This is a genomic window from Shewanella sp. NKUCC05_KAH (assembly GCF_019345585.1).
GTDB lineage: Bacteria > Pseudomonadota > Gammaproteobacteria > Enterobacterales > Shewanellaceae > Shewanella > Shewanella oncorhynchi.
Genome location: NZ_JAHKQZ010000014.1, coordinates 57,672 through 115,342, shown reverse-complemented (window position 1 = coordinate 115,342; position 57,671 = coordinate 57,672). Strand labels below are relative to the sequence as shown.

The 57,671-nt window shown below is 46.7% G+C and carries 49 protein-coding genes, 1 tRNA gene, 1 pseudogene and 1 riboswitch (1 of these 52 only partly in view); of the genes and pseudogenes, 32 read left to right on the top strand and 19 right to left on the bottom strand.

The features are described 5' to 3' along the window. Positions 1-227, top strand: partial view of a hypothetical protein gene (locus KO533_RS13800; RefSeq protein WP_113941233.1) — the 3' portion only. 205 nt of this gene lie to the left of the window's left edge; only the last 227 of its 432 coding nucleotides appear in the window; its start codon lies off the left edge, out of view; it ends in the stop codon at positions 225-227. A gap of 7 nt (positions 228-234) precedes the next feature. Here the strand turns inward: KO533_RS13800 and KO533_RS13795 are convergent, their stop codons facing one another. Beyond that, positions 235-2,058, bottom strand: a complete 1,824-nt coding sequence (locus KO533_RS13795; protein ID WP_173242509.1) for a glycerophosphodiester phosphodiesterase — start codon at positions 2,056-2,058, stop codon at positions 235-237. Positions 2,059-2,752: 694 nt separating this feature from the next. Between KO533_RS13795 and KO533_RS13790 the strand changes: the two genes are divergently transcribed. The 3 genes from KO533_RS13790 to KO533_RS13780 all read left to right on the top strand — a co-directional run bounded on the left by KO533_RS13790 (position 2,753) and on the right by KO533_RS13780 (position 4,807). Then, positions 2,753-3,025: a hypothetical protein gene (locus KO533_RS13790; RefSeq protein ID WP_014610083.1), complete on the top strand. Its 273-nt coding sequence runs from the start codon at positions 2,753-2,755 to the stop codon at positions 3,023-3,025. A 476-nt stretch (positions 3,026-3,501) separates the two neighbouring features. After that, on the top strand, positions 3,502-4,062 hold the full coding sequence (locus KO533_RS13785; protein WP_219254675.1) for a MarR family winged helix-turn-helix transcriptional regulator: 561 nt from the start codon (positions 3,502-3,504) through the stop codon (positions 4,060-4,062). Next, on the top strand, positions 4,055-4,807 hold the full coding sequence (locus KO533_RS13780) for a siderophore-interacting protein (RefSeq protein ID WP_219254673.1): 753 nt from the start codon (positions 4,055-4,057) through the stop codon (positions 4,805-4,807). Before KO533_RS13785 ends, KO533_RS13780 begins: the two co-directional genes overlap by 8 nt. Positions 4,808-4,919: 112 nt before the next feature. Here the strand turns inward: KO533_RS13780 and hutI are convergent, their stop codons facing one another. Further along, on the bottom strand, positions 4,920-6,146 hold the full coding sequence (hutI, locus tag KO533_RS13775; RefSeq protein ID WP_219254671.1) for an imidazolonepropionase: 1,227 nt from the start codon (positions 6,144-6,146) through the stop codon (positions 4,920-4,922). Positions 6,147-6,319: 173 nt separating this feature from the next. On the opposite strand from hutI, the gene hutC reads away from it, so the two are divergent. From hutC to selA, 8 genes are all read left to right on the top strand, one after another. Then, complete coding sequence (hutC, locus tag KO533_RS13770; RefSeq protein WP_219254669.1) at positions 6,320-7,027, top strand: histidine utilization repressor; 708 nt, start codon at positions 6,320-6,322, stop codon at positions 7,025-7,027. Between the two features lie 155 nt (positions 7,028-7,182). Further along, complete coding sequence (hutU, locus tag KO533_RS13765; RefSeq protein WP_219254666.1) at positions 7,183-8,850, top strand: urocanate hydratase; 1,668 nt, start codon at positions 7,183-7,185, stop codon at positions 8,848-8,850. A 52-nt stretch (positions 8,851-8,902) separates the two neighbouring features. Continuing rightward, the gene (gene hutH / locus KO533_RS13760; RefSeq protein WP_173242519.1) at positions 8,903-10,444 is read left to right on the top strand and encodes a histidine ammonia-lyase; all 1,542 of its coding nucleotides are present in this window, start codon (positions 8,903-8,905) and stop codon (positions 10,442-10,444) included. 675 nt (positions 10,445-11,119) lie between these two features. Further along, a complete protein-coding gene (fdnG, locus tag KO533_RS13755; RefSeq protein ID WP_158683032.1) occupies positions 11,120-14,134 on the top strand; it encodes a formate dehydrogenase-N subunit alpha in 3,015 nt (1,004 codons plus the stop codon). A gap of 2 nt (positions 14,135-14,136) precedes the next feature. Beyond that, positions 14,137-15,048 (top strand): formate dehydrogenase subunit beta, encoded by a 912-nt coding sequence (fdxH, locus tag KO533_RS13750; RefSeq protein ID WP_275956790.1) that lies wholly within the window; start codon positions 14,137-14,139, stop codon positions 15,046-15,048. Next, the gene (locus tag KO533_RS13745; protein ID WP_105250947.1) at positions 15,045-15,686 is read left to right on the top strand and encodes a formate dehydrogenase subunit gamma; all 642 of its coding nucleotides are present in this window, start codon (positions 15,045-15,047) and stop codon (positions 15,684-15,686) included. Before fdxH ends, KO533_RS13745 begins: the two co-directional genes overlap by 4 nt. Beyond that, entirely contained in the window at positions 15,686-16,591 is a 906-nt protein-coding gene (fdhE, locus tag KO533_RS13740) for a formate dehydrogenase accessory protein FdhE (RefSeq protein ID WP_219254664.1), read from the top strand. The genes KO533_RS13745 and fdhE overlap by 1 nt, the downstream gene beginning before the upstream one ends. A 96-nt stretch (positions 16,592-16,687) precedes the next feature. After that, positions 16,688-18,109, top strand: coding sequence for an L-seryl-tRNA(Sec) selenium transferase (selA, locus tag KO533_RS13735; protein ID WP_219254711.1), 1,422 nt, complete (start codon positions 16,688-16,690; stop codon positions 18,107-18,109). 1,913 nt (positions 18,110-20,022) lie between these two features. Here the strand turns inward: selA and KO533_RS13725 are convergent. Then, a tRNA-Sec gene (locus KO533_RS13725) sits at positions 20,023-20,117 on the bottom strand. 141 nt (positions 20,118-20,258) lie between these two features. Here KO533_RS13725 and fdhD point away from each other — a divergent pair. The 5 genes from fdhD (at position 20,259) to KO533_RS13700 (ending at position 23,946) form a co-directional block, all read left to right on the top strand. Beyond that, the gene (gene fdhD / locus KO533_RS13720) at positions 20,259-21,095 is read left to right on the top strand and encodes a formate dehydrogenase accessory sulfurtransferase FdhD (protein WP_219254663.1); all 837 of its coding nucleotides are present in this window, start codon (positions 20,259-20,261) and stop codon (positions 21,093-21,095) included. Between the two features lie 110 nt (positions 21,096-21,205). Further along, a complete protein-coding gene (gene yedE / locus KO533_RS13715; RefSeq protein ID WP_168826891.1) occupies positions 21,206-22,420 on the top strand; it encodes a selenium metabolism membrane protein YedE/FdhT in 1,215 nt (404 codons plus the stop codon). Then, complete coding sequence (yedF, locus tag KO533_RS13710) at positions 22,420-22,653, top strand: sulfurtransferase-like selenium metabolism protein YedF (protein WP_107946196.1); 234 nt, start codon at positions 22,420-22,422, stop codon at positions 22,651-22,653. Before yedE ends, yedF begins: the two co-directional genes overlap by 1 nt. Before the next feature lie 10 nt (positions 22,654-22,663). Then, positions 22,664-23,701 carry a YeeE/YedE family protein gene (locus KO533_RS13705; RefSeq protein WP_219254661.1) on the top strand — a complete coding sequence of 346 codons (1,038 nt, stop codon included), beginning with the start codon at positions 22,664-22,666 and terminating at the stop codon, positions 23,699-23,701. Positions 23,702-23,721: 20 nt separating this feature from the next. Continuing rightward, positions 23,722-23,946 carry a sulfurtransferase TusA family protein gene (locus tag KO533_RS13700; RefSeq protein ID WP_107946198.1) on the top strand — a complete coding sequence of 75 codons (225 nt, stop codon included), beginning with the start codon at positions 23,722-23,724 and terminating at the stop codon, positions 23,944-23,946. Between the two features lie 45 nt (positions 23,947-23,991). On the opposite strand, the gene KO533_RS13695 is transcribed toward KO533_RS13700, so the two are convergent. Further along, complete coding sequence (locus tag KO533_RS13695; RefSeq protein ID WP_168826895.1) at positions 23,992-25,320, bottom strand: M48 family metallopeptidase; 1,329 nt, start codon at positions 25,318-25,320, stop codon at positions 23,992-23,994. A gap of 451 nt (positions 25,321-25,771) precedes the next feature. Here KO533_RS13695 and KO533_RS13690 point away from each other — a divergent pair, with 451 nt between their 5' ends. The 4 genes and pseudogenes from KO533_RS13690 to KO533_RS13675 all read left to right on the top strand — a co-directional run. Further along, positions 25,772-26,410: an MliC family protein gene (locus KO533_RS13690; RefSeq protein WP_131524607.1), complete on the top strand. Its 639-nt coding sequence runs from the start codon at positions 25,772-25,774 to the stop codon at positions 26,408-26,410. Between the two features lie 18 nt (positions 26,411-26,428). Continuing rightward, complete coding sequence (locus KO533_RS13685; protein ID WP_006083714.1) at positions 26,429-26,851, top strand: VOC family protein; 423 nt, start codon at positions 26,429-26,431, stop codon at positions 26,849-26,851. Between the two features lie 484 nt (positions 26,852-27,335). Beyond that, positions 27,336-28,634 (top strand): M23 family metallopeptidase, encoded by a 1,299-nt coding sequence (locus KO533_RS13680; protein WP_219254659.1) that lies wholly within the window; start codon positions 27,336-27,338, stop codon positions 28,632-28,634. 98 nt (positions 28,635-28,732) lie between these two features. Further along, positions 28,733-28,954: pseudogene (locus KO533_RS13675) on the top strand (VOC family protein); the annotation flags it as partial. On the opposite strand, the gene KO533_RS13670 reads toward KO533_RS13675, so the two are convergent. Beyond that, positions 28,937-29,932, bottom strand: a complete 996-nt coding sequence (locus KO533_RS13670) for a DUF481 domain-containing protein (protein ID WP_105250958.1) — start codon at positions 29,930-29,932, stop codon at positions 28,937-28,939. The pseudogene KO533_RS13675 and the gene KO533_RS13670 overlap by 18 nt on opposite strands. Positions 29,933-30,070: 138 nt before the next feature. Beyond that, positions 30,071-30,697, bottom strand: coding sequence for a DUF3157 family protein (locus tag KO533_RS13665; RefSeq protein WP_219254657.1), 627 nt, complete (start codon positions 30,695-30,697; stop codon positions 30,071-30,073). 215 nt (positions 30,698-30,912) lie between these two features. Here KO533_RS13665 and KO533_RS13660 point away from each other — a divergent pair, with 215 nt between their 5' ends. Beyond that, positions 30,913-31,305, top strand: coding sequence for a DUF1090 domain-containing protein (locus tag KO533_RS13660; protein ID WP_212600820.1), 393 nt, complete (start codon positions 30,913-30,915; stop codon positions 31,303-31,305). A gap of 26 nt (positions 31,306-31,331) precedes the next feature. On the opposite strand, the gene KO533_RS13655 is transcribed toward KO533_RS13660, so the two are convergent. Beyond that, positions 31,332-31,910 (bottom strand): hypothetical protein, encoded by a 579-nt coding sequence (locus KO533_RS13655; protein WP_105250961.1) that lies wholly within the window; start codon positions 31,908-31,910, stop codon positions 31,332-31,334. A gap of 209 nt (positions 31,911-32,119) precedes the next feature. Between KO533_RS13655 and KO533_RS13650 the strand changes: the two genes are divergently transcribed. Further along, complete coding sequence (locus tag KO533_RS13650; protein ID WP_219254655.1) at positions 32,120-33,385, top strand: mechanosensitive ion channel domain-containing protein; 1,266 nt, start codon at positions 32,120-32,122, stop codon at positions 33,383-33,385. Between the two features lie 37 nt (positions 33,386-33,422). Here the strand turns inward: KO533_RS13650 and KO533_RS13645 are convergent, their stop codons facing one another. After that, positions 33,423-34,046: a LysE family translocator gene (locus KO533_RS13645; protein WP_219254653.1), complete on the bottom strand. Its 624-nt coding sequence runs from the start codon at positions 34,044-34,046 to the stop codon at positions 33,423-33,425. Positions 34,047-34,072: 26 nt separating this feature from the next. Further along, positions 34,073-34,636 carry a lysophospholipid acyltransferase family protein gene (locus KO533_RS13640; protein WP_219254651.1) on the bottom strand — a complete coding sequence of 188 codons (564 nt, stop codon included), beginning with the start codon at positions 34,634-34,636 and terminating at the stop codon, positions 34,073-34,075. A gap of 133 nt (positions 34,637-34,769) precedes the next feature. Here KO533_RS13640 and KO533_RS13635 point away from each other — a divergent pair, with 133 nt between their 5' ends. After that, a complete protein-coding gene (locus KO533_RS13635; protein ID WP_219254648.1) occupies positions 34,770-35,222 on the top strand; it encodes a nuclear transport factor 2 family protein in 453 nt (150 codons plus the stop codon). Positions 35,223-35,259: 37 nt separating this feature from the next. On the opposite strand, the gene KO533_RS13630 is transcribed toward KO533_RS13635, so the two are convergent. Further along, the gene (locus tag KO533_RS13630) at positions 35,260-36,063 is read right to left on the bottom strand and encodes an NRDE family protein (RefSeq protein ID WP_219254646.1); all 804 of its coding nucleotides are present in this window, start codon (positions 36,061-36,063) and stop codon (positions 35,260-35,262) included. A 61-nt stretch (positions 36,064-36,124) separates the two neighbouring features. Then, positions 36,125-37,765, bottom strand: a complete 1,641-nt coding sequence (locus tag KO533_RS13625) for a ZIP family metal transporter (RefSeq protein ID WP_219254709.1) — start codon at positions 37,763-37,765, stop codon at positions 36,125-36,127. 532 nt (positions 37,766-38,297) lie between these two features. Here KO533_RS13625 and KO533_RS13620 point away from each other — a divergent pair. Both KO533_RS13620 and KO533_RS13615 read left to right on the top strand, forming a co-directional pair. Further along, positions 38,298-38,891: a YhgN family NAAT transporter gene (locus KO533_RS13620; RefSeq protein ID WP_011848195.1), complete on the top strand. Its 594-nt coding sequence runs from the start codon at positions 38,298-38,300 to the stop codon at positions 38,889-38,891. 326 nt (positions 38,892-39,217) lie between these two features. Next, the gene (locus KO533_RS13615) at positions 39,218-41,809 is read left to right on the top strand and encodes an immune inhibitor A domain-containing protein (protein WP_219254644.1); all 2,592 of its coding nucleotides are present in this window, start codon (positions 39,218-39,220) and stop codon (positions 41,807-41,809) included. Positions 41,810-41,925: 116 nt separating this feature from the next. On the opposite strand, the gene KO533_RS13610 is transcribed toward KO533_RS13615, so the two are convergent. Further along, entirely contained in the window at positions 41,926-42,489 is a 564-nt protein-coding gene (locus KO533_RS13610; RefSeq protein WP_212600815.1) for a chorismate lyase, read from the bottom strand. A gap of 170 nt (positions 42,490-42,659) precedes the next feature. On the opposite strand from KO533_RS13610, the gene KO533_RS13605 reads away from it, so the two are divergent. Together KO533_RS13605 and rlmF are read left to right on the top strand one after the other, a co-directional pair. Further along, positions 42,660-43,088: a flagellar basal body-associated protein FliL gene (locus tag KO533_RS13605; protein ID WP_105250969.1), complete on the top strand. Its 429-nt coding sequence runs from the start codon at positions 42,660-42,662 to the stop codon at positions 43,086-43,088. Between the two features lie 58 nt (positions 43,089-43,146). After that, positions 43,147-44,247, top strand: coding sequence for a 23S rRNA (adenine(1618)-N(6))-methyltransferase RlmF (rlmF, locus tag KO533_RS13600; protein ID WP_219254641.1), 1,101 nt, complete (start codon positions 43,147-43,149; stop codon positions 44,245-44,247). Between the two features lie 86 nt (positions 44,248-44,333). Here the strand turns inward: rlmF and KO533_RS13595 are convergent, their stop codons facing one another. The 4 genes from KO533_RS13595 to glp form a co-directional block, all read right to left on the bottom strand. Further along, entirely contained in the window at positions 44,334-44,579 is a 246-nt protein-coding gene (locus tag KO533_RS13595; protein ID WP_219254639.1) for a DUF333 domain-containing protein, read from the bottom strand. Between the two features lie 17 nt (positions 44,580-44,596). Continuing rightward, entirely contained in the window at positions 44,597-45,259 is a 663-nt protein-coding gene (locus KO533_RS13590; protein WP_219254637.1) for a Bax inhibitor-1 family protein, read from the bottom strand. Positions 45,260-45,387: 128 nt separating this feature from the next. After that, positions 45,388-46,158 carry a molybdopterin-synthase adenylyltransferase MoeB gene (moeB, locus tag KO533_RS13585; protein ID WP_219254635.1) on the bottom strand — a complete coding sequence of 257 codons (771 nt, stop codon included), beginning with the start codon at positions 46,156-46,158 and terminating at the stop codon, positions 45,388-45,390. A gap of 10 nt (positions 46,159-46,168) precedes the next feature. Beyond that, complete coding sequence (gene glp, locus KO533_RS13580; protein WP_219254633.1) at positions 46,169-47,422, bottom strand: gephyrin-like molybdotransferase Glp; 1,254 nt, start codon at positions 47,420-47,422, stop codon at positions 46,169-46,171. A gap of 349 nt (positions 47,423-47,771) precedes the next feature. On the opposite strand from glp, the gene ftnA reads away from it, so the two are divergent. Next, complete coding sequence (ftnA, locus tag KO533_RS13575; protein ID WP_105250975.1) at positions 47,772-48,308, top strand: non-heme ferritin; 537 nt, start codon at positions 47,772-47,774, stop codon at positions 48,306-48,308. A gap of 73 nt (positions 48,309-48,381) precedes the next feature. On the opposite strand, the gene KO533_RS13570 is transcribed toward ftnA, so the two are convergent. Together KO533_RS13570 and ribB are read right to left on the bottom strand one after the other, a co-directional pair. Beyond that, positions 48,382-51,606 (bottom strand): EAL domain-containing protein, encoded by a 3,225-nt coding sequence (locus tag KO533_RS13570; RefSeq protein WP_219254631.1) that lies wholly within the window; start codon positions 51,604-51,606, stop codon positions 48,382-48,384. A gap of 435 nt (positions 51,607-52,041) precedes the next feature. Continuing rightward, complete coding sequence (ribB, locus tag KO533_RS13565; RefSeq protein ID WP_219254629.1) at positions 52,042-52,695, bottom strand: 3,4-dihydroxy-2-butanone-4-phosphate synthase; 654 nt, start codon at positions 52,693-52,695, stop codon at positions 52,042-52,044. Positions 52,696-52,885: 190 nt separating this feature from the next. Beyond that, positions 52,886-53,117: riboswitch (FMN riboswitch) on the bottom strand. Positions 53,118-53,297: 180 nt separating this feature from the next. On the opposite strand from ribB, the gene KO533_RS13560 reads away from it, so the two are divergent. Both KO533_RS13560 and KO533_RS13555 read left to right on the top strand, forming a co-directional pair. Beyond that, positions 53,298-55,433, top strand: coding sequence for a S9 family peptidase (locus tag KO533_RS13560; RefSeq protein WP_219254627.1), 2,136 nt, complete (start codon positions 53,298-53,300; stop codon positions 55,431-55,433). Between the two features lie 11 nt (positions 55,434-55,444). Continuing rightward, positions 55,445-55,903, top strand: a complete 459-nt coding sequence (locus KO533_RS13555) for a GIY-YIG nuclease family protein (RefSeq protein WP_173496993.1) — start codon at positions 55,445-55,447, stop codon at positions 55,901-55,903. A gap of 24 nt (positions 55,904-55,927) precedes the next feature. On the opposite strand, the gene KO533_RS22775 is transcribed toward KO533_RS13555, so the two are convergent. Further along, complete coding sequence (locus tag KO533_RS22775; RefSeq protein WP_263187938.1) at positions 55,928-56,050, bottom strand: hypothetical protein; 123 nt, start codon at positions 56,048-56,050, stop codon at positions 55,928-55,930. A 267-nt stretch (positions 56,051-56,317) separates the two neighbouring features. On the opposite strand from KO533_RS22775, the gene KO533_RS13550 reads away from it, so the two are divergent. Then, positions 56,318-57,205 (top strand): hypothetical protein, encoded by an 888-nt coding sequence (locus tag KO533_RS13550; protein ID WP_219254625.1) that lies wholly within the window; start codon positions 56,318-56,320, stop codon positions 57,203-57,205. Positions 57,206-57,671 lie beyond the last annotated feature (466 nt).

Genomic DNA, 57,671 nt, shown 5'->3' with positions numbered 1-57,671 from the left:
ACCACAGGATCTTTCCTAAACTTCCCTTCGATTGGTTTACCGCTGTGCTTATCCAAATGCCCCTTGGCTTGGCGGTACTGGTATTAGATGGTTTTACTTTAAACCTGTTTTCATTCAAAGGTTTTGCACTAACGTTGACCACTTTAGCCGCTTCATTTGGGGTGCTAAGCCTCTTTTGGTTGCTTCAACGCAGAGCTAAGCGCTTCGAGGCGAGGTTGAGTAAATAAGCAGAATCTACAGAACATAGCGTAGGCGCAGTGCCGTTTGTTCAACAGGGGATAACGCGAGCCACTGTTCTCGGATTTCCACTGCTTCCTGCGGATAGTCGGTAATGAGTACATCGGCTCCCAGCGCCAACATGCGCAGCATTTGCCGTGGATTATTAACAGTCCATACATGCACTTGCTTACCTCCTTTGTGTGCACGGGCGATAAACTTTTCGTTAGTAATCGATTGATTGACCGCTAAGAATTGTGTATTCGCCTTAATGGGATCGCCAATGGATTGAGTGACGATAAGGCCAGTGTGAATGGAAGGGTCGAGTCGTTGAACTTCTTCAATGGCTCTTGCTTCGAGCGATGTAATCACCACTTGTTGTGTCATTTTCTCTTGTTGCAATAAGGCGACAACGGCCTGCGCTAAGCTGGGATCGGCTTGATTATATTTAAGCTCAATGTTCAAACCGATTTTGTTGCGTGCCTCATTAAGCATCTCTAGTAGTGTTGGTACGGATTCACCTGCAAAGGCGGCACTGTGCCAACTCCCTGCATCAAGCTGTTGTATTTCACTCGCACTGAGGTTAGCAACTCGCCTTGGATCGCCCGCTATGCGCATTAAATCAGCATCGTGCAATACCATTAAGGTGCCATCGGATGCCGTTTGCACATCGATTTCGGCATAATCCGCCTTTTCTGCAATCGCTAAACGCAAAGCCGCAAGGGTATTTTCTGGTGCCCTAGCAGCGCCAGCACGGTGGGCAGTAATCAGGATGTCATCCCTTTGTGGTTCACTATTGAGGGCATATACCCCTAACCCCAACATGATTAAAAAAGTGCCGATCAACACCCCGCTTATCGTATAAATCGACAGTTCAGACGTTCTTTTTACCGTTTGTCGCCCAAGGCGTTCTAACACTGCGGGTTTTTCTCCCAGTTGGCGGTATAACAGCAATATGATAAAGGCTTCCCCAAACATTCCGAGTAAGGACCATGCCGCGCTGAGCATAAAAATCAGTGCGGAGACGAGGGCCAATATGGCTAATTCTGTCGAAAGTGTCAGCGTAACCCTATCGAGTAAGCTATCGGCACCCCAGGAGATCAGCAGCATTAAGGGATACACCAAAGCACCTATCCTCAACCACCAACCCGCAGCGTGCCACATAATCGGGTGTTCATTGCCTGCGCTTAATTGCCAACTACGTTTGAGTGCCGTCAAAGCATCGGTCGTTTCACTCACAATAATCGTCAGTGAAAAGGCCGCTTTGGCCCACAGATATAAGGCAACAAGGACATAGATTATCGCTAAGAACGCCATACTCGTTAAGGCGAGATACCAGTCTATAGGCTTGAAATACAAGTAGTAATTGATGTCGTGTCCCTGTAGAAACACGCTGAAAATCAGATATCCTAACCCGATAAAAGGTACGCTGAGCAGCAATAAGCAAGCCGCATAAATGCTACCAAGGCGAATAAATACGGGTAAGCGCGCAGTTGCGAAAATCAGCGCCCGCACTGGGCCAATGGGAATATCGTATAAGCCAGATGCTGCGAGAATCGTGACTCCAGCACGTTGGGTAAAAAACACGGTAAAGCTGCTGAATAGAGTAATGACCATAAACAGCAAGCCATAGGGAGACATGGCAAAGGCGATTAAGTCGTAATTGGTGATGGTGACATTGCCCGTTTTGGCAATCAGATGGCGCAGTAACCAACCAAAAGACGGGACGATAATACCCGCCGACACTAAGGTGAATAACAGTTCAAATTCAATGAGTTTTCTACCGCAGCGACGAATGGCTTTAAGCGTGTCATGCCAGTAACTGTGTTCAGGATTGAGCATGCAGCTTCCTTAATCGTGCGAGTGTAGGACTGTAATTTAGCAGCGTTTCAGGTTGACGGTTAGTCATTCGTGCAATGTTTTGAGCTGGTGAGTCAGTTGTTATTATCCATAAAGCAATAAATACATTGATTATTTCAAGTTTCCGAGCTGCGCCTATGTCGGGTCGTTTGTCATTGAGCTTTCTTCAAAGTGTAATAATAGATAGCTCGTTAAGTTGGTTCACTCGATTTAGTATCGTCGCCAATTTTATTGGTATCGCAATCTTTCACTATTTTAAACATTGGGTTGGGTATATTCGGCAGTGAGTGTGCTGATGGTGATACCTTCTATCCTATTCTTATGTTTAATATTTAACATGTTCTAGTGAGTCGACATTATAAATAAATTACTTATCCCAGAAGCGCACAATATCGCAGATTAAGCCTGTCTATGTTTTGTTGTTTATTCAATATTTTGATTTTTTTGTGGATAAAAATCAAAATATTGAGATGTAAACTTGGTGATTAATCTAGGTAAGACCTGCGTATACATGTTTGCCTCGTTAAAATCCGTGAATCAGATTTACCTCGTCTGGTTTACATACTAAAATTTCACGCAATTTACCCGTGTCAAAGGGGTTGCGTTGGTAACAGTCGTTCTTATATGTCGTTCTACATGATAAGAATTTGCTTATAAATAAAAGAGTAGTAATAAATTGTCTTATAAAAAATTTAATGCATTCTTGAACGCAAACATGCGGACCTTTGAAATGGTTGGTGTTCTAATGCGCATATTTAGTTTCTCACTTGTCAGTTGGCTTGGCCCTGAAAGTCCTTTTATGTTTGTTTGGATTTTCAACACGATAGATGCTGTTTTGCTAACATGGTGTGCCGCTTTACGCAAAGATGCCGCTTACACGTTACTCAATGGTTTTTGGATTTTGATTGGTATTGTAGGGATCGCAAGAGCTGGCGGATTGATTCACTAAGTTTTCTGGTTCATGTCAGTGAATCACTCAACCCCAGACTGATTCATCACACCGCCAAAACATGCCCTTAAGCCCTGTTATCGGGTATTGGAGGGCATTTTTTTACCCTAAAATGAATCAAATTCCTTAAGAACTGATTCAAGCCATCTTGATGATGCCACATTATCAACATAACGAGTTTGTGATGGCGGCGCAGTTTCCTGAAACGTAAATTGCATAATGCTAATGGCTAAATTAGATCGTTAATATGCGCGGGAGTTGATGAGATTAAGCACTGGCATGTAAGGGACCGTTCGTGACAGGGATGTCACGGTCGAGCCCTCAAGGATGAGTTTATGGCGCGTCACTGGAAAGCCAGTGCTTAATCATTTTCTGATTATTTGCACATTGCCGCACACTCAGTACAGGGTTACTTAGTTGACACAATCAACTAATCTCGATATTGTTGATACAGTCAACTATATCGAGAGCCTTCTATGTCGTCATTGTCACTCAGTGAAACTTTGCACAGATTAGTGCATGCCTACAAAAAGCAATTGCGTAGTGATATTGCTGCGCAAGAGATTGATTTACCTGTCACTCATATCCGAGCCTTGAAGGGGGTTTGTCGTAATCCTGAATCAACGGCCCAGTCTATCGCCCTGCGTATGCAGCGGGATAAAGCACAAATTACCCGTGTTCTTAATGAGCTACAGCAGAGTGGGTTGATCACTAAAATCGATAACCCTAAGGATGGCCGCAGCCAGTTGCTGCGACCCACGGCTGAGGGGGAAAAGATCATGACTCAGATCAATGCCTCAGAACGTAAAACCGTGGCGCGCATGACGCAGGCGCTCAGTTCAGCCGAAGTTGATACTTTTATTAAACTTGCCAATCGGATCAGTAAAAGTGTGGATGATGCCGCTGCCGCCAAAAGTGAAACTGATTGCCTAACTCAAAAAAGACCATCTAGTAAGCCAAAAGATACGGCTGGAAAAGGAGCCATTGAGTTGCGCTTAACGGCAGAAAACGCAATAGGAGAAAATCATAATGAATAAACCTGCACCACGTGAGCTAGAAGTGATCCGCTCGACTTATATCACCCCGCATATGCTACGTATCACCTTAGGCGGTGCGGGATTGGCTGGATTTCCTGCCGATCAAGAGAGTGCCTATATCAAGTTGTTATTCCCACAAGCGGGTGAGCGTCCATTAATGCGAACTTACACTATCCGTCAGCAACGCAATGATGAAATCGATGTGGATTTTGTGCTGCACGATACCGACGGCCCCGCATCGAGTTGGGCGAAAACGGCGCAGGTGGGCGATATTATTCAAATCGGCGGACCCGGGCTTAAAAAACTGATCAACTTTGAGGCGGATTGGTTTTTACTCGCAGGTGATATGACCGCCTTGCCCGCTATCAGCGTGAATCTGGCACAATTGCCAAACAATGCCGTGGGTTACGCTGTGATTGAAGTGCTAAGCGAGGCCGACATTCAGCCTCTCGTACATCCTGAACATGTTGAGCTGCATTGGGTGATCAATCCTGAAGCCGATCCCGAAGGTCGCCCTTTGGTCGAGCGTATTGCCCAATTACCTTGGCTTACTGGCGAGCCCGCCGTGTGGATTGCCTGTGAATTTAATAGCATGCGCGCGTTGAGAAGGCATTTTAAGCAAGCGCATCCATTGCCTAAGAGCCATTTTTATACCTCGAGCTATTGGAAAATAGGTTGTAACGAAGGTGAGCATAAACTGGTAAAACAAGAAGATGAGCAGTTAGAAAATGGGGCCAGTGTTTAAATTCAGATAAGGTCGCCAAGTTTGATTGAGCGACCTTATCTAACCTTTCGCTTATGCCGTTTTTGCTGCTGATGCACCTATTATTGATGCACCTATTATTGATGCACTTAGGCTACTGGTGAACTAGCTTGCCATTCTTCACCACATCTTTGCAGGGATTGACGCCGTAGGAATAGGCTAATTGCGCAGGCGTGGCGATATCCCACAGACAAAAATCGGCTTGTTTGCCAACGACTAAACTGCCGACGTTATCTTCAATTCCGAGTGCTTTGGCGGCATTTAAGGTGAGTCCAGTTAGGGCTTCTTCTGGCGTTAAACGGAACAAGGTGCAGCCCATATTTAGCATCAACAGGGTTGAGCAAATGGGGGATGAACCGGGGTTGAAATCGCTGGCGAGCACCATAGGTACGCCGTATTTGCGCAGTAAATCGATAGGTGGTTTTTGGGTTTCCCGCAAAAAGTAAAAGGCGCCCGGCAGCAGTACGGCGCAGGTGCCGCTTTCACTTAAGGCTTTTACGCCTGCCTCATCTAAATATTCGATATGATCCACAGACTTAGCACCAAGACGTGCGGCCAGTGCGCTACCGCCCATATTGGTTAGCTGCTCGGCGTGGAGTTTAATCTCTAAGCCCGCTGCTTTGGCTGCGCTGAGTACCCGTTCTGTTTGCTCAAGGTTAAAGGCGATATTCTCGCAGAACACATCCACTGCATCGGCAAGATTTTCGGCGATCACTGCGGGTAGCATCTTATTGATAATTAAGTCGACATAGCCGTCGCTATTGTCTTTATATTCTGGCGGAATTGCATGGGCGCCAAGGAATGTGGTCTTCACATCTACATGGTGATGCTTGCCGAGCTCGCGGGCGACACGCAGGATTTTCAATTCAGTTTCAGTATCTAAGCCGTAACCCGATTTGATCTCAACCGTAGTCACCCCTTCTTTGGCCAGCGCGTTTAAACGCTGACGGCCGAGTTCAAATAATTCTGCTTCATCCGCTTCGCGGCAAGCTTTAACTGTTGAAATAATGCCGCCACCTGCACGAGCAATTTCTTCGTAACTCGCGCCCTGTAGGCGTAACTCAAATTCATTGGCGCGATTACCGGCAAAGATTAAGTGGGTGTGGGCGTCAATTAATCCTGGGGTGATCCAGCCGCCTTTGCCCCTGTAAACGGGAATTGACAACACATCGAAGGCGGGCAGTTCGCTGCGGGGGCCAAGCCAAGCAATTTTACCATCTTTTACTGCGATGGCCGCGTTGGTGATCGCACCATAAGGTGCTGATACGGAAGGGTCCATTGTGGCTAAGTTAACGTCTATCCAAACCTGATCCCAAGACATGTATTCCCCTCGCTGTGTTGGCAGATGTTAACCAAGTGATTAACGGTTTATTAAATTTATGTGAGCTGGCTTGTATTTACTTGTATATACAAGCTAGGATTGTAGCCGCAATTTTGAACGTTTGAAAGAGTGAATAGTACCTAGATTTTAGCGCGTTATATTGAGGAAATGTTTTGGCTACTCCTAAGTTTGCAGAAATTAAGCAATACATTATCTCCTCTATCGAGTCGGGTGAGTGGGAAGAGCATGCTCGCGTGCCTTCTGAGAATCAGCTTGCCGATTTGTTTACCTGCAGCCGAATGACGGCGCGACGTGCGCTAACCGAGCTGACGGATAGCGGTGTGCTTGTGCGTTCTCAAGGGCTAGGCACCTTCGTCGCAGGGTGTAAATCCCAGTCGTCTATGTTGGCGATCCGCAATATTGCCGATGAGATAAAAGACCGCGGCCACGGCTATAGCGTACAGCAATGGGTGTTAGAGCAAGTTGTGGCGAGTACGAGTATCGCAATTTCCCTTGGGCTTGAGCACGGTGCGACAGTATTCCATTCGATCTTAGTGCATTGCGAGCAGGGCTTACCGTTGCAAGTCGAAGAGCGTTATGTGAATCCCGAGTTGGCGCCCGATTATTTATTGCAGGATTTTACCCAGCAGACACCCCACGAATATTTGTCCCAAGTGGCACCGCTGACCGAGGCGCATCACACGATTGAAGCGATTATCGCCAGTGAAGAATTACAGCAAAGGCTCGAAATCCCCGCCACTGAGCCCTGTCTACAGATTTTACGCCGCACTTGGTCACGCCAAGGCGTCGTGAGTTTCGCAAAATTAGTTCACCCAGGTAGCCGCTTTAAACTCGGTGGCCACTTAACCTTTAGCAAGTAACGCCAGTGGCGTGATTAACAGATGTAAATCAGTAATTTAAATAGCTGTACCCTTATAAGTTAAAAGATAAAAACACAATAAAAACAATAGTGCTAACCCGTATTAGCGACTTAGCGAATACGACTTAGCACCACAGGTTGAAAGAGGAAAATTCAATGGATAAGCGCCACGACCCAAGCCGCCGTATTATTGCACCGCATGGCACACAATTAAGCTGTAAGAGTTGGCTCACAGAAGCGCCAATGCGTATGTTAATGAACAACTTACATCCCGATGTCGCCGAGCGCCCAGAAGACTTGGTCGTCTATGGTGGTATTGGCCGCGCCGCCCGCGATTGGGACTGTTACGACAAAATCATCGAAGTCTTACAACGCCTCGAAGACGACGAAACCTTATTAGTGCAATCGGGCAAACCTGTGGGTGTATTTCGCACCCATGCGGATGCACCGCGCGTGCTGATTGCTAACTCAAACCTAGTGCCACATTGGGCGAACTGGGAACATTTCAACGAGTTAGACAAGCTAGGTTTAGCCATGTACGGCCAGATGACGGCGGGTTCTTGGATCTATATCGGTACTCAAGGCATAGTCCAAGGCACCTACGAGACCTTTGTGTCGGTCGCGAAACAGCACTTTGAGGGTATCTCTAAAGGCAAGTGGATCCTCACCGGCGGGTTAGGCGGCATGGGCGGCGCACAAACGCTGGCGGGCACTATGGCTGGCTTCTCAGTGTTAGCCTGTGAAGTCGACGAGACTCGCATCGATTTCCGCCTGCGTACTCGCTATGTTGACAAAAAAGCCACTTCGCTCGATGAAGCATTAGCCATGATTGAAGAAGCGAACCAAGCTGGCAAGCCAGTATCAGTGGGCTTATTAGCGAATGCCGCCGATGTGTTTGCTGAATTAGTTAAACGCGGCGTTACCCCAGATGTGGTGACCGACCAAACCTCGGCACACGACCCATTAAACGGTTATCTGCCGCAGGGGTGGACTATGGCTGAGGCTGCGGCCATGCGTAAAACCGACGAAGCTGCTGTGATTAAGGCGGCAAAAGCCTCAATGGCGGTGCAAGTACAAGCCATGCTCGACCTGCAAACCGAGGGGGCAGCCACGCTCGATTACGGTAACAATATTCGCCAAATGGCGTTTGAAATGGGCGTTGAAAACGCCTTTGACTTCCCAGGTTTTGTACCTGCTTATATTCGCCCACTGTTCTGTGAAGGCATAGGTCCGTTCCGCTGGGTGGCGTTATCTGGCGATCCCGAAGATATCTACAAAACTGACGCTAAAGTCAAAGAACTGATCCCAGATAATCCACACCTGCACAATTGGTTAGACATGGCGCGCGAGCGTATCGCCTTCCAAGGTCTGCCAGCGCGTATTTGCTGGGTTGGCTTAAAAGATCGCGCTCGCTTGGCGTTAGCTTTCAACGAAATGGTCAAAAATGGCGAGTTGTCGGCGCCCGTGGTAATCGGTCGCGATCACTTAGATTCTGGCTCAGTGGCCAGCCCGAACCGCGAAACCGAATCTATGCTGGACGGCTCAGATGCGGTATCCGATTGGCCATTATTGAACGCGCTACTCAACACCGCTAGCGGTGCAACTTGGGTGTCGCTGCACCACGGCGGCGGCGTCGGTATGGGCTTTAGCCAACATTCGGGTGTGGTGATTGTGTGTGACGGCACAGATGCGGCGGCAAAACGGGTTGGCCGCGTGTTGTGGAATGACCCTGCGACAGGCGTGATGCGTCATGCCGATGCGGGCTACGAGATTGCGAAAAACTGTGCCAAGGAGCAGGGCCTCGATTTACCTATGCAAGACTAGCCGATGCTAACGACTCAATAACAATAATAACTAAAAGCTTGGAGCTAAAAATATGAAATCTGTGAATCACTTAGTGTTAACGCCGGGCAGCTTGAGCCTAGCGCAATTGCGCGAAATCAGCCGTCATAAGTTGACACTGGAACTCGCACCAGAGGCGATTACTGATATCAACACCAGTGCGCAAATCGTGCAGAAAGTGTTGGATGAAGGCCGCACCGTTTATGGCATCAACACGGGCTTTGGCTTGTTGGCCAATACCAAGATAGCGCCCGAAGATCTGCAATTGCTGCAACGCTCAATCGTGTTGTCACATGCCGCAGGTACAGGTCAATACATGCAAGATGCCACAGTGCGTTTGATGATGGTTTTAAAAATCAACTCATTAAGCCGCGGCTTCTCGGGCATTCGTTTAGAAGTGATTAACTTCTTAATCAGTTTAGTAAACGCCGAAGTTTATCCCTGCGTGCCAGAAAAAGGTTCAGTCGGCGCCTCGGGTGACTTAGCGCCACTGGCGCACATGTGTTTGCCTATGCTGGGTGAAGGCGAAATGAGCTATCGAGGCGAGTTAATTTCTGCCGCCGAAGGTTTAGAAATCGCTGGTCTCAAGCCAATCGATTTAGCGGCCAAAGAAGGGCTGGCCCTGTTGAACGGCACTCAAGCGTCGACTGCGCTGGCGCTGGAAGGGTTGTTCCACGCCGAAGACTTGTTCGCAGCAAGTTCAGTGATCGGTGCCATGAGCGTCGAAGCCGCTATGGGCAGCCGTAGCCCGTTTGATCCTCGCATCCATGCGGCGCGTGGTCAGAAAGGTCAAATCGATTCGGCCATGGTCTTCCGTCATCTACTGGGTGAAGAGTCTGAGATAAGCTTAAGTCATGCTAACTGTGAAAAGGTGCAAGATCCTTACTCACTGCGCTGTCAGCCACAGGTGCTGGGTGCTTGCTTGACCCAAATTCGTCACGCGGCCGATGTGTTAGGCACAGAGGCCAATGGCGTAACCGATAACCCACTGGTGTTCCAAGATACAGGCGATATCATTTCTGGCGGTAACTTCCACGCCGAACCCGTGGCTATGGCGGCGGATAATCTGGCGATTGCGATTGCTGAACTGGGCTCCATTGCCGAGCGTCGTATTGCGTTATTGATCGATTCTAGCCTATCTAAACTGCCGCCATTTTTGGTAAAAAACGGCGGGGTGAACTCAGGCTTTATGATCGCCCAAGTGACGGCGGCGGCATTGGCGTCTGAGAACAAAACCTACGCTCATCCGGCATCAGTTGACAGTTTGCCAACATCGGCTAACCAAGAAGACCATGTTTCTATGGCGACCTTTGCGGCCCGCCGCTTGCGCGATATGAGCGAAAATACCCGTGGTGTACTGGCAATTGAATTGTTAGCAGCGGCTCAGGGTTTAGATTTTCGCGCGCCTTTAGCCCCAAGTGCTGCAGTGGCTAAGGCTAAAGCCGAATTGCGTGAAGTCGTCGCTTATTACGATAAAGACAGATACTTCGCGCCAGATATCGAAGCAGCGACAGATTTGTTGTATACAGCGAGCTTTAACACTTATCTGCCTGCAGGAACGCTAGCCAGCTTTTAGGCGTTTGTTTTAGTTTAATGGCTGAACAGGTGTTTACTCCGCGGGAATAGGCTGCACTGAGGTGCTTTTGTTATCGCGCCCAGATTTTGCGCCTCAATGTGCTAAAAATAAGCGTTAAAAGGCAAAATTTAAGGTGCAGGCAGATTGCTTGTGCCTTTTTCTTTGGTTTTTATCTGCTTTTCCTCGATCTTTGTCTTTGCCATTTTGGTGTGTTTAACACCGCAGACTCTGCACTTTTTACCCTAATCTTTACATTGTCAGTTTTTGTGGCTATCTATCCCTCTAGAAACCGTTACCTTTGTGTTTTTATCCGCCATCATTATGCATATTTGAATGCATATAATCATTTTTAATAACCACAACCCTATGATGTGGGACAATATGGGGTTGCCATGTTGGACAAAATGTCTTTTGTGGTTTATTGGTTTTTAATTCCTTAAATTGTGCTTTTATTATCATTCATTGGTCTTTGGTGCTTTATTTGAAATGTTTTTTGGAGTTAAGTTCTGTGGTTGTTTATTTGGGATCTTGATCTCATGTCATTATTTGTTATCTATTTCTTCTTTGGGGATAATCTTAAATTAAGTGTGGTCTTTAGTAGGACTCACTCAATCGGTTGCCATTTTTACCACAGCAACCACTAGACTCATAACGACAAGAGTGTGAGAGGACGCAATGAACAGACGCCAGTTTTTTAGACTGTGTGCTGCCGGAGCTGCCACCTCAGCAATTTCAGCGTTGGGATTGATGTCCGAAAAGGCCTATGCGGCCGTTCGAGAATTCAAACTCATTAGCGCGAAAGAAACCCGCAATAACTGCTGCTATTGCTCAGTGGGTTGCGGATTGCTGATGTACAGCAAAGGAAGTAACGGCAAAAACGCCGAACAAAGTATTTTCCATATCGAAGGGGATGCAGACCATCCAGTCAACCGCGGGGCCTTGTGTCCTAAGGGTGCTGGTCTAGTGGATTATGTGAACAGCCCTAATCGTCTTAAGTATCCTGAGTACCGTGCGCCAGGCAGTAATGAATGGACTCGTATCAGCTGGACTGAAGCTTACCAACGCATCGCCCGTCTGATGAAGAATGACCGTGATGCTAACTTGATTGAAAAGAATTCTGCTGGGATGACGGTTAACCGTTGGCTTAGCACTGGGATGATGACCTCGTCGGCGATGCCGAATGAAGGCGGCTATATCACCCAGAAATTTGCACGGGCACTGGGCCTAGTTGCAATCGATACTATTGCGCGTAACTGACACTCTCCAACGGTAGCAAGTCTTGCTCCGACATTTGGACGTGGTGCCATGACCAACCACTGGATCGATATTAAAAACTCTAATTTGATCATTATTATGGGCGGTAATGCAGCAGAGGCTCACCCTGTCGGATTCGGCTGGGTTACAGAAGCTATGCAACATAACAACGCTAAACTTTTGGTGGTCGATCCTCGCTTCACCCGTAGCGCCGCTGTGGCCGATTACTATGCGCCGATCCGCTCGGGCACAGATATCGCCTTCCTGCTCGGGGTGATCCGCTATCTTATTGAAACTAAACAAGTGAACTACGACTATGTGAAGGCTTATACCAATGCCAGTTACATAGTGCGCGAAGACTTCTCTTTTAGTGAAGGTCTGTTCAGCGGTTTCGATGAAGAAACAGATAGCTACAATAAAGAGTCTTGGTACTACGAGTTAGACGAACAGGGTTACGCGAAAATCGATCCTAGCTTCGAACATCCACGCTGTGTGTGGAACTTAATGAAGCAACATGTAGAACGCTATGACTTTGAAACAGTAAGCAATATTACCGGTACGCCGATTGCGGACTATGAGATCGTTTGCCAACAAATTGGTAGCACTCATACCCACGATAGAGCCGCGACCTTTATGTATGCCTTAGGTTGGACTCACCACAGTAAAGGGGCGCAGAACATTCGCTCTATGGCCATGGTGCAGTTGCTGCTGGGTAACATTGGGGTGTTGGGCGGTGGTGTTAACGCTCTGCGCGGACACTCGAACGTGCAAGGCGCGACCGATATGGGTTTATTGTGTCAAAGCTTGCCCGGTTACCTCAAGTTACCGAACGAAAAAGACATTAATCTTAAAACCTATCTCCACAACTATACCCCTGTCGCTCTGCGTCCGGGTCAAACCAACTATTGGCAAAATTACCCTAAATTCTTTGTTTCGCAAATGAAGAGCTTTTGGGGCGATAACGCCACGGTTGAAAATGACTTTGGTTATGACTGGTTGCCGAAATGGGACAAGCAGTACGACTTTACTAAACACTTAGATATGGCTTTCCACGGCGAAGTGAATGGCTACATTATCCAAGGTGTTAACGCCATTAACTCTATGCCAAACCGTAATAAGGTACTCAAAGCCTTGAGTAATCTTAAGTACATGGTGGTGTTGGATGCCTTGGCAACGGAAACCGCAACCTTCTGGCAAAATGCCGATGGCTTCAATGAAGTCAATCCCGCTGAAATCATGACTGAAGTGTTCCGCTTACCGACGACGTGTTTTGCCGAGGAAGAAGGTTCCATCGTCAACTCTGGCCGTTGGATACAGTGGCATTGGAAGGGGGCTAACCCGCCGGGTGAAGCTAAGCCAGATGCTGAGATTCTCTCTGGCGTCTTAATGGCAATGCGTGAACTGTACAAACAAGAGGGCGGTAAGTTGCCTGAGCCTGTACATGCGATGAGCTGGAATTACCACAATCCTCACTCACCGCACGCTGAAGAAATCGCTCGCGAGCTTAACGGTAAGGATCTCGTGACTCAACGTCAGCTCAGTAGTTTTGCTGAACTGAAAGCCGATGGTAGTACCGCCAGTGCCTGTTGGATTTATGCGGGTTCTTGGACCGAAGAAGGCAACTTGATGGCTCGCCGTGACAACCATGATCCTTCGGGTAAAGGTATTACTCCGGGTTGGGCATTTGCTTGGCCAGCAAACCGTCGTGTGCTGTATAACCGCGCTTCTTGCGATATCAACGGCAAACCTTGGGATCCAAAACGCACTATCGTCGAGTGGGTTGACGGTAAGTGGCACGGTATCGATGTGGGCGACTTCAATATGAAGTTAACACCACAGGAATCCGCTGGCCCCTTCATCATGCAACCCGAAGGTGTGGGTCGTTTCTTCGCCCTTAAATTATTGGCCGAAGGTCCGTTCCCTGAGCACTACGAGCCGATGGAGTCGCCTATTGGGTTGAACCCGTTACACAAGGTCACCAGTAACCCTGCGGTACGTATGTTACCGGGTGTGAAGGAAACCTTAGGTTCCCATAAGGACTTCCCTTATGTGGCAACTACTTACTGTGTAACTGAACACTTTAACTTCTGGTCTACGCATGCTCGTTTAGCTGCGATTTCTATGCCTGAAACCTTCGTCGAAATCGATGAAATGTTAGCGGCAGAAAAAGGTATCGCCAATGGGGATTGGGTCACTGTCAGCTCTAAACGCGGCAGCATTGAAACCAAAGCCTTAGTGACTAAACGGCTACAGCCGTTAAAGGTAAATGGTCAGTTAGTCCATACCGTCGGGTTACCCCGTCACGGCAGCCATAATGCACTCACTCGTAAGAGTTACTCCTGTAACGTACTCACCACGGAAGTGGGGGATGCAAATACACAGGTGCCTGAGTTCAAAGCATTTTTGGTTAACATCACTAAAGCGGAGGGGATCTGATTATGGCATCACAAGACATTATCCGCCGCTCCGGTACTTCAGCGGTGACGCCTGCAGCAAAGGGGCGTAATTCGTCAGAAAAGGTCGCCAAGCTGTTCGACGCCACTAAGTGTAATGGCTGTAAAGCCTGCCAAGTGGCGTGTTCTGAGTGGAATGATTTACGGGAAGAGGTAGGTACTTTCCAAGGTAGCTACCAAAACCCTATGTCGCTATCGGGCCAATGTTGGACCCTGATGGAGTTCCATGAGGTGATGGAAAGCAACAAGCTGCGTTGGCAATTTACCCACTCGGCCTGTATGCACTGTGCCGACCCTGCCTGCTTAACGGCCTGTTCGACCTCGGGCGCGATTATCCAGCACGCCAATGGTGTGGTGGACTTCGATTCGGACAAGTGCATCGGCTGCGGTTATTGCGCCAGTGCTTGTCCCTTTGATGTGCCCAAAATCGATCCTAAGGATAACAAGGCCTACAAGTGCACTATGTGCTCTGACCGTTTGGCTGTGGGATTGGAACCTTCCTGCGTTAAGTCCTGTACCACAGGGGCGCTGCGTTTTGGCACCCGTGAGGACATGTTGTTCTACTCGCAAAAACGGGTCGAAGAACTGAAGGAAAAGGGCTTTGCTAAGGCAGGACTTTATAACCCTGAGGGTGTAGGTGGCACGGGTATGATGATGATATTGCACGATATCGATCAGCCCGAAAGCTACAACATGCCTGATAACCCGCAGATCCCACTGTCACTTACTCTGTGGCAGGACTGGGTCAAACCTTTAGGCACTATGGGCATTCTTGCCACTGCCGCCGTCGCTTGTCTGCATAAGATCACCGTCGGTCGCAACATAGTCGAAGAAGACCAACCGGGTTATCAACCGCCAGAGGAAGAGGCTAAGCAGGAAGAGGGGGCCGACAAATGAGCAAGCATGATAAGCAAGAAATGATAGTGCGTCACAAGCTGTTCGATCGCATCTGTCATTGGTTCATTGTGGCGGTTGGCCTAGTGACATTTCTCACTGGCTTTTCCTTCTTCTATCCGTCGTTTCAATGGCTTGGGGCGATAGCGGGCACACCGCAATTGGCGAAGTTTATTCATCCCATTGCGGGCTTGATGATGTGCTTACCTCTGATGTTGATGTTGGTGCGTTACTACAAACACAACAAATGGGAAAAGCACGACCTCGCTTGGATGCTCGCCATTAAGGATGTGATGTTCGAGAACGAGGAGAAAATCCCGCCTATCGGCCATTACAACCCTGGGCAAAAGGTATTGTTTCGCGCCTTCGTGCTGACATCTATCACTTTAACGGTGACGGGAATCATCATGTGGCAGCCTTACTTTGCGCCCTATTTTTCAGCCACTGTGGTGGGTTGGGCCATTCTGTTGCACGCCATTTGTGCGCTCATCATGTTGATTTTTGTGATGGTACATTTTTGGATGGCGACATGGGTGGAAGGGTCGGTTAAGGGCATGCTTTACGGCAAAGTCTCTAAGGCTTGGTGCCGCAAACATCACCCTGTGATGTTGGATGAACATTCGGACGTGGAGAAACATTAATGAGTCATACAGCCGAGATACCTCTGGCCCAAGGCAGCGAATCGCCGCTGGAACTTAAACCGTTAAAAGCGGCAGATCCCCAAGCTGTGTATCACAGAAGGGCGCAGCGTTTGCTGTCATTGGCCAAGGACTCGCCGCTGGCTGATTACTTTGAGCTATGTCGCCGTTTGGTCTCTATACAGGCCAGGTTAGCGCAGGAGGCTGACTTCGGTAAGCTTCTCGCTTGGGGGAAAGATGAGGCGACTCCGCTTTCCCTGTTGGGCTCAGAGGCAGATAGCTATTGGCAAGGACTGCTACAGCAACTGTTAAGTGATTTGTTGCCGCAGGTGGATGAATCCATAGCTCGGGTAGTGCGTTTGCTGATGCAGCAATCGCCCGAGCAACTGAGTTCTTGGGGGCGTTCACTACGCCAAGGGCATGTCAGTGAAGTGCCTGCCCGTTTTAGCTTATTCATCTGGGCGGCGATGGGCGTTTATTGGTCGCATTGGGCACCTATGGTCATCAAGCGGATGGATCCGTGCAAGGTGGCGCAGCAGAGTATGTGTCCCGTGTGTGGATGCCATCCAGTGGCGAGTGTGATTGTCGATCAGCCCCGAGCTGGTTTGCGCTACTTGCATTGCAGTCTGTGCGAGAGCGAATGGCATTACATTCGCGCCCATTGCACCAGTTGCGGTCAGGACAAAGAGATGACGATTTGGTCACTAGATGATGCCAAGGCTCAAGTGCGGATCGAAAGCTGCGATGAATGTCATGGCTATACCAAGATGATGTTCGTCGAAAACTCGCCGTCTATGGATGTGGCGGCAGACGATCTCGCAACCTTGATGTTAGACAGTGAGCTAAATGCTAAGGGCTTTGGTGCAACAACACTGAACCCACTGCTACTGGCCCACGAAACCACGTAAGCCACATAGCTTAAACAAATGCGGGAGGGAGTCGGGTTGCTGATCCCTTCCTGCTTTTTATAAACCAATGGCAATAATATAAACAAAATGACACAGATGATGACCCAAGCACCTGAAACACTACAAGTTCTGTACCGAGCTTTGCCTTCAATGGATAGCCTACTTGCAGAGCCTAGTTTTGTGGTATTGCAGCAGTCCTACGGCAAAGCGGCGGTAAAGGCCGCACTGGATACCCAGTTAAAGGCGGCGCGCAGCTTAATCGGCCGCGAGCACCGTTTGCCGACATGGTGTGGTGAGCTTGCGCAATTGCACAGATGTTTGGTTGATCAACTGTCTAACGATTACAGCCACAGCTTAAAACCCGTGTGGAATCTCACTGGCACCATATTGCATACCAACCTTGGCCGAGCGCAACAGTCAGAAGCGGCAATTCGAGCCGTGACTTCTGTTATGCGCTACCCCACACCGCTGGAGTTTGAGCTTGCGGCAGGTGAACGTGGTCACAGGGATAATGCAATCAGTGCTTTAATCCAGCGCTTAACAGATGCCGAGGCTTGTTGTGTCGTGAATAACAATGCCGCAGCTGTGTTGTTGATGCTGTCAGCGGTGGCTGCGGGGAAAGAAGTCATAGTCTCCCGTGGTGAGTTGGTGGAAATTGGCGGCGCGTTTCGTATCCCTGACATTATGCGCCAAGCGGGCTGCACCTTAGTCGAGGTCGGCAGCACCAATCGGACTCACCTTAAGGATTATGAGCAGGCCATTACTGAAAATACCGCTGCGATAATGAAGGTCCACACCAGTAATTATCATATTAGTGGTTTTACTGCCGCAGTGGAGGAGGCAAGGCTGGGTCAGTTATGCCGTGAGCGTGGCATATCACTCATTTCAGATCTTGGCAGCGGTTCACTGACTGATCTGCGCCGCTTTGGTCTAAAGCAAGAACCTACGCCCCAAGCCATGCTAGCCGATGGTGTCGATTTAGTCAGTTTTTCCGGCGATAAACTATTGGGTGGCCCTCAGTCTGGTTTGATCGTTGGCAAACAGTCGCTGATTAAGCAGTTACAGAGTCATCCACTAAAGCGCGCACTGCGTTGCGATAAGCTGATCTTGGCGGCGTTAGAAGCGACATTGATCCACTATCTTAACCCTGAAACCTTAGACATTGAGCTGCCTATTATGGCGAAATTTGCCCGTAGCCAAGAGGTGTTATGGCAGATTGGTCGTCGCTTACAGCAAGCTTTGGTTCCACATTTTGAACCTTGTTATCGCATTGAGTTAGTCGAGTGCCAAACACAGGTCGGCAGTGGCTCGCAGCCCGATACTTTTTTACCTTCAGTGGCGTTGTGTTTTACCGCACTCAATGGCGGTAGTTTAAGTTTGTTAGAACAACAATTTAAGCAGGCGGCACGGCCTATCATAGGTCGCATGAGTCAGGACCAACTCAGGTTAGATCTGCGCGGTCTTGATAGTGAAGCCGAACTCCTCGCCGAGTTGAGCACTTTAGGTGTGCAGTTGTGATCATTGTGACTGCGGGTCATGTCGATCATGGCAAGAGTACGCTTATTCGCGCTTTGACTGGGATGAATACCGATCGTCTGCCGGAGGAAAAACGCCGCGGTATGACGATCGATCTTGGCTATGCGTTTATGCCACTTCGAGATGGTTCGCGCCTTGCTTTTATTGATGTGCCCGGCCACGAAAAATTTATCAACAACATGCTGGTGGGCGTGAGTCATGCTCGACACGCCCTGTTAGTGATGGCCTGTGACGATGGCGTAATGCCACAAACCCGTGAGCATCTGCAAATTCTCGCGCTCTTACCTTTGCACAGTTTGACCTTAGTGCTAACTAAGCGGGATTTAGTTGATAGTGGCACGGCGGCACAGCTTGTCGCCGATGGACTCACTTTGCTCGCCGAGTATGGCATTGAGGCCAGTGGTGTTTTTGAAGTGTCGGCGAATGGCACCGCCGACTTAGCATCTCATGGCGTGGCGGCGCTGAAGGCGCATATTCTTGATTTAGGTGAGCAAGAGTCAAAGCGGGCGGAGGATGCCAGCAGCTTTAGGATGACGCTCGATCGCGCCTTTAGTGTTAAAGGTGCGGGTTGTGTCGTGACGGGCACAGTGATCAGCGGCAGCGTATGTGTGGGGGATAGTCTTTTTAGCTCAGGGCAAAAGGCCAAACTCAGAGTGCGAGGCATACATTGTCAGGGAAAAGAAGCCCAAAGGGCTGTCACGGGTACACGCGTAGCACTCAATTTAACGGGTGTCGATAACCATAGGGAGCCAGAGCGTGGCGATTGGCTGAGCAGTTTGCCTCAAGCAGAGCTCTGTAGTCGCCCTGTAGTGCACATTCGAGCCTTCGATTTTTTAGGCAGTGAGTCATTGATGCATTGGCAAAATGTCCACTGTCATCATGGTGCTGATCATACTTTAGGTCGAGTTTCCCTGTTAAATGAAGCTGATGAAGAAGGCTTCTGTCTGGCGGAGTTGGTACTCGAAAAGCCGCTACTCCTATGTCAGAACGATCGAATTGTCCTGCGACACATTGGGGGTAAACAGACTTTAGGTGCTGGGCGAGTGTTGGCGCTGAAAGTCCCTAATCGTAAGAAGCGCACGCCTGAACGAGTCGCGAGATTACTGCAATTAGCACGCTTGGATAATCCTGCCCATGTGGTGGCTTTACTCGGCCAAACTCAGGCGCTAGAGCTTGATGAAATCGCGTGGCGTTGGCAATTAACCGACGAAGGGCTTGCAATGCTGTTAGCCCAAGCGGGTTTAGTCCGTTTTGGGGCATTTGCTATAGCGACAAGTTTGCTTGAGCAAGAAAAACAACAGTTTATTACTTTACTTAGCGAGTTCCATCAACAGCAGCCCGACCAACTTGGGCTTGGGCGTAATCGCCTGCAGCGCATGAGCCATAGCGCTTTGCCGCCCGAATTAGCCAATAAAGTGCTCGACACGCTTTGCCAAGAAGGTCGCATGGTGCTGCGTGGTGCCTTGTTGCAGCTCGCTGAACACAAAATAGTACTAGACGCTGAGGCTCAGCATTGTTGGCAGGCGCTTGCGCCTTGGCTTGCCGAGCAAACCGCCCCCGTATGGGTCACCGAAATGGGCGAATACCTTGCGCTAGAACCTGCCAAATTAAGGTTGTTGTGTTTCCAGCTGGTGCAGCAGGGGTTTATTACTGCTGTGGTGAAGGACAGATATTTGCTCAGCGAGCAAATCTGTTACTACGCCAGCTTAGTGCGTACTCATATTGCAGAACACGGCAAGCTCGAAACGGCAGAATTTAAAGACATGGTTGGGCTTGGGCGTAAGGTGAGTATTCAACTGCTTGAGTTCTTTGACAGAAGTGGTTTTACCCGTAGGAAGTATCGAAGTAATAGCCGAGAAGTTCGGGATGCGGAGTTGTTTTTTTCCCATGAGAATTGGCGGAAGAACATAGGAGTCGAACCTACCCAGGACTGCTGGCAGCCCTACCCGGATTTGAAATCCGGACGCCTCACCGGAGACGACGTTCTTCCAATAGAAGACTTAGGGATAGTAGAAAATGCGTAAGGATGATTCAAGGCGATTCTTATTTAGTTTATGGGTTTGTGATACAAGTCTTAAATTGTCATCAAACTAATTGTTTTTATTTGGTTTTATAGTTTTAAAGGGGCGCTATGGAATATCATTCACATGAAGTGGTGACAGAAAGAAACGTAGTCTTGTTAGAACATGGGCACGCATCTGAGCTGACTGACTACTTAGCTAATGAAGTGCGAGTCGCACTGGTCTATAACGGCATAGCGCATACCGTGATGTTGGCGAGCCCTCAAGATTTAGAAGCCTTCGCTATTGGTTTTACGTTATCTGAACGTATCGTTTCCCATATCAATGATATCAAAGGGGTGGAGCTCGAGTTCACCAGTGAAGGCGTGTTGATCCAAGTGGAAATCAACCAACGATGCTTTATGGAACTCAAGCAACAAAGGCGCAATATGGCGGGGCGCACAGGTTGTGGATTGTGCGGCGTCGCCCAGCTCGAAGAGGCCGTCAAGCCTGTGATGCGGGTGGACTCAGATGCCAGATTCGATATCGAACACTTACAGGTCGCACTTGGGCAAATTCAAGATAATCAACAACATTTTAAGCTGACGGGCGCCACTCATGCGGCCATGGGGCTTAACCATCAAGGACAGATCATCGCCGCCTATGAGGATATAGGCAGGCATATCGCACTAGACAAGCTAATTGGCGCCTTTTCCGCTCACAATGTGGAACGTCCAGTGGCCGTATTGCTCACCAGTCGCGCGAGTTTTGAGATGGTGCAAAAGGCCGCTAGTGCCAATATCCAAATTCTGTTTGCTATGTCCGCCGTGACTTCACTGGCGTTGGAATTAGCAGAGAAAAGCAATATCACGCTTATCGGTTTTTGCCGTAATGGCAGGGCAACGCTTTACACCCACGGTTATCGCCTGTTGGGGCAGCAGTGTGTCAGCTTAGCTAAAGCCATTTAAGCGTGAGGCCACTTGTGATTGAAGTTGTCGAACGACTTAAATCACTCTGGCACACAGGTTATAAGCGCATTGCGCTTATTTTTTATAGTCTCGTTCATTAGGGTAATGACATGACATGGCAACAATTTAAACAAGAATATTTAGTCCGTTTTTGGGCGCCTATGCCAGCGGTTATCGCTGCAGGTATCCTTTCTACTTACTATTTTGGTTTGACCGGAACCTTCTGGGCCGTTACTGGGGAATTCACTCGTTGGGGTGGTCATTTACTGCAGTTTTTAGGTGCAGAACCAGAAACTTGGGGTTATTTCAAAGTGATAGGTCTGCAGGGCTCTCCTCTAGATCGTATCGACGGCATGATGATTATCGGTATGTTTGGCGGTTGTATTGCTGCTGCGCTTTGGGCCAATAACGTCAAACTGCGTATGCCACAGAGCCGTATCCGTATTGCTCAGGCACTGATCGGCGGCATTATTGCTGGCTTTGGTGCCCGTTTAGCTATGGGTTGTAACCTTGCCGCCTTCTTCACGGGTATTCCGCAGTTCTCTTTACATGCTTGGTTCTTTGCTTTGGCGACCGCAGCAGGCTCTTACTTTGGTGCAAGATTTACCTTACTGCCGATGTTCCGTATTCCGGTAAAACTGAAAAAAGTCGATAAAGCGACTTCAATCAAGCAGGACGAAAACCAAGCTAGACGTCGTTTCCGTATCGGTATGTTGGTGTTTGTAGGCATCGTCGGTTGGGGGTTATTGACTATGTTCAATGCGCCAAAACTCGGCATTGCTATGCTCTGTGGTGTTGGTTTTGGTTTATTAATCGAACGGGCCCAAATCTGCTTTACCTCAGCGTTCCGCGATATGTGGATCACTGGTCGTACTCACATGGCGAAGGCGATTATCTTAGGCATGGCGGTCAGTGCGATAGGCATTTACAGCTATGTGCAACTGGGTGTGCCACCTAAGATCATGTGGGCTGGCCCTAATGCGGTGATCGGCGGCTTATTGTTTGGTTTTGGTATTGTACTGGCTGGTGGTTGTGAAACGGGTTGGATGTATCGTGCAGTCGAAGGCCAAGTACATTTCTGGTGGGTGGGCTTAGGTAACGTGTTGGGTTCAACCTTACTGGCGTATTACTGGGATGATATCGCTCAGCCATTAGCAACGAACTGGGACAAAGTTAATTTACTGACCAGCTTTGGCGATAAAGGCGGATTATTGCTGACCTATGTGCTGCTGGGGCTCTCCTTTGGCGCTATGTTGCTGTGGGAAAAACGTTTCTTTGCCCGTAAGGCGAAGCGTGATGAACAATTGCTAGCGGAGGCGGCGTAATGGCTCAATATATTCCTGATTATCAACTCGATATGGTGGGTGAACCTTGCCCTTATCCCGCAGTGGCTACCCTTGAGGCTATGCCAAAGTTAAAGCCCGGTGAAATTCTCGAGGTGATTAGTGACTGCCCGCAGTCTATTAACAACATTCCCCTCGACGCTAAAAATCATGGTTATAAAGTGCTGGAAATTGAGCAGAATGGTCCGACTATTCGTTATCTGATCCAGCGTTGAGGATAGGACTATGTTGAATATTCTCAGTGGCTTAGGTATTGGCTTAGCCATGGGATTTGTGATGCAAAGGGGTAGATTTTGTATGGCGGGCGGGCTTCGCGATACCTATCTGCAACGGGACTTTACCATGGTGATCGCTATTTTGATTGCCATCAGCATCCAAAGTCTAGGGCTGTTCCTGTTTTACGAATGGGGTTGGGTTAAATTGCCAGAAGGGCATTTCCCTTGGTTGGCAACCTTAGTCGGTGGTGTATTGTTTGGTGTGGGTATGGCAGCAGCGGGAAGCTGCTCCACTGGCGCCTATTACCGCGCTGCCGAAGGGTTGGCTGCCAGTGTGATGGCCGTTCTCGGTTTTATTGCTGCCAGTAAATTAGTGCGTCTCGATGAGGTGAAAGGTCTACTTAAACCTTTTAAACAGCATCAACTTGAGGACCAAACGCTCTATCAAACTTTGGGCGTTTCCCCTTGGGTGATCTTGCTTGTCCTCGTATTACTCACATTGTGGTTGGCATTGGGTTATCTCAAACGCCGCAAACGTCCGGTTGCACTGATGGCACCCCGTAAAACGGGTTTAGCTCATTGGTTGTTTGAAGCGCGCTGGCATCCCTTTGTAAGTGCTTTGCTGATTGGTTTACTGGCGCTACTTGCATGGCCTGCAAGTCTTGAAAGTGGTCGTGTAGGCAGTGTTGGGATCAGTGGCCCGAGTGCGCAGTTATGGGATCTTGTCACCACAGGTAACACTAAGTTCTTTAGTTGGCCTGGATATTTTCTCTTGGGATTATTTGTAGGCGCCTTTATCGCTGCTCGGGGCAGTGCTGAGCAGCGCTGGCGCTACCCAGGTCATAAAGTGGTGTTATTTGGGTTTATTGGTGGCCTGTTGATGGGTGTGGGGAGCGGGCTTGCCGGAGGTTGCATGCTTGGTAATGCGCTCGTTGGCACGGCTTATTTGTCGTGGCAAGGCTGGCTATTTATCCCTGCTATTTTATTTGGCAGTTGGTGCTTTAACTATTTTGCGCTACTGAGGCCAATGCGTCTTGCGCAGATTTAACGTTTATAAAGGAGCTGTATATGGAACAGTATCTCGACACAACGGGTAAGCTATGCCCTTTTCCTTTAATTGAGTTACAACGCTTAATTGCGAGTCTTGAGACTGGCGATAAAGTGGTACTGGATTACGATTGTGGCCAAGCAACTGAGAATATTCCCCGCTGGGCGGCTGAAGCTGGGCATGAGGTGACCCACTTTGCCCAGAAGGGCGATGCTGCTTGGACTATGACGATTCAAAAAGGCTAACTCGTCCTCAACTAAAAAGCGCTGCATTTGCAGCGCTTTTTGATCTTAGCCTTGGCAATCTACTGGCAGATATTCATCCGGAATACCGTTGCTGCTGCAAACCCAAGTGATATTATTTTGCTCATCAACTTGAGGCGATAGATAGACTTCATAGCCTTGATAATCCCCGAGTGCTTCGCTTCCTATAAAACCGACTATGCCATCTGTGTACAGATTAAATGTCGCAATCTGCTCGTCCGTGAGTCCAAGCACATCCAATTCGGTTGGCCAAGCTTTGTTGGTTTGATAGTAGCCGACTAAGATGTCAGTGATCGGTGCCAGTGCTTGATGTTGCTGGTCGATACTGGCAATGGCCAGTGCCGCATCGGGTACATTCAATGCTGCTGGTGTGGCTTCGGTCGTGGTTGGTGCCTCATAACTCGTGGTGGCACCCATCTTCTCTTGATAGTCCTTATACGCTGGCAACGCGACAGCTGCAGCAATACCAATAATCGCAGCGAAGATTATCAATCCACCGCCCGCTGTGCCTAAACGTGGCATAAAGAAGCTGAGTACATAGGCCCATGCACTGCGTGAGGGCGGTGCATATTCCACTCCTTGTGCTTTGGCTTGGACTCTCGCCATGCGCTTGGTCAACCAAGGATAGCTGCCATTAAGCTCGTGCAGCGACATCCAAAAACCACTCGACTCACTGGCTTGGCGGATATATTGATCCACATTCATACGTTTCCATTGCTCGACACCAGCGGCTAACACAGCAACGGCATTTGTGGCTGAACGTAAGCTGTTGCAGCAACGTAATCCGTGGAGATCGCAGGTATATTCACAGGCGCGAGAATAAGCCGCACCGACTAAAGGTAACCAAGTGGCGAAGACTAAGAAGGGCGCTTTACCTATATGATTGCGGCGAATATGGCCTAACTCGTGGCCGATATAGAAGTTGAGCGCATCTTTATCTGACTCAAGCGCATCCACAATCGATGAAAATAGCACTATATAGTTACGACCGAGGAAGCGTGTCGCCAGTGCGTTTAACATGCCATCAGCTGCCAATAAGTAAGCGCGTGGTGGCTCGCGCATTTCTAAACGTTCGCAACACGCTAAATATTGTTTATGTAATTCAGGAAATTGCTCTGCATTGATTTCGACAGCCGTGCCTTTTAAGTAGCTGATAAAGGCGGAGTGGCTAAAGAGATAAATAATAAAAAACATCAACACATAGAGCAGCGCCATGCCAAAAGTGCCTATGATCAATGCCGCCCAGACGATCCCAGAAATAATAGCTAACAGAGTGAATAGCGATTTTTCCTTCGAATAGACAATATCTGTCATTTGAATGGGATTCTCGTTCCCTGCGGTAATAACTTGTTCCATGTTGATCCTTTTCCTTGTGAAGAGACAAACGGCGTGAAAGTAGTCAATTTTACTCGAAAATTCAACCACTATCGCGTGCAAAGCAAAAAATTAACCGTTTTGTCATTAGTTTAATCAGCTATGCGTAAATTGGAGTAGGTCGATTTCATCAGGATTTTGTGGTTTTTTAGCGCTAGAGAGTCCGATTATGCAGGCGGACACAGGTTGGTAAGTGGCTCTTAGTCTCTGGGCATTTTCCTCGCAGCGCACTAGAATTAGGTGTTTTCGCAGCATATCGGCTGAGGGTTAAGTCTTAAGTTAGAACCGAGATAAAAGTAAATCACATCACTATGAGTGCACTTTAAGGCATGGTTCTTCAAGGCAGAGTGCTTTGAGTCAGGCTTGGTTAAGCCTATATAGGGTTAGCTATGGCAAGCGTTGAAACAAACCACAGAAATACAAAGGAATTGAGATGGCTAAGTTAACAAATAAGATGATAAGTAATCGATTGGGTTTCAAATGGTACTGTGCCGCAGGCGTGATGGTTAGCGCGTTAAGTGCGGGAGTAATGGCGGCTAATGCACCTTCTTTTGACTGCACGAAAGTGAATGCTGGCAGTATTGAAGACATGGTCTGTAAGGATGCGGGGCTGAACCAACTTGATAATCAGTTAGCTAAGGTCTATAGCCAAGCGCTTGAAAAAGCGAAGAATGAACAACCTCCTACTTTAAAGGCGATGCAACGTGGTTGGGTGAAAGGCCGTAATGAATGCTGGAAGAGCGACGATAAGCACGCGTGTATTGAATCTAGCTATCAAACCCGCATTGCCGAACTGCAGGCACAATATCGTTTAGTCGACATGACCGGCCCAGTGTTTTATGCCTGTGACGGCAATCCTGCTAACGAAGTAGTGGTGACTTATTTTAAAACCGAACCTGCCACCCTGATTGCTGAACATGGTGATAGTACTTCATTAATGTTTGTGCAACCCAGCGGCAGCGGCGCTAAGTATCAAGGCCGCAATGAAAGCCTATGGGAACATCAAGGCGAAGCTAAAGTGGTTTGGGGCTACGAAGCACCAGAAATGACCTGTAAACTGGTGACTAAATAGGATTGATTTAAGGTCGCCATGAAACAAGCTCTCGTGCATATCGCCTTGGTCGTAAGAGATTACGACGAGGCGATTGATTTTTATGTGAATAAATTAAAATTCGAATTAGTCGAAGACACTTATCAAGCCGAGCAAGATAAGCGCTGGGTCGTTGTTGCCCCACCGGGTTCTAAGGGCGCTTCTATCTTGTTAGCGCGGGCGTCTAAACCTGAGCAGTTCGATTTTATCGGTAATCAGGCGGGTGGTCGGGTGTTTTTATTTTTAAATACCGATGACTTTTGGCGTGATTATCGCCGTATGGTCGCCGATGGCGTGGAGTTTGCGCGCGAGCCGCAAGAACAAGACTATGGCACAGTCGCTGTGTTTAAAGATCTCTACGGTAACTTATGGGATTTACTGCAATTGAACCCGAATCATGTCATGGCTAAGCGAATGAGTTAAGATTCAGTATTTCGTATGAATTACCGCGCAAGCTATTTAATGGGGTCAAACACTGGGAATACTCTTTGTGTTTGACCTCTGTTAAGTTCGTCGAAAATTCTCAGTTATTGATCATTTTTATTGGGCATTCACTGTAAATTTCAATCTATTCTTATGGAACGGATAGATTTTATAATGGATTGGTCAATGCCATTATGTTTTTATTCAAAATTCAATGCCTATCGAATAAATTACTCTTTTGTTCTTATAATTACCTATTCACTTTTTTCGTACTTTAGTATTTAACTCACATTTAAATTAATGAGCGTCAGCTTTTGTTGACAGTTTTATTCGTCACTTATTTGCATAGGCGATTATTGTCACTTAGCTTCTTTAATGTTCTCTAGCTATAAAAATTTAGTCGTGAATAACATTACGTCTAAAGCAAGCTGGCATTTAAAAATAATATTTAATCTGAGTGACTTACTAAAGGAATCTGATAAGTATGAATTTTTTTAAAATACGTTGCACGGCATTATGGATAGGCCGCGCGTTAAGTATCTCCGCGATAATAGCGTTACCATCGTTCGCATCTGATATGCCAACCAGTCAGTATCATATTGATGCAGAAGAAATGAAAATGGTAGATATGCCTAGTGTGTTACTGCCATTTAATAATCTGATGTTTTTATATGGCGTAGATGCATCGCAGTTTGATTTAGCTGACTTTATTTACGTCAATGTTCCTGATTTAATCGATAAAGAAGAGGCGATTACGCATTGGGCTGGATATTATAGTATTAACCCCAAAGTCATACTGACTTTGATGGAAATGCAATCTCAGTTAATTTCGTCTCCGACAGCTGAAGCGCTTAACCGACCTTTGGGAACATTATCGGATAAACAGGGTTTTGAGGAACAACTCCAAGATGTATTGGCTCAGCTATCACAACGTTTTTATGCCTATGAAGAGTCTCAATTAAAAGGCCTATACCCGCCAAGTACCGACGCAGTTAACGCATCGAGTTTCGCATTATTGGCTTTGTTAAACGGTCGTAGGATAGAGCAACAGCAACATGCCGTTATGACGGGTGAGCACGCTTTGGGATTGGACCCATTCATTGAGCAGTTTAGATTATTATTTGGCAATACTGACCGTGAGTTGTTAATGAGTTCAGTTGCTAAAAATCCGCTTGTAGCTGATTCAACTCAGTCGATGCAACAAGTCGTCCCATTGGCGAATATTACCGTGAGTAGTCTGCCACCCAGTAACATGCTGCAAATGCCTTGGCGACAGGGATATTCATGGCAATCCAATGGTGCTCATTCGCATACTGGGTCTGGCTATCCGCTATCATCAATCGATGTATCCTACGATTGGCCACAATGGGGGAGTCCGACTTATTCGGTTGCTTCCGCACATGCTGGGACTGTCAATGTGTTGTCTCGCTGCCAAGTACGGGTGACAAATGCTAACGGTTGGGCGACTAACTATTATCATATGGATCAAATTACAGTGCGTAATGGTCAATATGTAAACCAGAATACCGTGATGGGCATTTATGCAAATAATAAAAATGCAGCCTTGTGTGAAGGTGGGAGTTCAACTGGGCCCCATTTGCATTTTTCTTTATTAAAGGATGGGCGCCATGTGTCGTTGCAAGGTGTGTATTTGGGGCAATATATAATCAACATTGGTAGTTACAACTATGACAATAACTGTAGTCGTTTCAATCTGTTTGATGTAAGTAACAATCGTACAATGTGCGCTTGGGCGCCGCTGTATAATGCTGGAAGTCTCTAATCAATGATAGAAAGCCCCTCAATCGAGGGGCTGATATAATGCGAGGAAAACCGTTGCTCGCTAAGCTAGCTGAATCCTCAAATTGTTTGGATATCCCCCTGTTTAAATTCTTGAATACCGGTGGTTTTTGGCGGGATTGTCAACGTATGGTCGCCGATGGCGTGGAGTTTGCGCGCGAGCCGCAAGAACAAGACTATGGCACAGTCGCTGTGTTTAAAGATCTCTACGGTAACTTATGGGATTTACTGCAATTGAATGATGAACATCCTATGGCTCACAGGTTAGCGTATCGGGAGCCAGGATTAGAAGTTAACCCCTAATCCTAAGGTGTAGCTGGTATCTCTCGTATTGCCTATCACTGTTTTAGTGTCGTTGAAGTCATATTTAAATGACAAATAAATCCGCTGAGTTAGCAGATATTTAAGTCCTACTGTCGAGTTTGAGATGTAATCAATCGAAGGCATATCTGGGAAGGCAATTTGCAGATCGGCATAGGACTCTAAAATGCCACCAAACCAATATTGTTTATAGTTAAGTGAGGCCGCCCAAGCATTTAGTTCTAGTTTAAAGGACTGTTGTTCAAGCCAAAAATGGTTGTAGGTTACGACGAAGTCTAATTTATCGCGCCCAGCACCCCAAAAGCGATAACCAGGACCGAGCCCCGCATAATAACTATGGCTATCGATGCCGAGTTTATCTTCTTCATAAAAATCTTCCTGACGTAACAGCCAATGCTCATTGAGCAGATAGTCTAATGAATAATGTCCTTCGAGGGTGTTGCGCTTAGTCACGTCATCTTCGGTTTCGTAGCGCACTTCGGTCTTGATATTATGTCGCCATTGCAAGGTTTCCGCTGTGATATCGCCTTTGATATGTAGCTTCTGACTATTTTTCTTGTTTTTGGTGACATCAAGTGTGGTTTCTACACTACCGTTAAAATTCCAATCTGAGTTTGCATAGTGCTGCGAGAATCTCAACTCACTCACGGGAGTGTGCTGGTTATTAATTAATACCATGCCATGTTCATTAGAGGCTTGAATACTTATGTCTTGTATGGAACGACTGACACTCCAAGGTCTAGTATCTGTGACTTCGAGGCTGAGAATGGCACTGCGTTGAATGGTAATTTTAGGGGTATAACTGGTGTTGATGATGAGATTTTGATCGTTAAACTCTTTAATTTCACCGCTAATTTTATCGCCATTGAGCAAAAAAACTGTGTCGGCATAACACAAGGGGCTGACACTACAGAGCGTAGCAACAAGGTACAATGCTGGATTGGATATCAGATTATGCATCTTGCTCGTGGGCTCAAAATAAAGGGAGAGTAAGTGTTGTCATTCTACTCGAACACAGGCTCTACAAAGCAATAACATTTGATAAAAGTGTTGATAAGGGATTGAAAACGGGTTCGCAATCCCTTACTTCTTTGCCAGTTAGCGTGAGTTAATTTCGGTGATTTTGAGGTTAATGAGCTGCTTCTGCCATTGGGCTTTATCTATGCCTTCGACCCAAATGACGCTGCTTTTACGCTGTTCGCCTTTGCGTAGATAGGTCTCAGGCATGCGGAAAATGGCTTCCCACACTTCGAGTTTTTCGGTTTTGAGCAAAGTACCATTATCGGCGAAGAAGCTAGCTTCAACTTCAACTAAGGTAACGTGTTCATTGCTGGTGCTGGCGAGATCGAAGCTGAGTCCGAGTTTATCGCCTTTCCATTGACCTTCAGCAAAGCTGACTTTGATCCCATCTTTTGCCGTTGAGCCTAATAGCTCAGGTTGGGTAATCGCAGTGGCGGTCAATGTGGTGACTGGCGCAGCAACAGTTTGAGTGGTAACTGCGGCACTTGGGACACTGGCAACATTGCTCGATGCACTTACGGCTGCAGCGGCTAAGGCATTGGGCGCGGCTTTGGTTTCAGTGATCACGTATTCCCAGGTAAAGTCGTCTTTGAGTCTGACTTGGGCGCCATTTTCTAGGGTGATATTGGCTACGTCGGCCGCCATAACCGATGATGTTAGCAATAACAATGAGCTAAGTGCGCTAAGGCGTAATGAAGTGTGCATTAATTTTCTGGCTCCGATATCCGTCTGAGTCAATATTCTGCCCTAACATAAACAATTTGCCGCATGTTAGTCACTGTCTAAGTCGTGTTTTGATGAATAAAGTGGATTAATGGCGAGATTTTAACGCTAGTACAGATTGAGCTAGCTGACTGTGGCACTATTAGATAGGTGTACATGAGCGGTATGCTCAATGAATAAAGTAACAGGAGATTAAGATGCAGATGAAACATGGAATTTATGGCTTAGTGATTGGATTGGCATTTAGCACTGTCACTTTGGCTGCTGAAGCACCGAAAGTGGGCTGCGCGGCGAAATTAGATGCTATTAGTGCCGAACTTGCCCAAGCAAAAGCGGCAGGTAATAAGCATAAAGTCGCGGGACTTGAAAAGGCCTATGACGAAGTTTCAACCCATTGCGACGATGATAGCTTATACGCCGAGCGAGTCGCTAAAGTTGAGGCCTTAGAGGAAAAACTCATTGAGCGCCAAAACGAATTGGCCAAAGCCATAGAAGAAGGTCGTTCTATGGATAAAATCAACAAGAAACGCAATAAAGTCGCTGAAGTCGAGGCTGATCTTGCTAAGGCGCGAGCCGAGCTAACGCAATAAATAGCTCAAGCCCAATCGCTAGGAGCTTAGCCCGCGTAACCTATGCTTAAAATAGTGGATTCTGTGCTGGAGTTATAACCGGCACTCAGTATGAAGTGCTCAGTGATTCGATATCTTAGCCCAGCTTCTGCGCCCCAACGGGTTGTTTTATCTTCTTCCCATGTGGGTTTGCCATCGACAATTTTGGGTGAAATGTTATTCGTGTAAGACACTGTGCTGATATAGCCACTGCCGCCGGCATAAAAGCTTAAATCTGCCGTTAAGCTGTAGCTTAAGCCTAAGCGGAAGAGGCTTTCTTGGCGATAGGATTCCGCGGGTTCTGGCACGATAATATCGGTTTCACGACTGCGGGCATAGCCTAGGTAATAACCCCATTGCTGGTAATTATTATCGAAATGATAGGGGGCGATTGTAATGCCATAGAGATTATCTGTGGCGGGAATATAATCGAGCATGAGAGCGATATAAGGTGCATTGGCAGTTTCGTCTGATTTATCTGGCCTAACTAATTGCTTAGAAGTGCTATATTCGGCCGCTTGAAGCGGTTGGCATAGGCTCAGGAGTCCAATGCTCAGACAGGCTAGCGTATATGAATGACGACACATGGGATGGTTTCCTTAGGGATAGGGGAAATATTGTTCATTTTCCTGTGTGCTGGGTCAATTCAAAATGCTAAAATCTCTTTTAAAATAAGTGTTTGTAAATATTTTGTGTTTTGATTTGAGTGTTTTCTAGGGTGACATTTAACCGAGGTCAACTCGGCAGTTACCTTTGTATGGGTTTGTTGCGCTAGCGCCTACGTTGGAGTGAAATTGTGGATCAGGAAATAAGGCTCGAAATTTCGGCATGGTTAGCGGGCTTTGGGATTGATAGCCAACCCTCTGATGGAATATCGACCACAGTTATGGTCATTGCTTGCTTACTGTTAGCGAGCATCGCTTATTTTATTGTCCGACGCGTGGTGATTCGTGCGGTGAATATGGTAATCCTGCGCTCTAAGGCGACGTGGGACGATGTATTCATGCGTTATAAGGTGCTTGAAAAGCTGGCCATGCTTGTGCCCGCTATCGTACTTAATCTATTAGTGCCAATCGCGCTGACTGAGCATCCACTGCTAAGCGGGCTAGTCGACCGATTACTGAGTATTTGGTTAGTGGTGCTGATTATCCGCGCTATGTATGCAGGTATGGATGCGGTTGATGAAATTTCAGATGTGAATCTGGTGAGTCGGCGCTTGCCTGTTAAGAGTTTCGTACAGTTAACTAAGCTATTTTTATTCTTTGTTGGGATTATCGTTTCTATCTCAATCTTGGCCGATCAATCACCTGTGTACTTCCTCAGCGGCTTAGGTGTGGCAACGGGTTTTGTGATGTTAGTGTTCCGCGACACTATCTTAGGTTTTGTGGCGGGCATTCAGTTAGCGGCTAACCGTATGGTGAGTAAAGGCGACTGGATCCAGATGGATAAATACGGCGCCGACGGTGCGGTAGAAGAAGTCTCGTTGACCACAGTGAAAGTGCGTAACTGGGACAAAACCATCACTATGATCCCTGCTTATGCCTTAGTGTCGGATGCGTTTCGCAACTGGCGGGGTATGTCTGAGTCGGGTGGTCGCAGGATCAAACGCGCGATCAATATCGATATCAACAGCATAAAGTTTTTGACCGAGGAAGAGCGCGAACGGCTCAGTAAGATCAATTGCTTAAAAGAATATTTCCCCGCAAAAATAAACGAAATTCGTGAGTCGAATGCCAAAGTGTCGGATCTCGATATGAAAGTGAACGGCCGCCATTTGACTAACGTCGGCACTTTCCGCGCTTATCTGCAGGAATACCTACAGCGTCACGATAAAGTCCACAAGGATATGACCTTAATGGTACGTCAACTAGCGCCGACCACTGAAGGGTTACCGATCGAGATTTATATCTTCACTAACGACACTCGTTGGGCGTTTTATGAGGCGATACAAGCGGATATTTTCGATCATGTGTTTGCTGTATTACCTGAGTTTGGCCTGCAGGCGTTCCAAGCGCCAACAGGCAATGATATTCGCAGTTTAAAGTCGGTTAAGGTCGACTAGCTTTAATGGGGGCCTATGACTGCCGATGATTATCGATTTAGTTTCGAGAGACAAGAATCGCGGCTAAAGTGATAAATACACCGCCGCTGGTTCTGTCAAACCAATGCAGCTTGTTGCTCGCCTTTAGGCTGGGCGCAAGTACATTGGCCATGCAGGCATAAATCATCACAAAGCTAAAATCCACCACGGCCCAAGTGATGGCAAGAATGGTCAGTTGCGGTAATTGCGGCGCGGCAAGATTGATAAATTGCGGAAACAACGCGGCAAAAAACAGTAAATCCTTCGGATTACTGATCCCCACTAGAAACGCCTGCTTATAAAGCTGCCAAGGCGTACCTTTGCCCTTTGACGGGCTAACTTCAAGGGCTTGGCCTTGGTTTTTCGTCAATAACAGCTTAATACCTAAAAATACTAAATAGGCCGCGCCGCACCATTTGAGCAGGGTAAAACCGTATTCTGAGGCGCTAATAATCGCCCCCAGTCCTGCCGCTGACGCCATCATTAAGATTAAAGCGGCGCTAACACTGCCAAGGCCTGTGGCTATGCTGCGCATCTTGCCGAAGTGGATCCCATGGGACATAGACAACATAGCGATAGGACCGGGTGAAATCCCAATCAATACAATGGCGAAGAGATAGAGTAACCAAGTTTCGGGTTGCATATTTGCTGCTCTAAATGGAATAAATGTTAATGTTTAGCACTCGCTATAAAATCAGGGATCACCTTGGGATGACGGCCTTTAATGGTGCGATAGAAGCTCAAAATCTCTTGCATGTCGGTCACGATATCGTCACTGGGTTGCAGTGGTGTGCGGATAACGACAGTGCGGCGGCTAAAATCTAAGCCAACGGGTGTAATGGGTACTTGGGCCTTGCTGGCGATATGATAAAAGCCGCACTTCCAGCGCGTCACTGGGCCGCGGGTGCCTTCTGGCGCTAGCGCTAACTTGTAATCGGATTTTGATTCAAACAGCTGCACGGCGGCATCGACTAAGTTGTTGTTCTTGCGCCGATCCACCGGACTGCCGCCAATGGCGCGGAAAAACCAGCCCCAAGGCGGGATAAAGAGTTGGTGTTTGCCGAGAAAGTGAATGCGGATACCTAGGGCGCCACGGGCTAAAATGCCGACAATGAAGTCCCAGTTACTAGTGTGCGGTGCAACTATGATGATGTATTTAGCACAGTCGGGCAGTTGGCCTTCTATCTGCCAGCCTGAAGTGTTAAGTAGCCAACGGCAAAGTGGTGTAAACATAGTTCGGTGCCCAGAGTCGAAAAATTAATAATATCATCAGCTTTTTTAGATTTTAAACTGGCTTAAACAAGATAGTCTGTACTTAATTCGGTATAGTACAGTTTAGCCTGATTGATTGTGGGGGAACGATACTATGTTGAAAAATGGACTATTAAACAAGGTTATCTGGCAGCGTGTTTTTGCGGCACTGTTACTCCTGCTGACTTGTCATGTTAATGCTGTGCCGACGGATGAAATTACGCAGATGCTTAAAGGCCAAGAAGACGCCTGGAATCGCGGCGATCTCGATGCTTATATGCAAGGCTATTGGAAGAGTGATCAACTGCGTTTTGTCTCTAATGGCAAGTTTCGTTTTGGTTGGGAAGAAACTCTCGCTACCTATAAGAAAAATTATCCAAATAAAGAAGCGCTTGGTGAACTTAAGTTCACTATCAAAGAAATCAAAATGCTCAGTAATTACGCCGCTATGGTTGTTGGGCGCTGGGATTTACGGCGGATAAAAGATGCCCCAACGGGCGTGTTTACTCTGTTGATTGAAAAAATCGACGATCGTTGGGTGATCACTATGGACCACAGTTCAGACTAAACCGTGTCCTTTACACTCTGTTGCACAGCAGTTCAAATTAGATTTGCGATAATAAACAGTCTGGTTTGGTGGGCGGCTCGGCAGGCAGAGTTAAATGGAAATCCTGCTGTCCAAGCTGTCTACCTTTGCCATCGTATCTCACTTCGGTGAAATGCATACCGCCCTCAGCATCTTCAAGCAGAATGCTGGTGGAGCGAGTGCCATAGTCGGGGTGACGAATATAAATCGCAGCTAAACGCCGTTCCCACTCGATCCCGACTCCCGTATTAGGCAGCTCATTATCTTGCGGCTGGGAATCGTCTTTCATTAGTTGTAACAGTACTTGCACTTCTATACTGCTGGACTGGCTGATTGCCGCTTCTAACGCCTGCTGTCCCTTCGCCATTTTCGGCCAAATATCATCGAGTGCACCATTGCTAATGGCATGAAATCCATCGGCAAGTTTTACTGTGTCTTTATTGATACTGTTAAAACAATATAAGTCAGTACCTTGGCCGAAGATGAGATTGAACGGCTGATAATTGTCGCTATGTTCAACGAGCCAATTAGGGCACACGAGCGACCCTGAGTTGAGCGTCATAGTAATCAGCTCGCCACGACTCCGCATGGCTTCAGGGTTCTTTTGCGGAACGCGCAGATTGGTTACGCCTGCGATTTGTCCTTGTCTATTGATGCCAAACCAAGTGCCACCGGCCTGCAGATCTTTACCCGCGAGTATGTTTTCTTCCGGCGGCCAAAAATGCGCTGGCGCAGTTGGTCTATGATGAAACTCATCGCGGTTGGCGCAGATGATTAAGGGATACTTAGGATGGGCATTAATGGCGACAAAGAGTATGCACATAGCAGGCTAAATTAATCCAAAGGTAGATTAACTTAGCCTGTCTGCTCACAAATGAACAGCGTTAGTGGTGCGAGTGCTTATCCGTTTTTGCGTGTTCATGTGCATGTTTATCGGCACTAGGCGTCACAACAGGTTTCTGCTCGTCAGTGTGCGAAGCGCTAGATTCGTGAGTATGTGTATTCTCGTGGGAATGGCTATGCGCATGAGCTACCGGTTTGCTGAGCATTAAGCGGCGTAAAAATTTACGTGGACCTAAGCGCAGTAAGCTGGCGGCAAACAACCCTGAGAGGATCAGTAGAGCAATTAAGTTCACGACTTCAGGCAAGGTAAATAAGGAGAACCATAGTGGCAAGCGTAATGCTGCGGCTAAGCTCAGCGCAATAATACTCAGTAATATCGCCCTTTGTGTCCATGTCATTAACTTAAGCTGAGCTATGTTGAGCACAGGTGCAGCAATCAGCGGCATCATAATCGCGATAGGATTCCAGCCACTATAAGCCAGTGCAAGAGCGAGTACGGCGGCGCCTAAGTTGCAGAAACGCATAGGTAAAAATACAAGCAATAACACAACAACCTGTAGCAATGGATTGCTTAAGGGCATTGAAGGGTGGCCAATTAAATTCACTAATACTAGGCTGAGTAAAATCCAAGGTGCGCTGCGATCGACTAAATGAGCAAAGCCGAAACGCAGTGAACTGCTGGGTAATTTAGTGTGTGGATCGGTAATTGTGACGTTAGCATGGCTTAAATATGCACTCAGAATAAACACTACAAGCAATTGGAATAACGCTAACCAAGGACCGAGAAGTAGAGCTGTGATCACTAAGGCTTCAGGCCCAGCTAAGCGTTGGAACCAGCGACGGGCTAAACTGCTATCCTGCGGCGTCAAACCTAATTTAAAGCGCAGCGCAGCCGCACCATAGCTTAGCAGCAACACGGGTGCGAGCTTTAATAGCCAAGTCATTAATTGCTCTGTGCTGTGATCATGGTGGGCATGTTCGTGGCCGCCTGAATCCATTAATAGCAACATCACGAGTAAACCGATGCCGAGCAAACTACCTATGCCAGCTTGGTATTCATATTTGCCTTGCGTATCACTTTCATGCTGACCATGGGGTTGATGTAGTACCACATGCAGAATTGTGCCAGTAATAAAGGCTTGTAAGTAGACAGTGTCATCGATATTTAAATAAGGAAGTAGTTGCTCACCGGCGAAATAGCCTATGCCTGTAAATAGCATCTGGGCTGCAAAGATCATGAGTGTCCAACGTGTTCCGAGATGGGGTTTTAGTATCCACCATACTGCAAAACCGACGGGTAATTGGTGGAGTATGACACCAAGAGCTAGCAGAATGGAGTTATCGTCTTGCTGCGCCAAAACCATAGCGGTGCCATCGGTGATGGTATGCAGTAATAAGCCACCAATACCCAAGAAAAGCGTAAAATTATGGGTGACTTCTGAATAACGGTGAAATAGGCGTTCGCTGGCGGTAGGCCCCCAGATGCCGAGGAGTACAAAGACGATCGCAAGCATGCCACCATGCTCGAGTAATTCTGGCAAGATGTGGATCAGCACTAATCCGCCTAATGAGACGAATATAAAACCATCGAGCCCCTTTTGTAAGCCACTACTCGATGAGAAGTAGCGATAAAACAGAGGGCCAATTAAGAGTGCGATACAGCTAGCAAGAAGATAGAGCATGGATTCCACGGAAAATTTGCTGAAAAAACGCCATAGTATACCAGCTGTAAAGCAAAGTGAGCAGTGACTTGCAGGCAATTTACTCAACTGACATTTTATACTGTGTTTTGAAGGGGAGAATTTTATTCACTTTGGCCATTCTGCGGAGAAATTTTCAGATCTAACTCGAGAAAAGGTACTATACCCAAGCTACCTGAAGATACGAGTTTCAGAGCGCCTAGGGTGCTTCAATTCAAGGCGCATCAATGACAGAATGTCGGCCACCTTTTGAATTGTTGCAACACGGAAGTGGAGCTCCCTAGGCGCTCCGTTCCGGCGGGTTGTAACGTACTTTATGCCGTGTTGGTTATTTTTAACTTAGCCCACTAGGTCCGCAAATAACCGCAATCGCCATGGATGGCGTGAATGCCATTTATGCAGGAGCAATAAAGGGCCTTGCCTAAAGTGCGTTACATTCCCGCTGAATCCTGCATCTTCAGGTTGTTTGGGTATATAATATGGGCCTATGTTGGCTTGGGTGTTGATACGTTAAATGGATATATTTTCTGCTGCGGTAATGTTGTTTCTGATCATGGACCCTTTGGGTAATTTGCCGATTTTCGCATCGATTCTGCGACATATCGATCCCAAGAAACGTCGTAAGGTACTGATCCGAGAGTTACTTTTCGCCTTAGTGATCATGCTGTCTTTTCTTTATGCGGGTGAAGCCATTTTAAGTTTCTTAAATCTTCGTTCCGAATCTGTGAGTATTGCAGGCGGTATTATTCTGTTTTTGATCGCGATTAAGATGATCTTCCCCCAACCCGGTGGTGTCGTTGGATTAGCCGCGGGAGAAGAGCCTTTTATCGTGCCTATGGCTATTCCCTTGATGGCTGGCCCATCGATTCTTGCAGCCTTGATTTTACTGGCGCATACCGATAGCTCACGTATGGGCGATTGGACCATAGCGTTAGTGTCAGCTTGGGGGGCGAGTGCGGTGATCTTAATGTTTTATAAACTTTTCACCCGTGTGCTGGGGGAAAAGGGGCTCACAGCGGTCGAGCGTTTGATGGGTATGGTGCTGGTCATGATCTCAGTGCAAATGTTCCTCGACGGTATTTCAAACTATCTGAAAACCGCTGGCTAACTTTATCTAGTTTGATCAAAACGAAACCGTATTAACGTTGCTAATGCGGTTTTTTTATGGCTGAGATTTGGCTTGGAATTGAGTCAGCACAGAGGTTTGCTGAATATTTGCTGACAAAAGTGCAAATCTTACCTGCGAACAGGTGTATCAAGTTGTTACTGAGGTGCAGTGCTGCTAATGTCGAAAACTCTGTCTCTATCACTTGAAGACGGATAAACCCTGAGTAGGTTACTAATTAAAGGTAATTTGTCTTAATGCAAAGAGACACTAGTCTCAATAAATTGAATAGCGTAAACGGCGTTGGCTGTTATAGAAGGATGTTAAAAATGCGAAGTACAAAAGGCGTAACAGCGTTTGGACTGATGTTGGCATTGATTAGCGGCGCGAGTATTGCGGCTCCGAATCATACGCCTGCAGATGCGGGTGTGATTAATAAAGATCGAATTTTATATTGGTTGATTAAGCGTGGCGAAGTGGCCGCCGATGCCAGTGATAGCGTAAAGCAGGAGGCGATAGAAGCTTATATTCATCGCGCCACTTTGGCACAACCTAAAGCGCCGCGCATCGAAGTTGAAGCTGAACATGCGCGTCTACAAAGAGCTAAATCATCGCAAATGATGCGCTCACCCGCACAGCGTTTACAGGCCGATGCGGATGTAAAGAAAACCGTTAAAGTGCTCACGGTATTAGTGGATTTTGCTGATCTAAAACATGATAACAATGGCTTAAAAGCGGGGGATACAGACATGTATTACCCGAGTTATCCTGCGTCCCACTACAAGGAATTACTCTTTTCGCCTACGGGCTTCAAAGGTCCACAGGGGCAGACGTTAGATTCGGGGTATCAATATTATCAAGCGGTTTCTGGGCAAACCTTCTCCTTTACTGGGGATGTGAAGGGCTGGTATACCGCCTCGCAAAATGCCGAATACTATGGTGTTAATGATCCAGATACCCGTAGTGATTCACAGGTCGAACAATTGGTCAAAGAAGCCGTATCTCAAGCTGTTGCAAATATGTCTGCAGCTGAGTTGGCGAGTTATGATGTTGAAGACCAAAATGATTTGAACAATAACGGTAATTACGATGAGCCCGATGGCATTATCGACCATGTGATGATTTTCCACTCTAGCGTAGGCGAAGAGGTCGGCGGCGGAAAACTAGGATCGAGTGCGATATGGTCGCATCGATATTATGTCGACCAAGCAACCAATGGTTATGCGCTTCCTGGTACGAACAAAAAAGTATTCGGTTATACAATCCAGCCTATCGATGCGGCAACGGGCGTGTGTACCCACGAGTTTGGCCATGATCTAGGTCTGCCTGATGAGTACGATACCTCTGAAAATGATAAGAAAGACGGCTCACCTGTGGGGCTATGGTCTTTGATGTCTGGTGGTAGTTGGGCTGGTGCTATTCCTGGCGCTCAGCCGAGTGGTTTTAGTCCTTATGCTCGATCTTATCTACAAAAAAGATACAAAGGTAAGTGGTTAAATGAACGTGAAATTTCCTTAGATAGCATTCCCAAATCAGGCATGGAAGTGACGTTGAATGAGGCGGTTAATCATCAGGCGGTTAATCAGATCTCTATTCCGCTCCCTCTTGTGTTAATTCCTTTTAAAACACCTTATCAGGGCAGTTATCAGTACTATTCTGGCCAAGGAAATATGCTGAATAACAGCATGAATTTTAATGTTAATTTACCTGCCGTAACCACAGATAAACTGATTCTGAGTATGAAGGCTAGTTGGAGTATTGAGCCTAACTATGACTACATGCAGGTGAAAGTGGATGGTGTGGCCATTGCGGGTAATTACACTAAGTCGAACAATGCAATGAATAGTGCTCGTCATATCATCACTGGTGAATCGTCTGCGCTTGCTCTGGCGGAAGGTCGTGATGCTTGGGTAACATTAGAATATGATTTATCAGCATATTCTGGAAAATCTGTTGCTGTCGAAATCAACTATGTCACCGATGATTATACCTCTGAGTCAGGGATCGCTATTGATAACATCAGCGTTAAACAAAATACCACTGAGTTATATAGTGATAACGCTGAAGTCGCGGATAAAATGACGTTTTACGGCTATAGCCGGATTAAGGATTCTCGTCCGGATCCCAAATCTCAGTCTCGTTATATTATCCAGCTACGTAGCCATAATGGTGTCGATGCGGGTTTGAAAGCAAAAAGCTTTGATCCCGGAGTTTTACTCTGGTTAGAAAATTTTAGCTACAGTGACAATAACGTTTCAGACCACGCTGGCCATGGCTTGATTGGCGTGATTGATGCTGACCAGAATATGATTGGCACTCGCTCTACCGACGTACAAATTCGTGATGCGGCCTTTAGTACAGTAAATCAAACCTTCTATTTGGAGGACAATCATCGCGATGCTGTCAGCCTGTTCGATGACAGTTTAGATTACAGCGCGCCACTACAGCCACAGTCAGGTATGGTGTTGCAGCAGCTAGGGTTGACAATGCAGGTACTATCTCAAGCCAGCAATAATGGTACTGCGGTTATTCGTCTTGCGAATGCGAACTCTGATGCTATAGCGCCGTTAAATGTCAGTTTTACTAATACTGTCAACCAATTAGCAGTAAGCTTCACCAGTAATATTGATGGCGGTATGGGAGTATTAACCTACGCTTGGGATTTTGGTGATGGCACGACAAGCACTGTCACGGCGCCAACCCATACCTATGCGAAGGCGGGCACTTATACTGTGAAGCTTACAGTGACAGATGCGCAAAATACTAAGGCGATTAGCAGTTCGACGGTAACGGTTGTTGCACCTGTTACGCCTCCAGTAACTCCGCCAGCTAGTGAGAGTTCAGGTGGCGGCAGCTTAGGTTGGTTAAGCCTTGCCTTCCTTAGCTTATTGACTTGGCGCCGCCAGTTAAATGTGCACTAAGTTAAATGTCCACTAAGTTGATTGTTTGAAATCCGAACAAAAATGCCTCTGATCTAGAGGCATTTTTATCTGTCTTGAGGCTAAATTCTGACTAAGCTTTGGGTGAAATCTAAAGTTTACAACTGACGGATAGCTTGCTCGGCCGCTGGAAGAAAGATTTCGCTGACGATCATTTCATGCTCACCGTGATGGAAATAGCGACGGCGTCCCCAGAGTGCATGTTCGACACTTTGATCTAAACTTTCAGCTAAGTGGGCAAGGCGACTACAGGTTTCGAAACTGGCAACTTCGATTCTACCGGGGATGAAGTTATCTTGGCTAAACAGTAATTCACCTAAGGGGCGAGTACCCAAACTAAGGAAATCCATTTTGCGCTCGGCCATTAATTTTTCAGGGATTAAGGTTCTGGCAAATACCCAAGGTATCGAGTCGAGGCAAAGCAAGACTTCACGGATCCATACAGCACCTTGCTGGGGATATTCGCCCTCTAAGGGAGCATGCAGTCCTTCGCCTAGTACCTTTACTTCAAATTGAGCGCAGCAAGTTTTGAGTTTTTGCGTTAGGCTGCCAGTGGCAAGCAACCATTCTTTCAAGGGCGATTTGGGGAGTTTGTCGGCTAGATCGGCTGAAAACCACTGAATAGATTCACCATAGGGAAAGCTTAAGCTAGTCACATTCATTAAATACTCGTTACAATATAAACAAACGTCGGCAGTCTAGCATGTCGCGACGCGAGCATATATACCCAAGCTACTTCCAGATACGGATACTGCATCTTCAGGTTGTTTGGCTATATAGATTGGGAAGTTTCTTCCATTACCATTATTGTTTTAGGGAGCCGTAAGTCGCTATGAAAAAATTACTCTCAGTCTGTCTTATCCTGTTTACAAGTGTTTTCAGTGTTTATGCGGCCGATGAAAAAGAAGCAGCACCTGCTGCAGCAACCCCACCTACGGGTGAGTATGCCTACTATGGTTTCGAACCCGAAATTGTCACTAACTATATTTCTAATCGCAAGAAATTGGGTTTTGTGAAGATTAGCGTTGAGTTAATGGTAAAGAGTCCAGATGATCTAGTGACAATTGAGCTCCATAATCCATTATTGCGAGCCGCAATTGTTGAAGTGTTAGGCAATCAATCGGAAGAGAAGATTAAGTCGCTCACGGGTCGTGAAGAGATTCGTCGTGAGTGCTTTGAAATGGTCAACAACTTGATCACCAAAGAAGCTGGCAAACCCTTGATCGTAAACTTATTGTTTACCTCTTATCTGTACGATTAATTTACTGCCCCATTCCATGGGCTGACTCAGGTCGGCCCATTGCGTTACAAGAGCTATTATGTCAAAACCTGCCGTGAAACCCGTCCAATTAGTGACTGCGAAACGCCTAACGAGTACAGCCAACATTGGTCATGCAAAAACTAAAGCACCAAAGCAGGCTAGAACGGAGGTGAAAGGCAAAGCAAAGTCGGTCAAAAACAGGCCTAGTGCTGAGATTAAAAAAGCTTTGCATCCTCGAAATGTACACTTGAACGGCTATGATTTTCCGGCGCTGATGAGTTCATTCCCTAAGCTAAAAGCCTTTGTTCGACCCACGCCTTATGGGGCTTTATCGGTCGATTTTGCCGATCCGTTAGCAGTTAAAATCCTTAATGCGGCGCTACTGAAACATCATTATGGGATTGAGTGTTGGGATATTCCTGATGGAGCGTTATGTCCTCCTATTCCCGGTCGAGTCGATTATTTACATTATTTAACAGACCTTCTAGCCGAAGGCGATGATGTATTTGCTTTGGATAAAACTAGGGTATTAGATATCGGCACTGGCGCGAACGGTATTTATCCCATATTGGGTTGCCAAGTATACGGTTGGCAATTTGTCGCCTCGGATATTAATGCCCATTCACTCAGTAATGTGCAGAGTATTATTGAGCAAAACCCAGTGCTGCAAGGGCAAATAAGTTTACGATTACAGCCAAATGACAAGGCGGTCTTCAAGGGAATCATTCAAGCCGGAGAATGTTTTGCGTTAACCCTGTGCAATCCGCCATTTCATGCCTCTATGGCTGAGGCGAGCGAAGGTACAAAGCGTAAGGTGAATAATCTGCAGCTCAATCGGGGTGGCTTGGTAAAGGTTGCACCTAAGCTGAATTTCGGCGGTCAAGCGGCTGAGCTTTGGTGCCAAGGCGGTGAACGACAGTTTCTAGCGACTATGATCCGTGAGAGCCAAATGTTTGCAGATCAATGCTTATGGTTTACCAGTCTAGTGTCGAAGAAGGAAAACCTGAAACCTTGTTATCAAGCCTTAGCGCAGTTGAAAGTCGATACTGTGAAAACGATTGAGATGCAGCAGGGTAATAAAATTACGCGGGTTTTAGCGTGGAGCTTCCAGTCAGCAGCTAAGCGCAAAATCTGGCGCGGTGAACACTTAGCCCGTTAAGACTTTTGAGTATGACCCAATTAAGTACTGCTAACAAAACAGGCGCTAATGGCGCCTGTTTTTATTAAAAGTAAAAATAGCCACTGTTACTGCGGCTTTTCTTCCTTATGATCGCGACGGAATAACGCCCACTCTTCAATTGCTTCACCGCTGGGTAAGGTGCAGATCCCATGTTCACCTTCGGCGGTTTTCTCAATTGTTAAGTTGCCACCAATGGAGACACAATACTCAGAGGCGGGATTGGCTATTTTTACTTGTTCAGTATCACTGCATCCGACTAATACCAGACTCGCCAGAAGTGGAGCAGTAACAAGCAGGAATTTGATTTTCATAGACACTCCTTGGTGAGTTATTTTCGCCCTAAAATCCGCAGGATCCGTAGGAACAAGTTGATGATATCCATATACAAAGCGGCGGCGCTATCGATGGCATTATCTATGGTTTTAGGGATTTGATTCGCTCGTCCCCAGTCATAACCAATATAACCGCAGAAAATCAGCACGACTATCCAATCTAAAATGCCGTGGTGAGTATTAAAGATAAACACTTCAATCAGTTCGACGACGATAACGAGCAATAAAGCAATCGTGAGTGCGCCGGAAATTTTTTGGAAAAAGGCGGGGAAGAGTGTGCCTAAACACATCATGGCTATGGTCACTAGCCCTGTGATACGAATGGCTTCGGTCACCAATTTGGGATCGTATTGACTGACCACCATATTGATAATTAAGCCGAAGGGCACGACTACAAAGTTGTAGCCAATAAAACTGACAACGGGATTAGTCGATTTTTGGAATAGATAAATCCCAAAGAAACAGGAGGTGAAATAGCCGATAAAGAAAATCCAAGGATTAACACTGGCAATCGCCTCTGGATCGATATTGGTGACCATCCAATAGTTAACGGCAAAACCCCAAATCAGCGTGAGGCCGATAACGAGGTTATAAATACCTGCGCCAACTATGGGGTCGTCTGTGGTCATGCGGTCAAATACACTGTTTTCCGAATCCATATGTTTTCCTTATGATTTCCTTATTTTAACGGGCCATTAAGCGTCATCAGTGTTGAGCTATATGACGGCAAATTAAGCGGTGGCAATTAAGCTAGTGTAAATAAAGCCGTTTTTCAAGCGAGAACAACCTAAGCCTCTTTAGTACCACAAACACTGCAGCGGACTTGTTTCGGTAACTTCATCTCGCGAAACTCCATCGTCATTGCATCGATCATCAAAATGCGTCCTGCTAAGGTTTTACCCATGCCAGTAATCACTTTGATGGCTTCAACCGCCTGCAAACAACCTATCATGCCGACGACAGGGGCTAGGATACCCGATTCAACGCAGCTCAGTTGTTGCTCGCCAAATAGGGCGCTAAAGCAATGATAACAAGGCGTTTCGCTGTGATAATCGAACACAGTGACCATGCCTTCCATCCGAATTGCCGCGGCAGACACTAAGGGCACTTTATGCTTAAAACAGCTGAGATTAAGTTGCTCGCGCACACTGACATTATCGGTACAGTCGAGCACTAGGCCGTGATCGGCGACTAGGGCGTCAATCTCATGATCATCTAATACTGCATTGATAATGTTGATCTTAATAAAGGGATTGAGCTGACTGAGGCTCTGTTTAGCCGATTCGACTTTAGGCTGGCCGACATTGGCATCTTGATGCAGCACTTGGCGCTGCAGGTTGGATAATTCAACTGTATCAAAATCGACCAGTGTTAGTTCACCAATACCCGCAACCGTGAGGTACTGGCTGGCGGCACAGCCCAAACCGCCAGCGCCTATCATGAGCACTTTGGCCTGTTTTAGGTGCTCTTGACCGTCGATATCCATAGCCTTGATAGATATTTGGCGGCTGTATCTTAAGAGTTCGCTGTCGCTGAGAATATCTTCTGGCACATTCATTGGGATTTTCCTAGCAAAGCACGCTGTTAAATGGCTCGACCGTCACTTGGGTGCCAGCGGGAGTATCACCTTGGAATTGCTCCAATAAAACGAAACAGTTTGCTAAGCTCATCGAAGTCAACATGCCAGAACCTTGGCTACCAGTAATGGCAACTTCAAGTTTACCTTGTGCATTACGGCTTAAAACGCCCCGTTGATATTCGACGCGGCCCGGTTGTTTACGTACAGGCGTGGTGAGCGTAGCGTCTAACATCAAAGGTGCAACTGGGGTTAACCCCTGCATCTTGTTCAGTATTGGCCAAACGAGTTTGTAAAACGTCACCATAGAAGACACGGGATTCCCCGGTAAACCACAGAATATCGCTTTGCCGATACGGCCCATGGCAAAGGGCTTGCCTGGTTTGATGGCGAGTTTCCAGAAGGTAATTTTGCCTTCCTCATCAAGAATTTGTTTAGTGAAATCTGCTTCACCGACCGACACGCCACCCGAGGTTAATACCATGTCGGCTTGGCTAGCGGCATTGCGAAATGCCTGACGTATGGCTTCAGGATCATCGGCTATTACGCCTAAATCGAGCCATTCCACATTAGCGCGGCTGAGTAAGCCTTGGATCGAGTAACGGTTTGAATCGTAAATTTGTCCTAGGGCTAATTCGCTGCCAACGGGACGCAGTTCATCGCCTGTGGAGAAAAAGGCCACTTTAAGCTGACGATAAACTCGCACTTGGCTAACACCAATCGTGGCCAACACCCCGAGTTCGGCGGCACCAATTTGAATGCCAGCACTGAGCACTTTAGTGCCTTGGGTGAGTTCTTCACCGCGGCAACGCACATTGGCGCCTTGCGCCCTAGGATGGCGGATATGAATAATCTCACCTTCAACCTCGGCTTCTTCCTGCATTTGCACTGTGTCATAACCTGTAGGCACAGGCGCGCCTGTCATGATCCGCACGCAGGTATTAGGTTTGGCTTCACCTTTAAAACCATGGCCAGCGAAGGAACTGCCGATAAGGCGCAATGCGGTCTGATTGGTTTGCGTATTTAAGTCGACAAAACGGAAGGCGTAGCCGTCCATAGAGGAGTTGTTAAAGGGCGGCAGGTCGATGCAGGAAGCTAAATCTTCTGCTAGGACGCGGCCAAGGGCATGGGGAAGCAATACGACTTCGGTGTCTGACACTGGGCTAACTTGCTCGAGCAAAAGGGGAATAGCTTGATCTGGATGCATTAAGCTAGGTTGCGAACAAGGATCGGCTGTTACGGACATTAGGGTCTGCCTTATATGCAATGGGTCGTAATGACGCTGAATGAATTTCCACCTGATTATGACTGGCTATTATGCCACGGTGATCTGGGATGGCTATGATTTGCATGTGAGTTTCTGTGATAGGTCAGTCAGTTTTTTCTGCCACTTTGGGCGATAACCTCGCTAGAAGTCACACAATTTACTGCACTAATTCGAGGGTTGAACGCGAGTCGATGAACAAATGAAAATCATTTTTATCAATGAATCATTAACTTAGCAAGAAATCCAAAGGTAAATTTTGTTGCTTTTGTCGACCCCCTTGATGACAATGTCCCCCATGATTCAGTTCGAATGCAAAAGAGGATTTACTATGCTGTCTGCAACTATGATCGAAAAGTTGAATGAACAAATTAATATGGAGTTCTTCTCCTCAAATTTATACCTGCAAATGAGTGCGTGGTGTGAAGATCAGGGATTTGAAGGCGCAGCTAAGTTTATGCGTGAGCACGCGGATGAAGAAATGGGCCATATGCGTCGTCTTTTCACGTATGTGAGTGAAACTGGTGGCTTACCTTTGTTAGGTGCGATTGCGGCGCCACAGTCACAGTTTGATTCTTTACTGGCGTTGTTTGAATTAACCTATGAGCATGAGCAGCTGATTACCCGTCAGATCAATGCCTTGGCCCATGCCGCATTTTCGAATCAAGATTACTCAACCTTTAACTTCTTGCAATGGTATGTCGCTGAGCAGCATGAAGAAGAAAAGCTGTTTAAGTCGATTGTCGATAAGATACGTTTAGTGGGCGAAGATGGTAAGGCACTGTTCTTTATTGATAAAGATTTAGCTAAGCTAGCCTCTAAGGGTGGCGAAAGCATAATGAACGGCCAAGGCCAACCACAGGCTTAAGTCCGTTTTATTTGCCACAAAAAAGCAGCCTAGGCTGCTTTTTTTGTTCTTTATCATTTTATTTTTTATAAGCTTAGATATTCACGCATTTATCTTGATAGCCATCATTCAACAGTGCTGTGTGCTTGATGCGTAGCAAGGGAGTGATTTCATTGAAGGGGAGCGGCTTGGAGATCAAATACCCTTGAGCGAAGTGACAACCTAAATCTCGTAGGAAGTGCCACTGTGCTTCGGTTTCTATGCCTTCAGCAACTAACTCCATTTCTAGGCTTTGCCCCATCATGACAATCGCTTTGACTAAGTTGGCGTTCGAGTTATTTTCGAGGGCATTTTCCACAAAGCTGCGGTCGATTTTAATCACTGAAATCGGGAATTTTTTCAGATAACTCAGGGAAGAATAACCCGTGCCAAAGTCATCGATATAGATTTGCGAGCCTAAATGACGAATAGACTCGAGCGTGCTCAAGCAATGGCTGGCATCGCCCATCAGCATGCTTTCAGTGATCTCAATATGCACATTTCGTGGGTTAATGTGGTGGCGGTTGAAGCACTCTTGCAACACTTGGTCGAACCCCATACCGCGTGTATTGATACATTGGCGGCTGGAAACATTAATCGCGACATTGATATTTAAGCCACTTTTCTGCCATTGCCTCAGGTCATGCATGGCTTGGTTGAGCACCCATTCGCCCATAGGCTCTATCAGTCCGGTTTCTTCGGCTAATGGGATAAATTGATCCGGCGGGATCAACCCAAGCTCGGGATCTTGCCAGCGGATAAGGGCTTCGACGCTGCAGACACTTCCGGTTTGCATATCCACGATAGGTTGATAATGCAGGGCAAATTCATTTTGTGCCACGGCACGGCGTAGACGTTGTTCTAACTCCATCCGGGCGAACATGGCTTGATTCATACCCGCGGTGAAGTATTTAAAATTGTTCCGTCCCGCATCTTTGGCTTGATACATGGCGGTTTCGGTATTGCGGGTGAGTGAGCCGGTATCCAACCCATCTTCGGGATAGACGCCAATACCAAAGCTGGCCGAAATCTGGATCTCGCGGTCATTTAAGTTAAATGGCATACCTAAGGTTTCAATGATTCGGGTTGCCATGTGTTCGATGGCGAGTTCGTTAGTCAGTCGTGGCAAGATAAGCACAAACTCGTCGCCACCGATACGTGCGATAAAATCGGTTTTCCCCGCAATGCCTTCTAAGCGCTTTGCGACATCTTTAAGTAATAAGTCGCCAGTGGCATGGCCTTGTACATCATTGATATATTTGAATTGATCCAAATCAATCAGCAAGATAGCCAGCTTGCGAGAGTCATGCTGCGCCACATGGATTTCGTGCTGCAGTCGTTCATTGAACAGCTTACGATTAGGCAGCCCAGTTAACCCATCGAAGTTGGCCTGATACCAAAGATCCTGCTCATATTGCTTACGCTTACTGATATCCATAAATAAACCAATATGTTGGATTATTTTACCTTGCTCATTTCGCACCACAGTGATCGCTAGATACTCGGGATATACTTGGCCATCTTTGCGTTTATTCCAAACTTCACCCTCCCATTTCCCTTCTTTTTGTAGTGACTCCCACATGGCGGTGTAAAAGTGCTTAGGATGACGGCTAGAGCTGAGTAGGGAGGGACTGCGGCCTTTCACTTCTTCCAATGAATAGCCCGTAATGTGGCAAAAAGCGGGGTTGACCAGTTCAATATGGTTGTCGGCATCTGTCACCACTATGCCTTCGGCAGAATAGTCAAACACAGCTGCAGCGCGGCTTAGGGCATGGTTTGCTTTTTGCCGTTCGCTAATCATACGGTTCATGGCACGGGCCATGCGGGCGAGTTCATCTGTGCCTGAGACTTGGATATTAATATTGAGCTGTGGATCTGCTGCCATTTGCTGCATGTCATTGGCAATCTTAGTGATCTTATCCATAAAATTGCGGATTATCTTTTGTCCAAGCCAAAGTGTGATGGTCGCGGTGAACAAAGCCGAGAACAAGTATAAGCTGAGTAAGATTAAGGTGTGGTTTTGTTGATATTCGCTCTGCTGCGCCATGTTCTTGGTGATATTTTGCGCCAGCAAATGTAGTTGATTGATACGCTGAGTGGTGAGATCCCACCACTCCTGGCTATCAATTGGATGTGGCGGCATTAATAGTTGGCTCATCGCTTGGCTTAATTTGTCCTCACTGGCTGGGACTTGCGCGATGGCTTTGATCTCCGTCATCGGCAAACCTTGCTGCTGCAGTTGCTGCAACTTGACCATGCTGAATTGGTATTGATTTATGCTGTCCTCAATGGTTTTCAGTGCCGCCTTAAATTCGGGTAGAGAACGAGTCTCATGATTGAGTTCATCCAAATTAAGCTGAATCGTCGCAAGTGCTGCATTAAATTTTTGCAGTGAAATCTCATCGCCCTTAAGCAAATAGTCCTGAAAACTGCCCATTAAGCCACCGTAACCTAAGTAGGCATTAATATTTTGTGCCAGAGCGCTAATGCGAGTTTGTTGTTCAATTTGCTTGCTGATTTGCAGAATGCGTTGATTTTCTGGCGAATCTTGTAGGTTTTGCAGTAAGGACCTTCTATCGGAAATTGATGCATTACTCGCGTGCATCACGGCTCGCTCATATTCATACATAAAGGAGATTATGGTGCGGTAATCATTAATATTGAGTGACTTGCTGAGCAGTAATTGATTGATGGCACTTCGTTCTTTTACGGCCAACTCCTGCACCATAAGTAGGTTCAATAGATCGGTATAGGCACGGGACTGACTGATTTCGTTGGTTTGTAACTGTAATAGCTGAATGAGCTGCAAAAGCTGAGTGTGGAATTGATTATAGAGTTCCGTAAACTGACTCAGTGTTTCGTCGGTGTGGTTTTGGTGAACGTTAGCGAGTTTGTTGCCTGTGAGTTTGAGCGCATCTAACAATGCGTTCATTTTGTTTGCTTCAATACTTTTAGGGTCGAGCGCCTCCAGAAGATGCTCTAAAGGCTCACTGTTCAGTAATGCATCGAGTGCTTTTGATCTAGTCGCTTGTTGCTGTAATAGCACTTCATCGGTTGGTCGCTGATTTGTACTTAGACCATATTCGTTTTGCAACTGATAGAGTAGCTCAGTGATTTGTACCGTCGTTTGTACCGCAAGATGGTTGTGCTTGGCCGAGTGTGATTCCTTTATCAAGTCATGCATGCGCGTCAGAATGAAAAAGCTCATCATTAATAATGGGACTAACGAAAACAGAATGAGCTTTTGCTTCAAACTGAGATGGTGTAGCGCTGACGGCATTAAAGATCACTCCACTCGTTCGCCTAGGCAGAAAAAGAAAATTCAACGTAATAACGTTGAATCCGAGTTACAAATAGGACTAGGCACAGGGTGAGGATATTTAACATAGGCGGCCAGCCACCGCGACCTTTAGTTTATGGATATCTAATCTAGGTCACGAAATTAAGCAAATTGTTATATATCATGCTAAGAGACTATTTTTATTAACCTATTTTGCACCTATCAAACAAGCATTTGCTTTGTCTGTGATGTGAAGCAGTATTTCATCGTTTGAAAGAATGACTTGTTTAACTTTACCTTTTATCGTTTTTTTTAGTGCATTAGGTGGAACGCGATTGTTAACGGTAAATCTACTTAAATAAAAAGGACGTTTGCCGCAGCTAAACGTCCTTCTATTTAAATCAATGCCCTAGATTCAGGCGATTGGCATGTTATCTAGCCGACATTGGCCAGCAATGATTTGCGATAAACGACAATATCTTCAATCGTTAATACGGGTATATTGTGCAGCGCACCGAAGGCAATAATTTCGGGCAAACGCGCCATAGTGCCATCGGTGTTAGTGACTTCACACAATACGCCAGCGGCTTTTAAACCCGCGAGTTGCATTAAATCAATAGTGCCTTCAGTGTGACCACGGCGGGTCAATACCCCACCCGGTTGGGCGCGAAGTGGATACACATGGCCAGGACGAGCGAGATCGCTTGGCTTAGCGCCATCGGCAATCGCCGCTTTAATGGTGGTCACGCGGTCAGCGGCAGAAACCCCTGTAGTCACACCGATTTTAGCTTCAATACTTACAGTAAACGCAGTGCCATATTGGCTCGAGTTGTTTTCCACCATAGGGGGCAACTCGAGGGCTTTGACTTTTGCATCGGGTAAACACAGGCAAACAATACCGCTACATTCACGGATGAGCATGGCCATTTGAGCGTTAGTCAGCGTCTCGGCAGCGAAAATTAAATCGCCTTCGTTTTCTCTATCTTCGTCATCGACAACTAACACACCTTGGCCTTGACGCAGGGCATTAAGACCCGCTTCAACGCGTTCGATAGCAGTACCAAAAGGAGCAAGTAAAGACTGATTCATGGTTAATATCCTTAAATAAACGACATTGGAATATCCAGAATCAGGGCGTGCAGAAATACAACGTAATCAAGCCAAAAGGCTCGATTTTGCTGTAGCAATATCACTTCACTTGGGGTGAAGTTATTGCAAAACATGAGGCTAACACTGCAATACATAAGTGCGTTGCACTTAAATACCGCAAGGTGTTGTCTTACATTCTCTTCCATCCGGACTCAGCACTGTCGCCATTAAAGCAAACAGTCCATTACCGTCGGCTCTGGAATAGTCAGTTTTGCACTAGGCAAAATCTAAGGCACCAGATCTGCTGACCCCGAAATTGATTTCGGGCGCTCGCGGGCTTTGGGTGTCGCTCAGCAAAATAATCACTTAGTCGTTACCCATTTACCGCCGGTGGGGAGTTTCACCCCGCCCTGAGAATTTGCTTTTGAGCCATTTGCGCTCAAAAACGCGGTTATGTTGCTCTTATTTACCGCGAATGGCAACTTCTCGCGTTCAATGTTTGCGCTAGTGCACACCTGACCACTATCATACTGAACACATAAGCTAATTGACTTGCCGTCGCATTCTTCGACGGTCGTTATGGACGTCACAAGGACGTATAAATGCGCTCTCTGCTACTCACTTTAGGTATTGTTATGCTGTTATCCGCTTGTTCGACCTCCAAAGGGCAAGTACCTGCCCCGGTTGCTGAAAAAATTCCCCATGTGATGACTTTACATGGCGTAACGCGTACCGATGATTACTATTGGCTGCGTGATGATGAGCGCAAAGATCCTAAAGTGTTGGCCTATCTCAACGCTGAGAATCGCTATACCGCGGCTTATTTCAAACCATTAAAGCCATTGCAAGATGGTCTTTATAAAGAGTTAACCGAGCGTTTAGTCGCCGATGAGTCGAGCGTGCCGTACCAATGGCATCAGCACAGCTATTATCACAGATACCAAGAGGGCAGCGAATATCCGCTGATCAGCCGTAAAGGCGCCGATGGTGTTGAGCAAGTGATGCTCGATGTTAACGAGCGAGCTAAGGGCCATGAGTTTTATGGTTTAGGTGGCGCGAGTGTGAGCCCAGATGAAACCATGTTGGCCTTTGGCGAAGACGTCCTCAGCCGCCGTGTATATCACATCTATTTTAAAGACTTGGCTTCAGGCGACATGATCACCGATGTACTTGAAAATACCGAAGGTCGCGTAGTGTGGGCGAACGACAACAAGCATGTGTTCTATATCGCCAAAGATCTAAAAACCTTGCTGGGCTATCAAGTGTATCGCCACGAGCTGGGCACTAAGCAATCGAGCGATGTCTTAGTGTATGAAGAACAAGACGATTCATTTTATATCTCGCTCGGCAAAACCTTAGATGAGTCGCAAATTGTGTTGTTCCAAGAAAGCACCACGACGAGTGAAGTGTCTATTCTCGATACCAGCGAGCCTTTAGGTTTATTCAAGCCAGTATTAGCGCGGGAAGAAGGCCACGAATACAGTGTGTCTAAGCTGGGTGATACTTATTACATTCTCACCAACTGGCAGGCGACTAACTTCCGTTTGATGAAAGTTGCCATCAAAGATGCGGCGGACAAATCTAAGTGGCAAGAAGTGGTTGCGCATAATCCCAATGCCCGTATCGAAGACGAGTTAGTGCTCAAGGATTATCTGATTATTCAGACCCGTGAAAACGGCCTGACGCGGATTAAAGTGATGCCGCTCAATGGTCAAAAGCCCTTCGAGTTGAGCTTTGATGAACCTGCCTATGTGATGGGTTTAGAGATTAATTCCCAGCAAGACAGCAATAAGTTACGCATTTTCTACTCCAGCCTAACGACGCCAGAAGCCGTATACGAATATTCGCTGGTGAATCCCGATAGACGTGATTTATTAAAACAAGATCAAGTCTTAGGCGGCTTTGATGCCAGCCAGTATCGTGCCGAACGGATATTTGTGACGGCCCGCGATGGTGCGAAAGTGCCCGTCTCTTTGGTATATCGCAAAGATAAATTCAAGAAAGATGGCACTAACCCTCTGTATCAATACGGTTATGGATCTTACGGTTACACAGTAGAACCCGATTTTTCTTCATCTGTTATTAGTTTGCTTGACCGCGGTTTTGTGTATGCCATTGCCCATGTGCGAGGCTCAGAAATGCTAGGTCGCCCTTGGTATGACAATGGTAAGTTGTTGAATAAGAAGAATACCTTCAATGATTTTATTGACGTAACAACGGCATTAACGGCGCAAGGTTATGGCGACAAAAACAAGGTAGTTGCCTCTGGCGGCAGCGCGGGTGGTTTGCTAATGGGCGCGATTGCTAACCAAGCGCCGGACAAGTATTTCGCCCTTGCAGCCCATGTACCTTTTGTTGATGTGGTGACGACAATGCTGGACGAGTCGATTCCGTTGACAACCAATGAGTACGACGAGTGGGGCAATCCGAACGAGAAAACTTACTTTGATTACATGTTGAGTTACTCGCCCTACGACAATGTCACCGAGCAAGAATACCCACACATGTTAGTGACGACTGGTTTGCATGATTCCCAAGTGCAGTATTTTGAACCCGCCAAGTGGGTCGCTAAACTGCGCGATGTACAGAATAAGTGGTACAAGATGGATGATAAGGTGTTGTTATTCAATGTGGATATGGAAGCTGGCCACGGCGGTAAGAGTGGTCGTTATCGCCAGTACCAAGACACTGCCCAAGAATATGCGTTCTTCTTGAGTCTATTAGGTATGGCGAAGTAGGTTATTCGCAAGTGACTGAATCAGCCGTCAGCCTAGGCAATACGGACATAGAAGCTGTGCAGCAACATGAGTCACTGGTGGCAGACACACTTGTCCCAGTGACTAGCGCTGTCGCAACCAAAAATGTTGTTACAGAAGCTTCGCTGAATCCCGTACCATTAAATCCTGCACCATCGAAGCCTACACCCATAAAATCAGCACCCCTCTGGTATTTGTATCTAGTTCGCTGCGCCAACGGGCATTTATACACAGGCGTCACCACCGACGTAGCGCGACGCTTTAGCGAGCATCAGTCGGGTGGCATCAAATCCGCTAAGTATCTGCGCGGTAAAGGTCCATTAACGCTGATGTATCAAGAGCAGGTTGGCAGTCACGGCGATGCACTGCGCCGTGAGATTGCAGTTAAAAAGCTGAGTCGCGCTCAAAAGCTGACGTTGATTGAGTCAGAGCGTGGATTAGTAGATCGTTAACACTGCATCATACTTGTTCTGTGACTAGTAATGATTAAGCACTGTCATTCCAGTGACTCGCCGTAGATATATCCCTATAGGCTCGACGACGGCATCCATTCCGTCAACGGTCACTTCCATGTCAGTGCTTAATCTGGCTAACTGCATAGTATCCTGTTACCTAGAGCATTCTCTTAAGCCTAATGTCAGACAGAACTATCTATCTTAGTTGGCATGATCCTATTGCAATATATGATAGGTTTGTAACTCGCACATGGGATATTCTGTCTGATAGATTGTTGTGTAAGGAAAGTGATAGAAATCTGATTAATTTATTTTGATACAAATAGTTAACGATGCACGCTTTCTCTGCTCTAATGAGGTAAGCGAGCATGCACACTATTCAAAGGTTATCTTAATGGAGGTCTTTTTTATATGCATGGCGTTTGCAAATTATGTAATCAAGAAGCGAAGCTTGAGTTGAGTCATTTTATTCCAAAATTTATAGGAAAGTGGCTTAAGAAGACTTCAATTACGGGTTATTTAAGAGATGGAAATCAAGTAAGTAAACGACAGCAAGATATAGCCAAAGAATATTGGTTATGTGGAGATTGCGAAGATTTATTTTCAACATGGGAAAGAACTTTTTCGGTTAAAATATTCCACCCTTATATGAAAAACTCGAGTTTAGTAGCAGTGTATGGAAATTGGTTGTCAAAATTTGCAGCCTCTTTGTCTTGGCGAACACTTACTTATGTTCGCAGCAAAAATAGTCATGAAACTAAACCGCAAGAATACCTAGAAATGTTGGAAAAAGCTGAAGAGGGGTTAGCCAACTTCTTACTTGGTAAATCTTCAAACTTATACGAATTTGAGCAACACATATTTCCTCTTGATGTTATTGAGTCAACAAATTTCGATAATCTTCCAACAAACATCAATCGGTATTTCCTTCGTGCTATTGCCATGGATATTGTGGGTAACTCACAAGGCACGTACATTTATACGAAGTTACCTTCGTTTATTGTTATAGGTGTAATTAAGTCAAAGCAATCGAAACAAATGCGATCTAGCCGTGTGGCTATTAGCGGTGGAACAATATCCCCAAGACAGTACGTCTTTCCTGACGGTTTTGATGGTTATATCAGGGATGCTGCAAATAAAATATCTGAACTATACGAGCAAATCCCAGAAGAACAGCTTGCAAAGATTGAAAATTATGTGATTGATAATGTGGATAATGTGGATAAAGTGGTAGGTTCAAAACTGTTTGAAGCTATTGTCCATGATTATGAGAGGTTTGGTCGAAAGTCATTAAGATAATAAAGCATTTAAGAGTGATTCCTAAAGCTTGGTATTTTTAGTTCAAGGTTGGGGGCTAGTGGCAATGTTGCTCATACTTGAATGCAACATTATATGTGAAGTTTATCAAGGCATTCATTGTTCAATTTGGCCACAGGTATACTCAAAGGTTAATGAGATTAAGCACTGTCATGGAAGTAACCGTTGGCGGCATGTCCGCTCTTTCACATCCATGTGATCGCGGTATTTGCACTTCTGTATGCAGCAGATGCCGCCGTTGAGCCTATAGGGACACTTCTTGTTAAACGAAAGGGCGGCGAGTCACTAGAATGACAGTGCTTAATAGCTTAACGATTAACTTCCATAATAAATCAAGTGTTTAAGACTTTTTTGCCACCAAAGACTGGTCTGCATTGGGGAGCGTCGATTTTTCTTCTGCTGAGCGATAAGTTTGTCTGCTATTGGTATTCTGAACTCCATTCAACAG

Bases quoted from the DNA above. Each gene is read 5' to 3' on its own strand.
- KO533_RS13795 (WP_173242509.1), bottom strand. From the start codon at position 2,058: ATGCTCAATCCTGAACACAGTTACTGGCATGACACGCTTAAAGCCATT.
- KO533_RS13785 (WP_219254675.1), top strand. From the start codon at position 3,502: ATGTCGTCATTGTCACTCAGTGAAACTTTGCACAGATTAGTGCATGCC.
- KO533_RS13780 (WP_219254673.1), top strand. From the start codon at position 4,055: ATGAATAAACCTGCACCACGTGAGCTAGAAGTGATCCGCTCGACTTAT.
- hutI (WP_219254671.1), bottom strand. From the start codon at position 6,146: ATGTCTTGGGATCAGGTTTGGATAGACGTTAACTTAGCCACAATGGAC.
- hutU (WP_219254666.1), top strand. From the start codon at position 7,183: ATGGATAAGCGCCACGACCCAAGCCGCCGTATTATTGCACCGCATGGC.
- hutH (WP_173242519.1), top strand. From the start codon at position 8,903: ATGAAATCTGTGAATCACTTAGTGTTAACGCCGGGCAGCTTGAGCCTA.
- fdxH (WP_275956790.1), top strand. From the start codon at position 14,137: ATGGCATCACAAGACATTATCCGCCGCTCCGGTACTTCAGCGGTGACG.
- KO533_RS13745 (WP_105250947.1), top strand. From the start codon at position 15,045: ATGAGCAAGCATGATAAGCAAGAAATGATAGTGCGTCACAAGCTGTTC.
- fdhE (WP_219254664.1), top strand. From the start codon at position 15,686: ATGAGTCATACAGCCGAGATACCTCTGGCCCAAGGCAGCGAATCGCCG.
- selA (WP_219254711.1), top strand. From the start codon at position 16,688: ATGATGACCCAAGCACCTGAAACACTACAAGTTCTGTACCGAGCTTTG.
- fdhD (WP_219254663.1), top strand. From the start codon at position 20,259: ATGGAATATCATTCACATGAAGTGGTGACAGAAAGAAACGTAGTCTTG.
- yedE (WP_168826891.1), top strand. From the start codon at position 21,206: ATGACATGGCAACAATTTAAACAAGAATATTTAGTCCGTTTTTGGGCG.
- yedF (WP_107946196.1), top strand. From the start codon at position 22,420: ATGGCTCAATATATTCCTGATTATCAACTCGATATGGTGGGTGAACCT.
- KO533_RS13705 (WP_219254661.1), top strand. From the start codon at position 22,664: ATGTTGAATATTCTCAGTGGCTTAGGTATTGGCTTAGCCATGGGATTT.
- KO533_RS13700 (WP_107946198.1), top strand. From the start codon at position 23,722: ATGGAACAGTATCTCGACACAACGGGTAAGCTATGCCCTTTTCCTTTA.
- KO533_RS13695 (WP_168826895.1), bottom strand. From the start codon at position 25,320: ATGGAACAAGTTATTACCGCAGGGAACGAGAATCCCATTCAAATGACA.
- KO533_RS13690 (WP_131524607.1), top strand. From the start codon at position 25,772: ATGGCTAAGTTAACAAATAAGATGATAAGTAATCGATTGGGTTTCAAA.
- KO533_RS13685 (WP_006083714.1), top strand. From the start codon at position 26,429: ATGAAACAAGCTCTCGTGCATATCGCCTTGGTCGTAAGAGATTACGAC.
- KO533_RS13680 (WP_219254659.1), top strand. From the start codon at position 27,336: ATGAATTTTTTTAAAATACGTTGCACGGCATTATGGATAGGCCGCGCG.
- KO533_RS13670 (WP_105250958.1), bottom strand. From the start codon at position 29,932: ATGCATAATCTGATATCCAATCCAGCATTGTACCTTGTTGCTACGCTC.
- KO533_RS13665 (WP_219254657.1), bottom strand. From the start codon at position 30,697: ATGCACACTTCATTACGCCTTAGCGCACTTAGCTCATTGTTATTGCTA.
- KO533_RS13660 (WP_212600820.1), top strand. From the start codon at position 30,913: ATGCAGATGAAACATGGAATTTATGGCTTAGTGATTGGATTGGCATTT.
- KO533_RS13655 (WP_105250961.1), bottom strand. From the start codon at position 31,910: ATGTGTCGTCATTCATATACGCTAGCCTGTCTGAGCATTGGACTCCTG.
- KO533_RS13645 (WP_219254653.1), bottom strand. From the start codon at position 34,046: ATGCAACCCGAAACTTGGTTACTCTATCTCTTCGCCATTGTATTGATT.
- KO533_RS13640 (WP_219254651.1), bottom strand. From the start codon at position 34,636: ATGTTTACACCACTTTGCCGTTGGCTACTTAACACTTCAGGCTGGCAG.
- KO533_RS13635 (WP_219254648.1), top strand. From the start codon at position 34,770: ATGTTGAAAAATGGACTATTAAACAAGGTTATCTGGCAGCGTGTTTTT.
- KO533_RS13630 (WP_219254646.1), bottom strand. From the start codon at position 36,063: ATGTGCATACTCTTTGTCGCCATTAATGCCCATCCTAAGTATCCCTTA.
- KO533_RS13625 (WP_219254709.1), bottom strand. From the start codon at position 37,765: ATGCTCTATCTTCTTGCTAGCTGTATCGCACTCTTAATTGGCCCTCTG.
- KO533_RS13620 (WP_011848195.1), top strand. From the start codon at position 38,298: ATGGATATATTTTCTGCTGCGGTAATGTTGTTTCTGATCATGGACCCT.
- KO533_RS13615 (WP_219254644.1), top strand. From the start codon at position 39,218: ATGCGAAGTACAAAAGGCGTAACAGCGTTTGGACTGATGTTGGCATTG.
- KO533_RS13610 (WP_212600815.1), bottom strand. From the start codon at position 42,489: ATGAATGTGACTAGCTTAAGCTTTCCCTATGGTGAATCTATTCAGTGG.
- KO533_RS13605 (WP_105250969.1), top strand. From the start codon at position 42,660: ATGAAAAAATTACTCTCAGTCTGTCTTATCCTGTTTACAAGTGTTTTC.
- rlmF (WP_219254641.1), top strand. From the start codon at position 43,147: ATGTCAAAACCTGCCGTGAAACCCGTCCAATTAGTGACTGCGAAACGC.
- KO533_RS13595 (WP_219254639.1), bottom strand. From the start codon at position 44,579: ATGAAAATCAAATTCCTGCTTGTTACTGCTCCACTTCTGGCGAGTCTG.
- KO533_RS13590 (WP_219254637.1), bottom strand. From the start codon at position 45,259: ATGGATTCGGAAAACAGTGTATTTGACCGCATGACCACAGACGACCCC.
- moeB (WP_219254635.1), bottom strand. From the start codon at position 46,158: ATGAATGTGCCAGAAGATATTCTCAGCGACAGCGAACTCTTAAGATAC.
- glp (WP_219254633.1), bottom strand. From the start codon at position 47,422: ATGTCCGTAACAGCCGATCCTTGTTCGCAACCTAGCTTAATGCATCCA.
- ftnA (WP_105250975.1), top strand. From the start codon at position 47,772: ATGCTGTCTGCAACTATGATCGAAAAGTTGAATGAACAAATTAATATG.
- KO533_RS13570 (WP_219254631.1), bottom strand. From the start codon at position 51,606: ATGCCGTCAGCGCTACACCATCTCAGTTTGAAGCAAAAGCTCATTCTG.
- ribB (WP_219254629.1), bottom strand. From the start codon at position 52,695: ATGAATCAGTCTTTACTTGCTCCTTTTGGTACTGCTATCGAACGCGTT.
- KO533_RS13560 (WP_219254627.1), top strand. From the start codon at position 53,298: ATGCGCTCTCTGCTACTCACTTTAGGTATTGTTATGCTGTTATCCGCT.
- KO533_RS22775 (WP_263187938.1), bottom strand. From the start codon at position 56,050: ATGCAGTTAGCCAGATTAAGCACTGACATGGAAGTGACCGTTGACGGA.
- KO533_RS13550 (WP_219254625.1), top strand. From the start codon at position 56,318: ATGCATGGCGTTTGCAAATTATGTAATCAAGAAGCGAAGCTTGAGTTG.